Source organism: Prescottella equi (assembly GCF_020171745.1).
Lineage (GTDB): Bacteria > Actinomycetota > Actinomycetes > Mycobacteriales > Mycobacteriaceae > Prescottella > Prescottella equi_A.
Genome location: NZ_JAIVAH010000020.1, coordinates 173,015 through 229,859 on the forward strand (window position 1 = coordinate 173,015; position 56,845 = coordinate 229,859).

Annotated in this window: 55 protein-coding genes and 3 tRNA genes (2 of these 58 cut by a window edge); 19 read left to right on the forward strand and 39 right to left on the reverse strand. The window is 69.1% G+C overall.

The genetic code is table 11. The annotated features are described in order from the left end of the window. Positions 1-420, reverse strand: the 5' end (the start) of a protein-coding gene (gene fakA, locus LCL87_RS17530; RefSeq protein WP_225021886.1) for a fatty acid kinase ATP-binding subunit FakA. Its footprint begins 1,230 nt before the window's first position; the window shows 420 of its 1,650 coding nt (coding positions 1-420); the start codon lies at positions 418-420; the stop codon falls past the left edge of the window. Between the two features lie 313 nt (positions 421-733). On the opposite strand from fakA, the gene rpmB reads away from it, so the two are divergent. After that, complete coding sequence (gene rpmB, locus LCL87_RS17535) at positions 734-925, forward strand: 50S ribosomal protein L28 (protein WP_005519049.1); 192 nt, start codon at positions 734-736, stop codon at positions 923-925. 163 nt (positions 926-1,088) lie between these two features. After that, complete coding sequence (locus LCL87_RS17540) at positions 1,089-1,883, forward strand: enoyl-CoA hydratase-related protein (RefSeq protein WP_225021887.1); 795 nt, start codon at positions 1,089-1,091, stop codon at positions 1,881-1,883. A 27-nt stretch (positions 1,884-1,910) separates the two neighbouring features. Here the strand turns inward: LCL87_RS17540 and LCL87_RS17545 are convergent, their stop codons facing one another. Genes LCL87_RS17545 through LCL87_RS17560 form a run of 4 tightly spaced genes read right to left on the reverse strand, consistent with a single transcriptional unit; the run spans position 1,911 to position 4,903 of the window. Then, complete coding sequence (locus tag LCL87_RS17545; protein WP_225021889.1) at positions 1,911-2,645, reverse strand: hypothetical protein; 735 nt, start codon at positions 2,643-2,645, stop codon at positions 1,911-1,913. A gap of 27 nt (positions 2,646-2,672) precedes the next feature. Next, on the reverse strand, positions 2,673-3,350 hold the full coding sequence (locus tag LCL87_RS17550; protein ID WP_225021891.1) for a uracil-DNA glycosylase: 678 nt from the start codon (positions 3,348-3,350) through the stop codon (positions 2,673-2,675). Beyond that, on the reverse strand, positions 3,350-3,871 hold the full coding sequence (locus LCL87_RS17555) for a gamma carbonic anhydrase family protein (protein WP_225021893.1): 522 nt from the start codon (positions 3,869-3,871) through the stop codon (positions 3,350-3,352). Before LCL87_RS17555 ends, LCL87_RS17550 begins: the two co-directional genes overlap by 1 nt. A gap of 9 nt (positions 3,872-3,880) precedes the next feature. Continuing rightward, complete coding sequence (locus LCL87_RS17560; protein WP_225022034.1) at positions 3,881-4,903, reverse strand: thiamine-phosphate kinase; 1,023 nt, start codon at positions 4,901-4,903, stop codon at positions 3,881-3,883. A 166-nt stretch (positions 4,904-5,069) separates the two neighbouring features. Here LCL87_RS17560 and LCL87_RS17565 point away from each other — a divergent pair, with 166 nt between their 5' ends. Further along, the gene (locus LCL87_RS17565; protein WP_225021895.1) at positions 5,070-5,318 is read left to right on the forward strand and encodes an Lrp/AsnC ligand binding domain-containing protein; all 249 of its coding nucleotides are present in this window, start codon (positions 5,070-5,072) and stop codon (positions 5,316-5,318) included. Position 5,319: 1 nt separating this feature from the next. Further along, on the forward strand, positions 5,320-5,907 hold the full coding sequence (locus LCL87_RS17570; RefSeq protein ID WP_225021897.1) for a DUF3515 domain-containing protein: 588 nt from the start codon (positions 5,320-5,322) through the stop codon (positions 5,905-5,907). Positions 5,908-5,950: 43 nt separating this feature from the next. Here LCL87_RS17570 and LCL87_RS17575 read toward each other — a convergent pair whose 3' ends face one another. Both LCL87_RS17575 and LCL87_RS17580 read right to left on the reverse strand, forming a co-directional pair. Further along, positions 5,951-7,057, reverse strand: a complete 1,107-nt coding sequence (locus LCL87_RS17575) for a D-alanine--D-alanine ligase family protein (RefSeq protein WP_225021899.1) — start codon at positions 7,055-7,057, stop codon at positions 5,951-5,953. Between the two features lie 80 nt (positions 7,058-7,137). Further along, on the reverse strand, positions 7,138-8,136 hold the full coding sequence (locus LCL87_RS17580; protein WP_225021901.1) for an NAD(P)H-dependent glycerol-3-phosphate dehydrogenase: 999 nt from the start codon (positions 8,134-8,136) through the stop codon (positions 7,138-7,140). 154 nt (positions 8,137-8,290) lie between these two features. On the opposite strand from LCL87_RS17580, the gene cofC reads away from it, so the two are divergent. From cofC to LCL87_RS17595, 3 genes are all read left to right on the forward strand, one after another. After that, the gene (cofC, locus tag LCL87_RS17585; protein WP_225021903.1) at positions 8,291-9,007 is read left to right on the forward strand and encodes a 2-phospho-L-lactate guanylyltransferase; all 717 of its coding nucleotides are present in this window, start codon (positions 8,291-8,293) and stop codon (positions 9,005-9,007) included. Positions 9,008-9,064: 57 nt separating this feature from the next. Further along, entirely contained in the window at positions 9,065-11,284 is a 2,220-nt protein-coding gene (locus LCL87_RS17590) for an RNA degradosome polyphosphate kinase (protein WP_225021904.1), read from the forward strand. A 62-nt stretch (positions 11,285-11,346) separates the two neighbouring features. After that, positions 11,347-12,279 carry an NUDIX hydrolase gene (locus LCL87_RS17595; protein ID WP_225022036.1) on the forward strand — a complete coding sequence of 311 codons (933 nt, stop codon included), beginning with the start codon at positions 11,347-11,349 and terminating at the stop codon, positions 12,277-12,279. A gap of 96 nt (positions 12,280-12,375) precedes the next feature. On the opposite strand, the gene LCL87_RS17600 is transcribed toward LCL87_RS17595, so the two are convergent. The 3 genes from LCL87_RS17600 to leuC form a co-directional block, all read right to left on the reverse strand. Next, a complete protein-coding gene (locus LCL87_RS17600; protein WP_225021906.1) occupies positions 12,376-13,116 on the reverse strand; it encodes an HU family DNA-binding protein in 741 nt (246 codons plus the stop codon). 156 nt (positions 13,117-13,272) lie between these two features. Continuing rightward, positions 13,273-13,884 carry a 3-isopropylmalate dehydratase small subunit gene (gene leuD / locus LCL87_RS17605; RefSeq protein WP_225021908.1) on the reverse strand — a complete coding sequence of 204 codons (612 nt, stop codon included), beginning with the start codon at positions 13,882-13,884 and terminating at the stop codon, positions 13,273-13,275. A 26-nt stretch (positions 13,885-13,910) separates the two neighbouring features. Further along, positions 13,911-15,344: a 3-isopropylmalate dehydratase large subunit gene (gene leuC / locus LCL87_RS17610; RefSeq protein WP_225021910.1), complete on the reverse strand. Its 1,434-nt coding sequence runs from the start codon at positions 15,342-15,344 to the stop codon at positions 13,911-13,913. Positions 15,345-15,460: 116 nt separating this feature from the next. On the opposite strand from leuC, the gene LCL87_RS17615 reads away from it, so the two are divergent. The 3 genes from LCL87_RS17615 to LCL87_RS17625 all read left to right on the forward strand — a co-directional run bounded on the left by LCL87_RS17615 (position 15,461) and on the right by LCL87_RS17625 (position 17,017). After that, positions 15,461-16,162, forward strand: coding sequence for an IclR family transcriptional regulator (locus tag LCL87_RS17615; RefSeq protein WP_225021912.1), 702 nt, complete (start codon positions 15,461-15,463; stop codon positions 16,160-16,162). Positions 16,163-16,253: 91 nt separating this feature from the next. Continuing rightward, a complete protein-coding gene (locus LCL87_RS17620) occupies positions 16,254-16,751 on the forward strand; it encodes a pyridoxamine 5'-phosphate oxidase family protein (protein ID WP_225021914.1) in 498 nt (165 codons plus the stop codon). Between the two features lie 98 nt (positions 16,752-16,849). After that, the gene (locus tag LCL87_RS17625; protein ID WP_225021916.1) at positions 16,850-17,017 is read left to right on the forward strand and encodes a DUF5302 domain-containing protein; all 168 of its coding nucleotides are present in this window, start codon (positions 16,850-16,852) and stop codon (positions 17,015-17,017) included. Between the two features lie 80 nt (positions 17,018-17,097). On the opposite strand, the gene LCL87_RS17630 is transcribed toward LCL87_RS17625, so the two are convergent. The 5 genes from LCL87_RS17630 to LCL87_RS17650 form a co-directional block, all read right to left on the reverse strand. Next, positions 17,098-17,170: transfer RNA gene (locus LCL87_RS17630), tRNA-Glu, on the reverse strand. An 89-nt stretch (positions 17,171-17,259) separates the two neighbouring features. Then, positions 17,260-17,335 (reverse strand) — tRNA-Glu (locus LCL87_RS17635). Positions 17,336-17,482: 147 nt separating this feature from the next. Beyond that, positions 17,483-17,554, reverse strand: a tRNA-Gln gene (locus tag LCL87_RS17640). Positions 17,555-17,691: 137 nt separating this feature from the next. Next, positions 17,692-19,167: a glutamate--tRNA ligase gene (gene gltX / locus LCL87_RS17645; RefSeq protein ID WP_225021918.1), complete on the reverse strand. Its 1,476-nt coding sequence runs from the start codon at positions 19,165-19,167 to the stop codon at positions 17,692-17,694. 103 nt (positions 19,168-19,270) lie between these two features. Next, positions 19,271-20,044: a fumarylacetoacetate hydrolase family protein gene (locus LCL87_RS17650; RefSeq protein WP_225021920.1), complete on the reverse strand. Its 774-nt coding sequence runs from the start codon at positions 20,042-20,044 to the stop codon at positions 19,271-19,273. 127 nt (positions 20,045-20,171) lie between these two features. Here LCL87_RS17650 and LCL87_RS17655 point away from each other — a divergent pair, with 127 nt between their 5' ends. Continuing rightward, positions 20,172-21,374, forward strand: a complete 1,203-nt coding sequence (locus LCL87_RS17655; protein ID WP_225021922.1) for an MFS transporter — start codon at positions 20,172-20,174, stop codon at positions 21,372-21,374. A gap of 60 nt (positions 21,375-21,434) precedes the next feature. Here the strand turns inward: LCL87_RS17655 and LCL87_RS17660 are convergent, their stop codons facing one another. The 5 genes from LCL87_RS17660 to LCL87_RS17680 all read right to left on the reverse strand — a co-directional run bounded on the left by LCL87_RS17660 (position 21,435) and on the right by LCL87_RS17680 (position 27,958). Beyond that, the gene (locus tag LCL87_RS17660) at positions 21,435-22,448 is read right to left on the reverse strand and encodes a 3-isopropylmalate dehydrogenase (protein WP_225021929.1); all 1,014 of its coding nucleotides are present in this window, start codon (positions 22,446-22,448) and stop codon (positions 21,435-21,437) included. Between the two features lie 112 nt (positions 22,449-22,560). Continuing rightward, positions 22,561-24,153, reverse strand: coding sequence for a phosphoglycerate dehydrogenase (gene serA / locus LCL87_RS17665; RefSeq protein ID WP_225021931.1), 1,593 nt, complete (start codon positions 24,151-24,153; stop codon positions 22,561-22,563). Positions 24,154-24,418: 265 nt separating this feature from the next. After that, positions 24,419-25,432 (reverse strand): ketol-acid reductoisomerase, encoded by a 1,014-nt coding sequence (ilvC, locus tag LCL87_RS17670; protein ID WP_510850796.1) that lies wholly within the window; start codon positions 25,430-25,432, stop codon positions 24,419-24,421. A 64-nt stretch (positions 25,433-25,496) separates the two neighbouring features. Next, positions 25,497-26,000, reverse strand: a complete 504-nt coding sequence (gene ilvN / locus LCL87_RS17675) for an acetolactate synthase small subunit (RefSeq protein ID WP_031938961.1) — start codon at positions 25,998-26,000, stop codon at positions 25,497-25,499. Continuing rightward, on the reverse strand, positions 25,997-27,958 hold the full coding sequence (locus tag LCL87_RS17680) for an acetolactate synthase large subunit (protein ID WP_225021933.1): 1,962 nt from the start codon (positions 27,956-27,958) through the stop codon (positions 25,997-25,999). Before LCL87_RS17680 ends, ilvN begins: the two co-directional genes overlap by 4 nt. A gap of 285 nt (positions 27,959-28,243) precedes the next feature. On the opposite strand from LCL87_RS17680, the gene LCL87_RS17685 reads away from it, so the two are divergent. Continuing rightward, complete coding sequence (locus LCL87_RS17685; protein WP_225022040.1) at positions 28,244-28,735, forward strand: PH domain-containing protein; 492 nt, start codon at positions 28,244-28,246, stop codon at positions 28,733-28,735. 191 nt (positions 28,736-28,926) lie between these two features. After that, the gene (gene ilvD / locus LCL87_RS17690; protein ID WP_225021935.1) at positions 28,927-30,768 is read left to right on the forward strand and encodes a dihydroxy-acid dehydratase; all 1,842 of its coding nucleotides are present in this window, start codon (positions 28,927-28,929) and stop codon (positions 30,766-30,768) included. A gap of 78 nt (positions 30,769-30,846) precedes the next feature. Here the strand turns inward: ilvD and LCL87_RS17695 are convergent, their stop codons facing one another. Continuing rightward, positions 30,847-31,776 (reverse strand): DoxX family protein, encoded by a 930-nt coding sequence (locus tag LCL87_RS17695; protein ID WP_225021936.1) that lies wholly within the window; start codon positions 31,774-31,776, stop codon positions 30,847-30,849. Between the two features lie 111 nt (positions 31,777-31,887). On the opposite strand from LCL87_RS17695, the gene LCL87_RS17700 reads away from it, so the two are divergent. Next, entirely contained in the window at positions 31,888-33,036 is a 1,149-nt protein-coding gene (locus LCL87_RS17700; RefSeq protein WP_225021938.1) for a PQQ-dependent sugar dehydrogenase, read from the forward strand. A 3-nt stretch (positions 33,037-33,039) separates the two neighbouring features. On the opposite strand, the gene LCL87_RS17705 is transcribed toward LCL87_RS17700, so the two are convergent. The 5 genes from LCL87_RS17705 to LCL87_RS17725 all read right to left on the reverse strand — a co-directional run bounded on the left by LCL87_RS17705 (position 33,040) and on the right by LCL87_RS17725 (position 38,793). Next, complete coding sequence (locus tag LCL87_RS17705; protein ID WP_225021940.1) at positions 33,040-34,248, reverse strand: cation:proton antiporter; 1,209 nt, start codon at positions 34,246-34,248, stop codon at positions 33,040-33,042. A gap of 11 nt (positions 34,249-34,259) precedes the next feature. Beyond that, entirely contained in the window at positions 34,260-35,771 is a 1,512-nt protein-coding gene (gene gatB / locus LCL87_RS17710) for an Asp-tRNA(Asn)/Glu-tRNA(Gln) amidotransferase subunit GatB (protein WP_225021941.1), read from the reverse strand. A 22-nt stretch (positions 35,772-35,793) separates the two neighbouring features. After that, the gene (locus LCL87_RS17715) at positions 35,794-36,825 is read right to left on the reverse strand and encodes an ATP-dependent 6-phosphofructokinase (protein WP_225021944.1); all 1,032 of its coding nucleotides are present in this window, start codon (positions 36,823-36,825) and stop codon (positions 35,794-35,796) included. An 81-nt stretch (positions 36,826-36,906) separates the two neighbouring features. Next, complete coding sequence (locus tag LCL87_RS17720; protein ID WP_225021946.1) at positions 36,907-37,569, reverse strand: response regulator transcription factor; 663 nt, start codon at positions 37,567-37,569, stop codon at positions 36,907-36,909. A gap of 9 nt (positions 37,570-37,578) precedes the next feature. Next, on the reverse strand, positions 37,579-38,793 hold the full coding sequence (locus tag LCL87_RS17725; protein ID WP_510850797.1) for a sensor histidine kinase: 1,215 nt from the start codon (positions 38,791-38,793) through the stop codon (positions 37,579-37,581). A 127-nt stretch (positions 38,794-38,920) separates the two neighbouring features. Here LCL87_RS17725 and LCL87_RS17730 point away from each other — a divergent pair, with 127 nt between their 5' ends. From LCL87_RS17730 to LCL87_RS17740, 3 genes are read left to right on the forward strand one after another with little or no spacing between them, the layout of a single operon-like run. After that, the gene (locus tag LCL87_RS17730) at positions 38,921-39,532 is read left to right on the forward strand and encodes a hypothetical protein (protein ID WP_225021948.1); all 612 of its coding nucleotides are present in this window, start codon (positions 38,921-38,923) and stop codon (positions 39,530-39,532) included. Next, on the forward strand, positions 39,529-40,872 hold the full coding sequence (locus tag LCL87_RS17735) for an alpha/beta-hydrolase family protein (protein WP_225021950.1): 1,344 nt from the start codon (positions 39,529-39,531) through the stop codon (positions 40,870-40,872). Before LCL87_RS17730 ends, LCL87_RS17735 begins: the two co-directional genes overlap by 4 nt. Positions 40,873-40,918: 46 nt before the next feature. After that, positions 40,919-41,446 carry a mycothiol transferase gene (locus tag LCL87_RS17740; protein ID WP_225021952.1) on the forward strand — a complete coding sequence of 176 codons (528 nt, stop codon included), beginning with the start codon at positions 40,919-40,921 and terminating at the stop codon, positions 41,444-41,446. Positions 41,447-41,469: 23 nt separating this feature from the next. On the opposite strand, the gene LCL87_RS17745 is transcribed toward LCL87_RS17740, so the two are convergent. From LCL87_RS17745 to gatC, 4 genes are all read right to left on the reverse strand, one after another. Further along, on the reverse strand, positions 41,470-41,781 hold the full coding sequence (locus LCL87_RS17745; RefSeq protein WP_225021953.1) for a hypothetical protein: 312 nt from the start codon (positions 41,779-41,781) through the stop codon (positions 41,470-41,472). Positions 41,782-41,805: 24 nt separating this feature from the next. Further along, positions 41,806-43,314 carry a flavin-containing monooxygenase gene (locus tag LCL87_RS17750; RefSeq protein WP_225021961.1) on the reverse strand — a complete coding sequence of 503 codons (1,509 nt, stop codon included), beginning with the start codon at positions 43,312-43,314 and terminating at the stop codon, positions 41,806-41,808. Between the two features lie 105 nt (positions 43,315-43,419). Further along, positions 43,420-44,904: an Asp-tRNA(Asn)/Glu-tRNA(Gln) amidotransferase subunit GatA gene (gatA, locus tag LCL87_RS17755; protein ID WP_225021963.1), complete on the reverse strand. Its 1,485-nt coding sequence runs from the start codon at positions 44,902-44,904 to the stop codon at positions 43,420-43,422. Continuing rightward, complete coding sequence (gatC, locus tag LCL87_RS17760; protein ID WP_225021965.1) at positions 44,901-45,200, reverse strand: Asp-tRNA(Asn)/Glu-tRNA(Gln) amidotransferase subunit GatC; 300 nt, start codon at positions 45,198-45,200, stop codon at positions 44,901-44,903. Before gatC ends, gatA begins: the two co-directional genes overlap by 4 nt. 186 nt (positions 45,201-45,386) lie before the next feature. Between gatC and LCL87_RS17765 the strand changes: the two genes are divergently transcribed. Beyond that, positions 45,387-46,037, forward strand: coding sequence for an ACT domain-containing protein (locus LCL87_RS17765; RefSeq protein ID WP_225022044.1), 651 nt, complete (start codon positions 45,387-45,389; stop codon positions 46,035-46,037). Positions 46,038-46,040: 3 nt separating this feature from the next. Here LCL87_RS17765 and LCL87_RS17770 read toward each other — a convergent pair whose 3' ends face one another. The 9 genes from LCL87_RS17770 to LCL87_RS17810 all read right to left on the reverse strand — a co-directional run bounded on the left by LCL87_RS17770 (position 46,041) and on the right by LCL87_RS17810 (position 56,122). After that, the gene (locus LCL87_RS17770) at positions 46,041-46,529 is read right to left on the reverse strand and encodes a GNAT family N-acetyltransferase (protein WP_225021967.1); all 489 of its coding nucleotides are present in this window, start codon (positions 46,527-46,529) and stop codon (positions 46,041-46,043) included. A gap of 342 nt (positions 46,530-46,871) precedes the next feature. Beyond that, complete coding sequence (ligA, locus tag LCL87_RS17775) at positions 46,872-48,983, reverse strand: NAD-dependent DNA ligase LigA (protein ID WP_510850800.1); 2,112 nt, start codon at positions 48,981-48,983, stop codon at positions 46,872-46,874. 134 nt (positions 48,984-49,117) lie between these two features. Further along, the gene (locus LCL87_RS17780) at positions 49,118-50,149 is read right to left on the reverse strand and encodes a methionine synthase (protein WP_225021969.1); all 1,032 of its coding nucleotides are present in this window, start codon (positions 50,147-50,149) and stop codon (positions 49,118-49,120) included. Next, the gene (gene mnmA / locus LCL87_RS17785; protein WP_225021971.1) at positions 50,146-51,234 is read right to left on the reverse strand and encodes a tRNA 2-thiouridine(34) synthase MnmA; all 1,089 of its coding nucleotides are present in this window, start codon (positions 51,232-51,234) and stop codon (positions 50,146-50,148) included. Before mnmA ends, LCL87_RS17780 begins: the two co-directional genes overlap by 4 nt. Further along, complete coding sequence (locus LCL87_RS17790; protein ID WP_225021973.1) at positions 51,235-52,452, reverse strand: cysteine desulfurase family protein; 1,218 nt, start codon at positions 52,450-52,452, stop codon at positions 51,235-51,237. Positions 52,453-52,506: 54 nt separating this feature from the next. Then, positions 52,507-53,304, reverse strand: coding sequence for a lysophospholipid acyltransferase family protein (locus LCL87_RS17795; RefSeq protein ID WP_225021975.1), 798 nt, complete (start codon positions 53,302-53,304; stop codon positions 52,507-52,509). Positions 53,305-53,345: 41 nt separating this feature from the next. After that, positions 53,346-54,161 carry a GNAT family N-acyltransferase gene (locus tag LCL87_RS17800; RefSeq protein WP_225021977.1) on the reverse strand — a complete coding sequence of 272 codons (816 nt, stop codon included), beginning with the start codon at positions 54,159-54,161 and terminating at the stop codon, positions 53,346-53,348. Positions 54,162-54,319: 158 nt separating this feature from the next. Then, positions 54,320-55,276, reverse strand: coding sequence for an electron transfer flavoprotein subunit alpha/FixB family protein (locus LCL87_RS17805; protein ID WP_225021979.1), 957 nt, complete (start codon positions 55,274-55,276; stop codon positions 54,320-54,322). Between the two features lie 45 nt (positions 55,277-55,321). After that, positions 55,322-56,122, reverse strand: coding sequence for an electron transfer flavoprotein subunit beta/FixA family protein (locus LCL87_RS17810; protein WP_225021986.1), 801 nt, complete (start codon positions 56,120-56,122; stop codon positions 55,322-55,324). Between the two features lie 240 nt (positions 56,123-56,362). Between LCL87_RS17810 and LCL87_RS17815 the strand changes: the two genes are divergently transcribed. Continuing rightward, positions 56,363-56,845, forward strand: the 5' portion of a protein-coding gene (locus LCL87_RS17815) for a class I SAM-dependent methyltransferase (protein WP_510850798.1). 333 nt of this gene lie beyond the right edge of the window; the window shows 483 of its 816 coding nt (coding positions 1-483); it begins with the start codon at positions 56,363-56,365; the stop codon falls past the right edge of the window.

Sequence of the window (56,845 nt, forward strand, 5' to 3'; positions counted from 1 at the left end):
CGTGACGATGGTCCCTTCCATCGGGACGCTGACGGCCTCGAGCGCGAGATCCGACGCGTGCCGCAGCGCCGAGCGCAGCGTGCCGGCATCGAGGTGGCTGGACGTCGTGGTCTCGGCGATTCCCCTGAGCACCTGGGACAGGATCGCCCCAGAGTTGCCGCGCGCACCCGTGACTGCGCCGCGCGCGAGCGCCCGGGCCACAGCGGAGGCGTCGGATCCCCGTTCGTCGGCGGTGAGGGGTTCGACGGCCCGGACGGCTGCGCGCATCGTCGCGAGAAGGTTGGTCCCGGTGTCCGCGTCCGGGACAGGGAAGACATTGAGGTCGTTGATCTCGTCGCAGCGCTTCTCGATGCCGGTCACGCAGGCGTGGGCCCATCGGTACAGGGCGGAGCCGTCGACCGCCTCCAGGACCTCGAGCACCCGCGTCGTCCTCTCCCTACGTCGGTTACACCACTCGCCGGACGCGGCCACCGGAGTGGCGAGCCGTCCCAGACCGCAAGCCTAGCCGGGGCATCCGACGGACCCCTCGCACACGGCCGGGGCACGACCTGTACCGTCATTCCAGTCTTCGACAAGGCCCGAACCGCACTCAGTTCGTCTCGGGCCCGGTGATTTGGCCAATCGATGCGGATGCGGTTACCCTTGCAGGGTTGCCTCGCACGGGTCGTTCCACTTCGCGTGTTCGTAGGCAAGCAACAAGACAATGTTTGACTATCACAAGGAGTTCGCGACTATGGCTGCCGTCTGCGACGTATGCGCCAAGGGGCCCGGCTTCGGTAAGTCGGTCTCGCACTCGCACCGGCGTACCAACCGTCGCTGGAACCCGAACATCCAGCCCGTTCGTGCTCAGGTTGCCCCCGGCAACACCAAGAAGCTGAACGTCTGCACCTCTTGCCTGAAGGCCGGCAAGGTTGTGCGCGGCTGATTTCAGCCTCACAGCACAGTTGTTCGACTGAGCCCCGACACCATCGGTGTCGGGGCTCAGTCGTTTTCGCGGTTCTTCGGAAGTTCTTCCGGAGCTCCGGACCGTCGCGGTGGATGGGACCGGACTACCGAACCGCACCGGTCCTGCGGCTAGTGTGCTCCACGTGACTGCAACAGACGCACCCAGCAATGTCCGGATCGAGGACGGCGTCCTCCGGGTGGCCGTGGCAACTGCCGCGAACGGAACCTCCCTCGACATCGACGGAATCACCGAGGCGACCGCCGCTCTGCGCGCGGCCGGCAACGACGTGGGCGCGGTGCTGCTCGTCGGCGACGGCGCAAACTTCTGCGCCGGCGGCAACGTTCGGGCCTTCGCCTCGGCCGAGAACCGCGGCGAGTTCGTCGGCGAGATCGCGACCGCGTTCCACGAGTTCGTGCGCGCGCTCGACGCGATCACCGTCCCGGTCGTCGCGGGCGTCCACGGGTGGGCTGCCGGTGCCGGCATGAGCATCGTGTGCCTCGCCGACATCGCGATCGGTGGCACCTCCACCAAGCTGCGTCCCGCGTACCCGTCCATCGGATTCACCCCGGACGGCGGCATGTCGTGGACGCTGCCCCGCGTCGTCGGCGCATCCCGCGCACGCGAGATCCTGCTCACCGACGCCGTCCTGAACGGCGAGGAGGCCGTGCGCCTCGGCCTGCTCAGCCGACTCGTCGAGGACGACCAGGTTCAGGACGAGGCCCTGCGTGTGGCACGGACCCTCGCGGCCGGACCGACCGCGTCCTACGCCGGAATCAAGAAGCTCTTCACGAGCAGCCGGTCCAACTCGTTGTCCGAACAGCTCGACGTCGAGACCGCGTCGATCTCCGCGGCGGCCGACGGCCCCACCGGCCGCGAGGGTGTCGACGCCTTCGTCGAGAAGCGGCGCCCCGACTTCGCGTCGGTCCGCAACTCCTGAGCCCGAGCCGAGGATCCCGGTCGCCCGTCAGGCCTCCACGGTCACGGCGACCGGGGTCCCGTCTCCTCGGAAGTGCACCTTCGGCCAGTAGCCGTCCATGAAGGCCTGTTCGAACACGCCCCGGTCGTCGGAGAGATCCACACCGAAGTCTCCCGAGTGGTAGATGGTGACGGCCTCGAGCCCGAACGAATCGAGGAAGCGCGACCGATCCTCGTCGGTGTCACTCTCCTCGCGGCCCCACTCCCACAGATGGTCGAGGGCTGCGCCCAGGACTCCCGACAGGTCCGCCACGACTTCCCGCACCGCCGGGAGTAACTCCTCGATCCTCGAGCCGCCCGCCCCGTCGAACGTCAACGCCACCGGCCGACCGCCGAGCGTCGCAGCCTCCGGGATCTCGGCCGTGTAGCCGACGATCGACGGCGCCTTCACGACGAACTCCCCGAACACCGGATCGACCAGCGACGTCGCGGAGTCCGCCACGTCACCGGCCGGAAGGCGCGACGCGTCGAGGAAGGCGCGCTCGTCCTGCTCATCGTGGTCCGGATTGTGCTGCGCCGGAATCAGGTACGGCACGACGGACAACTGCCCCGGCGATGCGGCGAGGACCCGGCCGTCGTCCGAGCGGAGGATGACCCGGGTTCCCTCCTGCAGCACCTCGACGATTCGGAATCTCCGGGGCACCGGGCGGCGGCGTGACGTGCCGATCTCGAGAACCTGTCCGACTTCGGTGTCGCGGATCTGAACGCGGTCCGGGGTACTCATGTCCGACACCCTATCGGCACCCGGGAGTCAGGGCAGGTGCCAATCCACCTGTTCGGCACCGAGTTCCGCGAGCAGAGCATTGGCGCCGCTGAACGGCCGCGACCCGAAGAAGCCCCGCGACGCCGACAGCGGCGACGGGTGCGCCGACTCGATCGTCGGGACGTCACCGAGCATCGGCTTCAGGGTGGCGGCGTCACGTCCCCAGAGAATCGCGACCATCGGCGACTGCCGTTCGACGAGCGCGCGGATCGCCTGTTCCGTGACCGCCTCCCAGCCCTTGCGGCGGTGCGACCCGGCGTCGCCCGGCGCGACGGTCAGCACCCTGTTGAGGAGCAGCACACCGTTCTCGGTCCACGGCGTCAGGTCGCCGTTCGACGGCGTCGGGTAGCCGAGGTCCTCGCTGTATTCGGTGAAGATGTTCTTCAGGCTGCGCGGCACGGGACGAACATCCGGTGCCACCGAAAAGCTCAGGCCGACAGCGTGTCCCGGGGTCGGGTAGGGATCCTGTCCGACGATCAGGACCCGCACGTCCTCGAACGGGTGACTGAACGCCCGCAGCACGTTCTGTCCCGCGGGCAGGTACTCACGACCTGCGGCGATCTCGGCCCGCAGGAAGTCGCCCATCTCGGCGATGCGGCCTTCGACCGGCGCGAGGGCCTTGGCCCAGCCGGGGTCGATCAGCTCGGTCAGCGGCTGCGGCGCCATCAGTCGAGCCTGCGCAGCGCGTCGCGGTAGAACGCGGCGTTCGCCGCATACAGCTTCACGTTGAGTTCGAGGTGTCCCTCGGGAACCTCGTAGCCCTCGCGCACCTTGGCCGGCACACCGAGTGCCATGCTCCGCGGCGGCACCTCGAACTTGAACGGCACGACGGCACCCGCCCCGACCACCGAACCGGCCCCGATCGTCGAGCCGTTCAGGACGATCGCCCCGGACGCGATGAGGCAGTTGTCACCGATCTGCGACCCCTCGATGTGGGCGTTGTGCCCCACGACGCAGCCCGCACCGATGACGGTCGCGTCGATCGACGTGCAGTGGATGACGGTGCCGTCCTGGATGTTGGTGCCGGCTCCGACACTGATCGTCCCGTAGTCACCGCGCAGGACCGCCTGCGGCCAGATCGAGGCGCCCGGCCCCAGTGTCACCGCGCCGATCACGACGGCGTCGGGGTGGACGTAGGCGTCCGGTGCGATGTCCGGTTCGCGATCACCGAGTGCGTAGATAGCCATGCGTGCAACCTATCCCGCGTCGAAGCTCTGCCAGCCACCGGACACCGTCCACGGCCGGCCGTCGACGACAACTCCGCCGCCGCCGCCGTCCGCGCCGGGGACGACGTCACCGATCACCGACCAGCCGTCCGGAAGGTCCGTTCCGGACGGGAACGTCGCCGCCAGCGCGTGATCCTCGCCGCCGGTCAGAATCCACTCCCACGGGTCCCGCGCCAGATCGCGCGCCGCGTCGAACAGCACGGGATCCGTCGCGATCCGGCTCCGGTCGATCCGGATCCCCACCCCCGACGCGTCCGCGATGTGGCCGAGGTCGGCCACGAGTCCGTCGGAGATGTCGGTCATGGCGCTCGCTCCGGCGACCGCGGCCGCGACACCCTGCTCGTAGGGAGGGGTGGGGACCCGGTGCGCGTCGATCAACTCCGTCGCGCCGGTACTCGAGGGGTCGGCGCCGGCGAGCAACAGCGCCAGCCCCGCCGCGGACCTCCCGAGCGTCCCGGCGACCGCGACGACGTCGCCCGCCCGCGCGCCCGAGCGCAGCACCGGACTCCGGCCCTGCAGGTCACCGAGGACCGTGACGGACACGACGATCTGATCGGCCTGCACGAGGTCGCCGCCGACCACGCCCGCGCCCAGGGCCTCCGCGGCGCTGCCCAGACCGTCCGAGATGCCCGCGGCCACCGCGAGCGGGGTGTCGGGTGGGCAGCCCAGCGACACGAGGAACGCCGTCGGACGCCCGCCCATCGCGGCGATGTCCGCGCCGTTCTGAGCCACCGCCTTTCGGCCGACCTGCTCCGGACTCGACCAGTCCAGCCGGAAGTGCCGATGCTCGACGAGCATGTCCGCCGACACCGCGACCCGGCCGTCCGGCATCCGCACCACGGCGGCGTCGTCGCCCGGCCCGAGCAGCGTCGTCGACGGTTGCCTGCGGCCCTTGACGGCCCGCCCGATCACCGCGAACTCCCCCACCGAGGCAACGGTGCGATCGTCGTCGTCCTGCTGCGGTCGCGAGGTTTCGATGGTGGGCCTCCCAATACTGATGTGCGCCGGTGGTCTCCCGGTCCCGGGATTCGACTCCCGCAACTGCGGTACCTTTTAGTGTGCGGCCGGGCATCCCGGTGCGGGGCGCCGGGACCGGAGTCCCGCGGATCTCCGCGACTCTACCGAGGCGACGGCGCACGACGACGGGAAGGACGGACCCGTGGTGCAGGCTTACGTACTGATCCAGACCGAGGTCGGCAAGGCCGCTGCGATCGCGGCGACGCTCTCCCGGATCGCCGGCGTCGACTCGGCCGAGGACGTGGTGGGACCGTACGACGTGATCGCCCGCGTCGGCGCACCGGCCGAGGCCGGACTGTCCGACGTCGTCGACGACATGAAGAAGGTCCGCGGTATCACCCGCATCCTGACCTGCCAGATCGCGGCGCCAGCCGCACCGACAGAGAACTGAGATGTCCGAACCCGAGAACCCCACCACCGATCAGACCGAACCGCACCCGTCGGAGAAGCGCAGTCCCGCGCTGATCGCGACCGCGGTCGCCCTTCCCGTCGCGCTCGTCATCGGCGTCATCGTCGCTGCCGCGATCGCCGGGCGTTCGCCCGTGAAGGAACCCGTCGGGCTCGGCCCGGTCGAATCACCGGCCGCCCAGTCCGCGGAATGCACCACGCTGATGAACGACCTGCCCGAGAACATGGGCGACTACACGCGTGCCGAACTGCGCGACCCCGCCCCCGAGGCGACCGCCGCGTGGCAGCCCGACGAGGGCGAGCCGGTCGTGATGCGGTGCGGTCTGCCGAGGCCCCCGGAGTTCAACCAGGCGTCGCCGCTCAGCGTGGTCGACGGCGTCCAGTGGTTCGAGATCTCGGGCGCCCCGCAGGGCATCGAGGCCAGCACGTGGTACGCGGTCGACCGTGGGGTGTACGTCGCGTTGACCGTGCCCAACGGATCGGGCCCGACCCCCCTGCAGGACGCGTCGGCCGCGGTCTCGAAGGCACTGCCGCAGAAGCCGCTCGACCCCGCGCCGGTACCCAACCCGTAGCGCGTCGCGCGTGCGGGCCGGGTGCTCCGGCGCTGGGATCAGCTCAGCGCAGCCCCGTCCCGCGCGCGACTGCGGTATCGACGAGAGTCGAGACGAGAGTGGCGTACTCGACGCCGGCCGCCTGCCACATGCGCGGGTACATCGAGATGGACGTGAAGCCCGGCATCGTGTTGATCTCGTTGATCACCGGGCCGTCCGCGGTGACGAAGAAGTCGACGCGGGCCAGGCCCTGGCAGTCCAGCGCACGGAAGGCGCGGACCGCGAGGGCTCGGATCTGCTCGCTGACGTCGTCGTCGAGCTTGGCGGGAACGTCGAACTCGCAGACGTCGTCGAGGTACTTGGTGTCGAAGTCGTAGAACGCCGACTCGTCACCGTCGGTGTCGGGCATGCGGATCTCGGCGACCACGCTCGCTCGGACGTCGCCGTCGGGGAACTCGAGGACGCCGCACTCCACCTCGCGTCCGACGATCGCCGACTCGACGATCACCTTGGGGTCGTGCGAGCGGGCGACGGCCACCGCGGCGTCGAACTGCGACCAGTCCGCCACGCGCGTGATGCCGATCGAGGAGCCGCCACGGGCCGGCTTCACGAAGACCGGGAGCCCGAGCTGCTGCTTCTGCTCGTCGGTGACGGTCGACGTGCCCGGACGCAGCACCACCTGGAACCCGACCGGCAGACCCTCGGCCGCCAGCAGCTTCTTGGTGAACTCCTTGTCCATGCCCGCCGCACTCGCCAGCACACCGGGACCGACGTAGGGAATCCCGGCCAGCTCGAGCAGACCCTGGATGGTGCCGTCCTCACCGTACGCACCGTGCAGCACCGGGAAGACGACGTCGACCGATGCGAGTGCCTGACCGGCCTCCGTGTCGTCGAGCGCCACGATGGTGCCCGACCGGGTGGGGTCCGCGGTGAGGGCGAGAGCCCTGCCGTCCGCGTCGACGGTCGGCATGGACCGGTCGCGGATCGCGAGGTCGGCGGGATCGGTCGAGCCCAGTACCCACGCTCCGTCGGTGGTGATGCCGATCGGTACCACTTCGTAGCGATCCGGGTCGAGGTTCCTCAGGACACTGCCGGCGGAGACACAGGACACCGAATGCTCGTTGCTGCGGCCACCGAAGACGACGGCGACCCTGGTACGCGGATTGTTCACGCCCCAAACCGTACCGTTGCGGGCATCCTTCCCACGAACCGACCGAACAGGTCGATTCGATCCGTCCGAACTGCCCGGAACTACTCGGGCTTGATGCGGCGCCCCAGCAACATACCGACCGCATCGTGAACCGACATGCCCTCGTGGCACACCCGGTGCACGGCGTCCGTGAGCGGCATCTCGACGCTGTTCGCGGCGGCGAGGGCCCGCACCGAGGTGCAGGACTTGACGCCCTCGGCGATCTGTCCGTTGGTAGCGGCCTGGGCGCTCTCGAGCGACCCTCCGAGTCCCAGTCGCTCACCGAAGGATCGGTTCCGGGAGAGCGGCGACGTGCAGGTGGCCACCAGGTCGCCGACGCCCGCCAGACCGGCGAGCGTCGCGGCGTTGGCCCCCAAGGCGACTCCGAGCCGGATGATCTCCGCGAGCCCCCGGGTGATCAGGCTCGCGATCGTGTTCTCCCCCAGGCCGATGCCGGACGCCATGCCGCACGCCAGCGCGATCACGTTCTTGCAGGCCCCACCGATCTCGCACCCGATCACATCGGTATTCGTGTACGGCCGGAAATAGCTTGTCGCGCAAGCCTTCTGAACAGCAAGTGCGCGCGCCTCGTCGGCGCAGGCGACCACCGTGGCAGCCGGCTGGCCGAGCGCGATCTCCCGCGCGAGATTCGGCCCGGACAGCACCGCGACACGCGACGAGTCCACCGACGCCACCTGCGAGATGACCTCGCTCATCCGGAGCAACGTCTCGCTCTCGATGCCCTTCGCGAGGCTGAGCAGCGTCGCGTCCGGACCGATCGCCCCGGCCCACCCCTCGAGATTCCCACGCAGCGACTGGGACGGCACGGCGAGGACGACGATGTCCGCCCCCGCGAGAGCCTCCTCGTGATCGTCGGTGGCCGACAGCGTCGGAGGCAGCGCGATCCCGGGCAGATAGTCCGGGTTCTCGTGCCGAGTCACGACGGCGTCGGCGATCTCGGAGCGCCTGGCCCACAACGTCACGTCGGTTCCGGCGTCGGCCAGTACCTTCGCGAACGCCGTCCCCCACGATCCCGCCCCCAGAACCGCCGCCTTGCTCACGCCGCCCCCTCTGCTTCGCGCTCACCCGAGTTGTCCACTACCCACACCGTTCCGCCACCGACCTGCCCGCTCACTGCCTGCGAACACGATATCCCCCACACCGATCGGTCGCCGGGCGCGTCGCATCGACGGCGCGGCTGGCAAGATTGGCCGCATGAGGGGTGTGCACCGATCGGAACACGCAGCGCACACCCATGTCATCGTCGCGGTGAAGGACCTCAACCGTGCGAAGACCCGCCTCGCGGAATCACTGTCGGCCTCCGACCGGACCGACCTCGTCGTGGCGATGCTGCGGGACACACTGACGGTCCTCGCGGATGCACGCGACACGACGGACCCGGGCCGGATCACGGACGTCACGGTCGTGACCCCCGACCCGGTGGTCGCGTCGATCGCCGTCGAGTGCGGCGTCGGGCACCGACCGGACCCACCCCGGCGGGCCACCGGCGAATCCGGCCTCAACGCGGCACTCGCGGATGCGGAACGGACGATCGGCACCGCCGCGAGGTCAACCGACGTGGTCGCGCTGCAGGCGGACCTGCCCGCGCTGCGACGGCACGAACTCCTCGACGCCCTCTCCCAGGCCCGCCGCGCCGGACGCGCGATCGTGGTGGACCACACCGGCACGGGGACGTCGGCGCTGTTCGCCTGCGGCCCCTCCACCCGCCTCGACCCGAGATTCGGGACCGGCTCCGCGCGATCGCACATCGCGTCGGGGGCCCGGGTTCTCGACGGCCCCTGGCCGGGACTACGCCAGGACGTCGACACCCTCGACGACCTCTTCGCGGCGGCGCGCCTCGGTCTCGGACCCGCAACCCAGGCGGTGTTCGACCGCCTCGGATGTACGTCGGGTGTCCGGCAACCCCGATAGCTGTGAACTCCGTGTGATCGATTGTCCTGCCTGCGAATCTCGAGGGATGATCGAGAGGTGAGCAACGGGAGAGCACTCGAGCGACGCACGGACTCCGACCGATCCGCGGAGGACGGCTCCAACTCTGATCGAAAGCGGCCGACGGGCACCGGCCACTCGGCCATCATCCCGACCGCCCCGCCGGCGGCCACGCCCACCGGATCCCCGGACGGCGGGCTCCCCGCGGCGCGCTACCTCAACCGCGAACTGAGCTGGCTCGACTTCAACTCGCGGGTCCTCGCCCTCGCCGAGGACACCTCGCTGCCCCTGCTCGAACGCGCCAAGTTCCTCGCGATCTTCGCGTCGAATCTCGACGAGTTCTACATGGTTCGGGTCGCCGGCCTGAAGCGTCGGGACGAAACCGGTCTGTCGGTGCGCTCCGCGGACGGCCTCTCACCCCGGGAGCAGTTGGCGCTGATCGGATCCCGCACGCAGGAGATCTCGTACAAGCACGCCCGCGTGTTCCTCGACTCCGTGCGCCCGGCGCTCGCCGAAGAGGGCATCTCGATCATCGGCTGGGCCGACCTCGACACCGAGGAACGCACGCGACTCTCGGCACACTTCCACGAACAGGTCTTCCCGGTCCTGACGCCGCTGGCCGTCGATCCGGCACATCCGTTCCCGTACATCAGCGGACTGAGCCTCAACCTCGCGGTGACGGTGAAGGACGCCGCGACGGGCGGAGAGCACTTCGCGCGAGTGAAGGTGCCCGACAACGTCGACCGCTTCGTACGTGTGACCCGCACCGGCGTCACCCCGGGCGCGATCGCGGCGTTCCTGCCCACCGAGGATCTCATTGCCGCCCACCTCGACGTGCTGTTCCCCGGCATGGAAGTGGTGGAGCACCACGCGTTCCGCGTCACGCGCAACGCCGATTTCGAGGTCGAGGAGGATCGCGACGAGGACCTGCTCCAGGCGCTCGAGCGGGAGCTGGCGCGACGCCGGTTCGGTTCCCCGGTCCGCCTCGAGGTGGCCGACGACATGACCGACCACATGCTCGAGCTTCTGCTGCGTGAACTCGACGTCGATCCCGGCGACGTCATCCAAGTCCCTGGGCTTCTTGATCTTTCGTCGTTGTGGCAGGTCTACGGCGTCGACCGCCCGAATCTGAAGGACGCCCCCTTCGTGCCGGCGACGCACCCCGCGTTCGGCGAACGGGAGACACCCAAGAGCGTCTTCTCGACCCTGCGCGACGGCGACGTTCTCGTTCAGCACCCGTACGATTCGTTCTCCACGAGCGTTCAGCGGTTCATCGAGCAGGCCGCTGCCGACCCGCAGGTCCTCGCGATCAAGCAGACCCTGTACCGCACATCGGGCGACTCCCCGATCGTCAACGCGCTCGTCGCGGCGGCCGAGGCCGGCAAGCAGGTCGTCGCGCTCGTCGAGATCAAGGCCCGCTTCGACGAGCAGGCGAACATCAAGTGGGCGCGCAAGCTCGAACAGGCCGGCGTCCACGTGGTCTACGGACTGGTCGGTCTCAAGACCCATTGCAAGACATGCCTCGTCGTGCGTCGCGAGGGTTCGACCATCCGCCGCTACTGCCACATCGGGACCGGCAACTACAACCCCAAGACGGCGCGCCTCTACGAGGACGTGGGCCTGTTGACCGCGGCGCCCGAGATCGGTGCCGATCTGACGGATCTCTTCAACTCGCTCACCGGGTATTCACGGAAGTCGCAGTATCGCAACCTTCTCGTCGCCCCGTACGGCGTGCGCAAGGGGATCATCGAGCGCATCGACGCCGAGATCGAGCACCGGAAGGCGGGCCGAGAAGCCGGAATCCGGCTCAAGGCCAATGCGCTCGTCGACGAGCAGGTGATCGACGCGCTCTATCGGGCATCGCAGGCCGGGGTCCCGGTGCGGATCGTGGTCCGCGGAATCTGCGCGCTCAAGCCGGGAGTCCCCGAACTGAGCGAGAACATCGAGGTGCGTTCGATACTCGGACGTTTCCTCGAGCACTCGCGGATCATGCACTTCCAGGGCTCCGACGAGTTCTGGATCGGCAGCGCCGACATGATGCATCGAAATCTCGATCGCCGCGTCGAGGTGATGGCACAGGTCAAGGATCCGCGCCTCACCCGCCAACTCGACGAGATCTTCGAATCCGCACTCGATCCCACCACCCGCTGCTGGGTCCTTCAATCCGACGGTAGTTGGCAGGCAGCGCCCGCCCGTGGCGAGAAGGTGCGCGAGCACCAGGAAGAGATGATGCGCCGGCGCAGATCCACCAGCTCCTGACGCGGAGTCCGCTCCAGTCCGCCGTTCGACCGCGACCCCGGTCGAGGGAAGGAACCACACCCTTGAGTCTTGATAAACCGGTCAAAGCAAACATATTCGCGGCCGGCGCAGTCTTGTGGCGCAAGTCACCGACTAATCCGTACGAGATCGAAATCGCACTCATTCACCGCCCGAAGTATGACGACTGGTCTTTTCCGAAGGGGAAACTCGATCCCGGCGAAACCTCGATTTCCGCCGCCGTGCGGGAGATCCACGAAGAGACCGGAATTACAGCGCAATTGGGGCGACACCTCTCAGGTGTGACATATCCGATACCGGGTCACCGCAAACTCAAGCGCGTCGAGTACTGGGCGGCCGAAGCGGCCGCGGGGCAGTTCACACCGAACGACGAGGTGGACGAGATGCTGTGGCTGCCACCGCACGACGTCCCCGACCAGCTCTCCTATCCCATGGACCGAACGATCCTGCGGCGGTTCGTCCAGATCCCGCCGGACACCACCACGGTCCTGCTGGTCCGGCACGCGAAGGCCGGGAGCCGGAGAAAATACGTGGGCGACGACGACTCACGGCCACTCGACGAGAAGGGTCGCGTGCAGGCGGAAGCACTTGTCGCTCAACTGCGCGCGTTCGGGGCGTCCGAGGTCTCGTCGGCCGACCGGACCAGGTGCGTGCAGACCGTGGAACCGATCGCCGAATCGCTCGATGTCCCGATCCACATCGAGCCGCTGCTCTCCGAGGAGCAGTACGCGGCCGATCCGGCGAGCGCTCGGGCGCGAGCCCGCAAGATCGCGGCACGGGGCGGCGTTCAGGTCATCTGCAGCCAGGGCGGCGTGATTCCCGATCTCCTGGAGTGGTGGGCCAAGCGGGACGGCATCACCCTGCCCGCTGCTCGAAACCGCAAGGCGAGCACCTGGGTCCTGTCACTGTCCGGTGGCCGACTGGTGGCGGCAGATCACATCGACAGCCCACTGCCGGTGCCCCGCAACGCGGATTGACCTTCGGACACACGACAAGGCGGCCACGGGATTCGATCCCGTGGCCGCCTTGTCAGTTACGGAGTATTCCGCCGACTTCCGCCGACGTCGCGCGACTTACTTGCGCGCGGTGCGCTTGGCCGGAGCCTTCTTGGCCGCGGTCTTCTTCGCGACGGTCTTCTTCGCGACGGTCTTGGCCGGAGCCTTGGCCGCAGTCTTCTTCGCGACGGTCTTCTTCGCGACGGTCTTGGCCGGAGCCTTGGCCGCAGTCTTCTTCGCGACGGTCTTGGCCGGAGCCTTGGCCGCAGTCTTCTTCGCGACGGTCTTGGCCGGAGCCTTGGCCGCAGTCTTCTTCGCGACGGTCTTGGCCGGAGCCTTGGCCGCAGTCTTCTTCGCAACGGTCTTGGCCGGAGCCTTGGCCGCAGTCTTCTTCGCAACGGTCTTGGCCGGAGCCTTGGCCGCAGTCTTCTTCGCAACGGTCTTCTTGGCCGCCGTCTTCTTGGCAGCCGTCTTCTTGGCCGCCTTCTTCACGGGCTCTGCCGCACCGCGCTTGACGGCCGGACCCGCGCTGGGCAGCTTCTGGCCACCGGCGATGAGCGCCTTGAACTGCGCGCCGGGACGGAAGGCCGGAACCGACGTCGGCTTGACCTTGACCGTCTCACCCGTGCGCGGGTTGCGAGCAACACGAGCGGCGCGACGACGCTGCTCGAAGACGCCGAAACCGGTGATGGTGACGCTCTCGCCGGCATGGACGGCACGCACGATCGTGTCGACCACGTGCTCGACGGCCTCACTGGCGGTGCGCCTGTCCGTGCCCAGCTTCTCGGTCAGAACATCGATGAGCTCTGCCTTGTTCATGGAAATTCCTCCGCAAACTAATGGTCCACCGTCGGACCGACTACGAACTACGGTAAACCCGAAATCGGCAAGAGTCTATGTGCCACGCCAATTCTCATCAAGCGCGGCCCCCCGATCTGTGGTAGATCGAGGGGCCGAACCAGTTATCCGATTACATCAATTGTCGTCCGCGATGCGCGCCGGAAGGGTCGCAGGTTTCCATGACGGCCTTGACTTTTCGAACTCGGAAATCGCCTCTACCTGGCGCAACGTGAGTCCGATGTCGTCCAGACCCTCGAGCAGACGCCAGCGCGTGTAGTCGTCAATCTCGAACGGCACCACAGTCGTTCCGGCGGTCACGGTCTTGGATGCGAGATCCACCACTAGCTCGAGACCCGGCTGCTCCTCGAGCAACTTCCACAGCATCTCGACGTCGCTCTGCTCGACCTGAGCGGCAAGCAGACCGGCCTTGCCGGCGTTGCCGCGGAAGATGTCGGCGAAGCGCGACGCGATGACGACGCGGAAACCGTAGTCGGACAACGCCCAGACCGCGTGCTCGCGGGACGACCCCGTGCCGAAGTCGGGACCCGCCACCAGAACGCTGCCCTTGTCGTACGGCGCGACGTTGAGGATGAACTCCGGGTCAGTCCGCCAGGCCGCGAACAGCCCGTCCTCGAAACCGCTGCGGGTCACCCGCTTCAGGTACACCGCCGGGATGATCTGGTCGGTGTCGACATTGGACCGGCGCAGCGGAACACCGATTCCCTTATGAGTGGTAAAGGCTTCCATCGTTTTTCTCCTAGTTCCCTTGCGCCCTATGCCAGGTCTGCCGGTGCCGAGAGCGTGCCCCGCACCGCTGTCGCGGCCGCGACAGCCGGAGAAACGAGGTGCGTACGCCCACCCTTGCCTTGGCGGCCTTCGAAATTGCGGTTGGACGTCGACGCCGAGCGCTCTCCGGGAGCCAGCTGGTCCGGGTTCATTCCCAGGCACATCGAGCATCCGGCCTGACGCCACTCCGCACCCGCCGTGGTGAAGATCTCACCGAGACCTTCGTCTTCGGCCTGCGCGCGCACCCGCATCGAGCCCGGAACGACGAGCATCCGGACGCCCTCTGCGACCTTGCGCCCCTTCAGAACCTCCGCAACCGCACGAAGATCCTCGATGCGCCCGTTGGTGCACGAACCGACGAAAACGGTGTCGACGGGCACCTCACGCAGCGGCGTGCCCGCCTCCAGACCCATGTACGCCAGCGCCTTCTCGGCCGCGAGACGCTCGCTCTCGTCGGCGATATCTGCCGGATTGGGAACCGAATCACCGAGCGGGGCACCCTGACCGGGGTTCGTGCCCCAGGTGACGAACGGCGTCAGTGCCGCACCGTCGATGCGCACCTCGGCGTCGAAAACCGCGTCGTCGTCGGTCTTCAGCTGGTCCCAGGCCGCCACAGCCGCGTCCCAGTCGGCGCCCTGCGGGGCGTGCGGGCGGCCCTTGATGAATTCGTAGGTGATCTCGTCCGGGGCGATCATGCCGGCGCGGGCGCCGGCCTCGATCGACATGTTGCAGATCGTCATCCGCGATTCCATGGAGAGCTTGCGGATCGCCTCGCCGCGGTATTCGAGGACGTAGCCCTGTCCCCCACCGGTGCCGATCTTCGCGATCACGGCGAGGATCAGGTCCTTGCTCGTGACGCCCGGCGCCAGTTCACCGTCGACGGTGATGGCCATCGTCTTGAACGGGCGCAGCGACAGCGTCTGCGTCGCCATCACGTGTTCGACCTCGCTGGTGCCGATTCCCATTGCCAGAGCACCGAAAGCACCGTGCGTGGACGTGTGGCTGTCACCACACACGACGGTGGTACCCGGCTGCGTCAGGCCGAGCTGAGGGCCGACGACGTGCACGATGCCCTGATCGAGGTCACCCATGGGGTGCAGGCGAACTCCGAACTCCTCGCAGTTCTTCCGCAACGTGTCGACCTGGGTCCGCGAGACCGGATCCGCGATCGGCTTGTCGATGTCGACGGTCGGGACGTTGTGGTCCTCCGTCGCGATCGTGAGGTCCGGCCGGCGCAGCTTGCGCCCGGCGAGCCGCAGACCGTCGAAGGCCTGCGGGCTGGTGACCTCGTGAACGAGGTGCAGGTCGATGTAGATCAGATCCGGCTGGCGTGCCGCACCCTCACCTTCACCGCGCACGACAACGTGCTCGTCCCACACCTTCTCGGCCAGAGTGCGTCCTCTGTCAGCCATCTTCTCCACCTCTGTCTCGGGATGTCGCGCCGACGGGTTCCTGGGCTGCCCCGTGTCGCGCCGTGTCGAACCACCTGTCACGCAATCGGCTATGATCCCAATATGCGAGAAGGGAGTATCGATCTATGAGACAGCATAGCGGCATCGGGGTACTCGACAAAGCAATGGGCGTGCTCCACGCCGTGGCCGAACAGCCCTGCAGCCTCACCGAACTGTGCAACCGGACCGGACTCCCCCGCGCCACCGCACACCGCCTCGCCGTGGGACTCGAAGTACACCGGCTCCTCACCCGCGACGCGGACGGACTGTGGTGCACCGGACCCGGCCTCGGCGAACTGGCCGCGACCGCGAGCGACGCGCTCGTCGACGCCGCAGCGCTGGTCCTGCCCCGGCTCCGCGAAATCACCGGCGAGAGCGTGCAGTTGTATCGGCGCGAGGGCACGCATCGCGTGTGCATCGCGTCGATGGAACCCCCCACGGGCCTTCGCGACACCGTCCTCGTCGGCGCACGGCTGCCGATGACGGCCGGGTCGGGAGCAAAGGTCCTCCTCGCATGGGCCGACGCCCAGACCCAGCGCGCCATCCTGCCCGAGGCCTCGTTCGGCGAGCGGGTGCTCGTCGAGGTGCGCAGGCGCGGCTGGGCACAGAGCGCAGCCGAACGCGAGTCCGGCGTCGCGAGCGTCGCGGCCCCGGTGCGCGACGCGGCCGGCAATGTCGTGGCGGCGATCTCGGTGTCGGGACCGATCGATCGCATGGGGCGACGCCCCGGGGCCCGCTGGGCGGCCGACCTGCTCGCCGCTGCGGACGCACTCCACAAGCGCCTGTGACGAGGTAACCGACCCCACTCGAATGCCGCAAACGTGATTCGTGGCACAGTCGATCGCGGGAACGAATTCCAATTCGAGTGGAGGAGCGGCTGTGGGGACCAACCAACGCGGGCAGATCACGATGTCGGACGCCGAGATCACCGAATTCATCGAGCGGAGCCGGGTCTCCACGATGGCGACGGTCGGAGCCAACGGCACACCCCACCTCGTCGCCATGTGGTACGCCGTGATCGACGGCGAGTTGTGGTTCGAGACCAAGGCAAAGTCACAGAAGGCCGTCAACCTCCGACGCGACGACCGGCTCACGATGATGATCGAGGACGGCGACACGTACGACACCCTGCGCGGCGTCTCGATCGAGGGTCGCGGCGAGATCGTCGACGATACGGAGGCGCTGTTCAAGGTCGGCATCAGCATCTGGGAGCGCTACACCGGCCCGTACTCCGAGGACGTCAAGCCGGCGGTCGAGATGATGCTGCACAAGCGCGTCGCCGTCCGAGTGGTCCCGGAGCGGGTCCGGTCCTGGGATCACCGCAAGCTCGGGCTTCCGGAGATGCCGGTCGGCGGGTCCACCGCGGCCTACCTCTAGACAGCCGCGCGCCCTCCGGAAAACCACGCGACGCGCGCCCTGCCTCGGCGGTACATTCCGAGACGAACGAGCCACCACCGAGGCAGGAGGAGGACGACGTGAGCGAAGCCGCCGACAACGAGACCAAGCGCAAGTTCCGCGAGGCACTCGACCGCAAGAATCACCGGCAGACGAGTGCGACGGCGCATCTGGACGGACAGTCGAAGGTCCACGATGCCCACAGCAGCGCCGATCACAAACGCGAGTTCCGCCGAAAGAGCGGATAGCGCCTGAAAGTACACAGCGCCTGAAAGTAGACAGAGAACGAGAAAGACCCTCCGATCCATGATCGGAGGGTCTTGCTTTGTAGCCCCGACGGGATTCGAACCCGCGCTACCGCCTTGAGAGGGCGGCGTCCTAGGCCGCTAGACGACGGGGCCAGGAACTTCTTCGTTTACATGCTGCGCACCAGGATAAATGTTCTGGCCGAGAGAAATCCCCGCGATCCAGGATCGAAGGTGTCTTCCCTTGGTAGCCCCGACGGGATTCGAACCCGCGCTACCGCCTTGAGAGGGCGGCGTCCTAGGCCGCTAGACGACGGGGCCAGAACATTTTCAAGGTGTGCCGCCGCATGCGTGCGGCACGTTGGAATGCCTCCAGTTTCGAACCAACCCTTGCGGATCAGATCTGCGTTGGAAGCTCGGCCAGTTGGACTCGCCGGAGTCCGGAGTGAAATTCACTCGAACTCTCCGCTGGGGTACCAGGACTCGAACCTAGAATGGCGGTACCAGAAACCGCTGTGTTGCCAATTACACCATACCCCAATGCTCTTCCGGGCTTCCCTGACCTCGCGGCCGGGGCTTGCCTTTCGAACGAGGAGAACAATATCAAAGCCCCCCATGGTTTCTCCAAATCGGCTGGTCAGAGGGACGAAATGGCCCTCTGACCGCCGACGGGGAGGCTAGCTGCCGACCTGAGCGCGGGCAGAACGCAGACGCGCGAGCGTCACGTCCCGGCCGAGCAGTTCCATGGACTCGTACAGCGGCGGGCTGATGTGCGAACCGGTGACCGCGACGCGCACCGGCGCGAACGCCTTACGCGGCTTCAGTTCCAGCTTCTCGATCAGCGCAGCCTTGAGCGACTCCTCGATATCCGCAGTGGCCCAGGCCGGCAGGGAGTCCAGCGCCTCGATCGTGGCGTCCAATACGGGAGCGGCGTCGGCGCCGAGGTTCTTGGCCGCGGCGGCGGGGTCGATCGCGAAGTCGGCGTCGGACACCAGCAGGAACTTCAGCAGGTCCCACGCGTCCGACAGGACGACGATGCGCGTCTGAACCAGGTCCGCTGCAACCGCGAACTGTTCGTCGGTCAGGGCGTCGACGGGATGCCCGTGCGTCGTGAGGTACTGACGCAGCCGCGCCGCGAAGTCCGCCGGCTCGAGCAGACGGATGTGCTCGGCGTTGATCGCGTCGGCCTTCTTCTGATCGAAACGTGCCGGATTCGAGTTGACCTTGGAGATGTCGAACGCCGCGACCATCTCGTCGAGCGAGAAGACGTCGTGGTCGTCCGCGATGCTCCAGCCCAGCAGTGCGAGGTAGTTGAGCAGCCCCTCGGGTATGAAGCCGCGATCGCGGTGGATGAAGAGGTTCGACTCGGGGTCGCGCTTGGACAGCTTCTTGTTGCCCTGCCCCATCACGAACGGCAGGTGCCCGAATTCGGGCGTGAAATCGGCGACGCCGATGCGCTGCAGCGCCTCGTACAGGGCGAGCTGACGCGGCGTCGACGACAGCAGGTCCTCACCGCGCAGGACGTGCGTGATCTTCATCAACGCGTCGTCGACCGGGTTGACGAGCGTGTACAGCGGGATGCCGTTGCCACGGGTGAGCGCGAAGTCCGGCACCGTACCGGCCTTGAACGTCGTCTCACCGCGAACGAGGTCGTTCCACGTCAGGTCGTGATCGGGCATCCGCAGCCGCACCACGGGCTTGCGACCCTCGTCCAGGTACGCCTGGATCTGCTCGGCCGTCAGGTCGCGATCGAAGTTGTCGTAGCCCAGCTTGGGGTCACGGCCGGCCGCCTTGTGCCGCGCCTCGACCTCCTCGGGGGTCGAGAACGACTCGTACGCCTCGCCGGCCTCGACGAGACGACGGACCACGTCGAGGTGCTGGTCACGCCGCTGCGACTGCCGGTACGGCTCGTACGGGCCACCCACCTCCGGGCCCTCGTCCCAGCTCAGCCCGAGCCAGCGCAGCGCGTCCAGGATCGCCTGGTACGACTCCTCCGAATCGCGGGCGGCGTCGGTGTCCTCGATGCGGAACACGAACGAGCCACCGTGGTGACGCGCGAACGCCCAGTTGAACAGGGCGGTGCGGACCAGCCCGACGTGCGGGGTGCCGGTGGGTGACGGACAGAAACGGACGCGTACTTCGCTGGTGGTCATGGCTCACTTCGGGTCGACACTGCTAGACGCCGTTGGGCACGTCTAGGCGACGGGGAAAGGACCCTTACAGGCTAGTCCCGTGAGCACTCGTAGCGGTATCCGATCAGCGCTTGGCGGCAACCGGATTGGTCAGCGTGCCGATGCCCTCGACCGTGACGCTCACGCTCTGGCCGTCGACGATCGGGCCGACCCCCTCGGGGGTTCCGGTGAGGATCACGTCGCCGGGCAGCAGCGTCATGACCGCCGACACCCACTCGATGACCTTCGGGATGTCGTGCAGTAGAAGCGAAGTGCGGCTGCGCTGCTTGACCTCACCGTCGACCTCGGTCGTGATCTCGACGTCCGAGACGTCCAGGTTCGTCTCGATCCACGGGCCCAACGGGCAGAATGTGTCGTAGCCCTTTGCGCGAGTCCACTGGCCGTCGTGCCGCTGCTGATCGCGCGCCGTGACGTCGTTCGCAACGGTGTACCCGAGCACGACGTCGAGCGCCTTGGCCGCGGGAACATCCTTGCAGGGGCGGCCGATGACGACGGCGAGCTCACCCTCGTAGTGCACCTCGTTCGACGACGGCGGCAGCATGATCGGCGCGCCCGGACCGACGATCGAAGTGTTGGGCTTGATGAAGATGACGGGATCCTCGGGCGCCTCGCCGCCCATCTCCGCTGCGTGCGCCGCGTAGTTCTTGCCGACACAGATCACCTTGCTGGCCAGGATCGGAGCCAGCAGCCGAACGTCCGCAAGAGGCCAGCTGCGGCCCGTGAAAGTCGGTGTGCCGAAGGGGTGTTCGGCAATTTCCTTCGCAGTCTGCGCGTCACCCTCCCCCTCGATCGACACGAAGGCAACTCCATCGGGACTGGCAATTCGACCAAGGCGCATGTGCCCGAGTCTATCGAGTCACATCACGCCGGGTGGCCGTACCCGTCGCGCAGCCGGTCGTGAAGGGTCTACACTTCGAGCGGTATCCACATTCTAGGACATTCATTTCATATATTGGGACGGCATCATGAGCGCGACGGTAGGCGAGGAAGTTCGGGCGAGTTCGACGAAACGCTGGTCCATGCTGGGACTGGGTGTGCTCGCGCAGGCCGCGGGCGCGGTGTTCTCGAACGCGCCCGCGTTCCTGCTGCCGACGCTGCACGACACGCACGGCATGGAGCTGTCCCGCGCCGGACTCGTGGTGGCCGCGCCGACGGTCGGATTCCTCGTCAGCCTGATGGCCTGGGGTGCCGTCGTCGATCGCATCGGCGAACGCCGCGTCCTGGTGGTCGGCATGGCCGCGACCGCGGTGGCGAGCGCCGCTGCCGCCTTCAGTTCGTCGTTCGCGATGCTCGGGGTCTTCCTGTTCATCGGCGGCATGGCCGCATCGAGCGCCAACGCGGCCAGTGGACGTGTCGTGGTGGGGTGGTTTCCGCCACAGCGGCGCGGATTCGCGATGGGGATCCGGCAGATGGCCCTGCCACTGGGTGTCGCGGTCGCGGCGCTCACGGTGCCCCGCGTGGCCGAATCTCATGGCGTCGGTTGGGCATTGGCCCTACCCACAGTTGTGACATTTGTCGCAGCGGTCGGTTGTCTGTTCGTCGTCGACCCGCCGCGGCCGGAACGCTCGGCCGCCCAGGGGTCGGGCCTGCTGGACAATCCGTACCGGAACTCGGGTGTGCTGTGGCGGATTCACGGCGTCTCGGTCCTTCTGGTGGTGCCGCAGTATCTGGTGTGGACGTTCGCACTGCTGTGGTTGATGACGGATCGGAACTGGTCCGCCGCCGCGGCCGGCCTGCTGATCACCGTCACCCAATTGCTGGGCGCCGCAGGGCGGATCGCGGCCGGAGCGCTGAGCGATCGGGTCGGTAGCCGGATGCGGCCGCTGCGCTGGGTCGCGATTGCCGCCGCGATCTCGATGGGAGCGCTGGCGCTGACGGACTGGCTGGACTCCCCCGTGTCCGTGGCGCTGCTGGTCGTGGCGTCGGTGATCACGGTGGCGGACAACGGATTGGCGTTCACCGCTGTCGCCGAGATCGCCGGACCGTACTGGAGCGGCCGTGCGCTGGGCGCCCAGAACACGAGCCAGTACCTGGCGGCGTCGTTGGTGCCGCCCGTCTTCGGTGCGTTGGTCGCGGCGGTCAGCTTCCCGGTGACCTTCGCAGTCGCCGCCCTGTTCCCCCTCGTCGCCGCTCCCCTGGTCCCAGAGGACCATCCCGAACGACGCTGAAACGACCGTGACCGCCGCCCGGATTCCGGGCGGCGGTCACGTGTTTCGGGTTCGGAGCGCCTAGACGGCGGCGGCGATCCGGTCGCCGACCTCGGTGGTGACGATCGGGGCGTCGCCGCGCGAAGCCAGATCGGCCTCGACGGCGGCCTCGATGCGCGCGGCGTCGTCCTCACGGCCGAGGTGACGCAGCAGCATCGCGGCCGACAGGATCGCGGCGGTCGGGTCGGCGATGCCCTGGCCCGCGATGTCCGGTGCCGAGCCGTGAACCGGCTCGAACATCGACGGGTTGGTGCCCGACGCATCGATGTTGGCGCTCGCGGCCAGACCGATACCACCGGTGACGGCGCCCGCCAGGTCGGTGATGATGTCGCCGAACAGGTTGTCGGTGACGATCACGTCGAAGCGCGCCGGGTCGGTGACCATGTAGATAGTCGCAGCGTCGATGTGGCAGTACGCCGTCTCGACCTCCGGGTACTCGGCGCCGACGGTCTCCATCGCGCGGGTCCAGATGCGACCGGCGTTCGAGAGCACGTTGGTCTTGTGGATCAGCGTCAGGTGCTTGCGACGCTTCTGTGCCAGCTCGTACGCGGCGCGGACGACGCGCTCGGCACCGAACCAGGTGTTGACCGAGACCTCGGTCGCGACCTCGTGCGGGGTGCCGACGCGGATCGAGCCACCGTTGCCGGTGTACGGGCCCTCGGTGCCCTCGCGGACGACGATGAAGTCGATGTCCGGGTTGGCGGCGAGCGGCGAGCTCGACTCCGGGTAGGTGCGCGCCGGACGCAGGTTCACGTGGTGATCGAGAAGGAAGCGCATGTTCAGCAGCAGGCCACGCTCGAGGATGCCGGGTGCGACGAACCGCGGGTCGCCGATGGCGCCGAGCAGGATCGCGTCGTGCTGACGGATCGCGTCGAGCTCGGCCTCGGGCAGCAGGTCGCCGGTCTCGTTGTAGCGCTTGGCACCGAGGTCGAACTCGGTGGTCTCCACATCCGGAACCAGCTTCCGCAGGACCTTCAGCGCTTCCGCCGTGACCTCGACACCGATGCCGTCACCGGGGATGACCGCAAGCTTCATGGGACACACTCTCTTTCGACTGAGAATCCACCGGTGGCGTGAGACACCCCGGCTGCGCCGGTGGCCGCGACCGTCCTCGACGATCGCGGCCACCGGGTGGGTATGGGGAGGATCAGGACAGGTCGACCTGCGCGACGCGAGCGTCGAGCTGCTCGACGATCTGCGCAACCTCGGCGTCGCCGACGACCTTGTCGACGCGCAGGATGACGGTGGCGCCCTCGCCCTCGACGTCCTGGCTCAACGCGGCGGCCTGGATGTCGATGCCGGCGGTGCCCAGGACGGTGCCCAGGACACCGAGCACGCCCGGACGATCCGCGTAGTGCACGACGATGTTGTGGCCCTCGGCGCGCAGGTCGAAGCTGCGGCCGTTGATGTTGACGATCTTCTCGACCTGCTGCAGGCCGGTCAGCGCACCCGCGACGGTGGTGACGGTACCGTCGGCGGCAACCGCGCGGACCTCGACGGCGCTGCGGTGCGTCTGCGCCTCGCTGTGCTTCTCGACCTCGACGCTCACGCCACGCTGCTCGGCGAGCTGCGGGGCGTTGACGAACGTGACGGCCTCGTCGCTGCTCGCCGAGAACAGGCCACGCAGAGCGGCCAGGCCCAGGATGTCGACGTTCTCGGCCGACAGTTCGCCGCTCGCGACGACCTGGACGTTCTGGACGGCCTCGGGCGACAGGGTGCCGGCGAGCAGACCCAGCTTGCGGACCAGCTCGAGCCACGGGGCGACCTCTTCGCCGACCGGGCCGCCGGAGACGTTGACCGCGTCCGGCACGAACTCGCCGGCCAGGGCCAGCAGGACGCTCTTGGCGACGTCGGTGCCCGCGCGGTCCTGGGCCTCCGAGGTGGAAGCACCGAGGTGCGGGGTGACGACGACGTTGTCGAGGTCGAACAGCTTGGAGTCGGTGCACGGCTCGGTGTTGAACACGTCGAGGCCGGCGGCGCGGACCTTGCCGTTCACGAGCGCGTCGTACAGCGCGTCCTCGTCGATCAGGCCACCGCGAGCGGCGTTGACGATGATGACGCCGTCCTTGGCCTTGGCCAGACGCTCGGCGTTCAGCAGACCCGCGGTCTCCTTGGTCTTGGGCAGGTGCACCGAGATGAAGTCGGCGCGCTCGACCAGCTGATCGATGTCGACCAGCTCGATGCCCAGCTGCGCGGCGCGAGCGGCCGGCAGGTAGGGGTCGTACGCGATGATCTCGGTCTCGAACGCGGCGAGACGCTGCGCGAACAGCTGGCCGATGCGGCCCAGGCCGACGACGCCGACGGTCTTGCCGAGGATCTCGGTGCCGTTGAAGCTCGAACGCTTCCAAGTCTTCTCACGCAGCGTGCGGTCGGCGGCCGGGATCTGGCGCGCGGTCGACAGCAGCAGCGACACGGCGTGCTCGGCGGCCGAGTGGATGTTGGAGGTCGGCGCGTTGACGACCATGACGCCACGCTCGGTGGCGGCCGGGATGTCGACGTTGTCGAGGCCGACGCCGGCGCGACCGACGATCTTCAGCTTCGTGGCAGCGGCGAGCACCTCGGCGTCGACCGTCGTGGCCGAGCGGACGAGCAGGGCGTCGGCCTCGGGCACGGCCGCGAGCAGCGCGGGGCGGTCCGGGCCGTCGACCCAGCGCACCTCGACACCGTCACCGAGCGCATCGACGGTCGATTGTGCGAGCTTGTCGGCGATCAGGACAACGGGACGGCCATTCTGGCTCACGAGGAACTCTCCTGTGTTTCGGTGTCTGGGTGTGTCGGGTCGAGCGATTGTCCTCGGCCGGGCACCGCTTCGGGCGCGCACGGGTCGCAGACGTGATCAGTTTAGTTGGCCGGGCGCCGTGATTCCGCAGGGCGGGTACCGGCTACCACATAGTGGACACCGGCGGTACGCAATTCGGAGATTCTCGCCACAGCCGAGAACGACTCCGGCCCGGGGGCCGCGCGACGAAACGCGCGGCCCCCGGGCCGAATTGAGAGGCTGTGGATCAGGCCGTCTCGGTGATCGGACGATCGACCCAGCTCATCAGGTCGCGCAGCTTCTTGCCGGTGACCTCGATGGGGTGCTCGGCGTTGGCCTTGCGCAGGCCCTCGAGCTCGGTGTTGCCGTTCTCGACGTTGGCGACCAGGCGGCGGGTGAACTCGCCGGACTGGATGTCGGCCAGGATCGCCTTCATGCGCTCCTTGGTGCCGGCGTCGATGACGCGCGGGCCCGACAGGTAACCGCCGAACTCAGCGGTGTCGGACACCGAGTAGTTCATGCGGGCGATGCCACCCTCGTACATGAGGTCGACGATGAGCTTGAGCTCGTGCAGCACCTCGAAGTACGCCATCTCGGGCGCGTAGCCGGCCTCGACCATGACCTCGAAACCGGTCTTGACCAGTTCCTCGGTGCCGCCGCAGAGCACAGCCTGCTCGCCGAAGAGGTCCGTCTCGGTCTCTTCCTTGAACGTGGTCTTGATGACGCCGGCGCGGGTGCCACCGATGCCCTTGGCGTAGGACAGAGCCAGGGCCTGGCCCTCGCCCTTCGGGTCCTGGTGGACGGCGATCAGGGCCGGAACGCCCTTGCCGTCGACGAACTGACGACGGACCAGGTGGCCCGGGCCCTTCGGCGCGACCATGGCGACCGTGACGTTCGCCGGGGGCGTGATCAGGTCGAAGTGGATGTTGAGGCCGTGGCCGAAGAACAGCGCGTCGCCGTCCTTCAGGTTCGGCTCGATGTCGTTCTTGAAGATCGACGCCTGAGCGGTGTCGGGGGCGAGCACCATGATGACGTCGGCCCACTCGGCAACCTCGGCCGGCGTGCCCACGGTCAGGCCCTGCTCCTCGGCCTTGGCGCGGGACTTCGAACCCTCCTGGAGGCCGATGCGCACATCGACACCGGAATCGCGCAGGCTCAGCGAGTGCGCGTGGCCCTGGCTGCCGTAGCCGATGACCGCGACCTTGCGGCCCTGGATGATCGACAGGTCTGCATCGTCGTCGTAGAACATCTCGACTGCCACAGTTCTTACCTTCCCTCTGGGTTCTATGAACGCTTGATTGTCTGTTGTTGGTGGGTGAACGGTTCTAGCGGGTGGCCGTGATGGACTTCGGCCCACGGCCGACCGCCACCACACCGGACTGCACGATCTCGCGGATGCCGAACGGATCGAGCATGCGCAGGAGTGCGTCGAGCTTGGAACGGGTGCCCGTGGCCTCGATCGTGACGGCCTCGGGAGCGACGTCGATCACCTTGGCGCGGAACAGGTTCACCGTCTCGATGACCTGCGTGCGCACGCTGGCGTCCGCACGCACCTTGATCAGGATCAGCTCGCGCGCCACCGACGCCTCGGTGTCCTGCTCGACGATCTTGATGACGTTCACCAGCTTGTTGAGCTGCTTGGTCACCTGCTCGAGCGGGAACTCGTCGACCGTGACGACGATCGTCATGCGCGAGATGTCGGGAACCTCGGTGCCGCCGACGGCGAGCGACTCGATGTTGAATCCCCGACGGGAGAAGAGTGCAGCGACACGGGCCAGCACGCCCGGCTTGTCCTCGACGAGAACACTGAGGGTGTGGCTGGTGCTCACTGGCGATCCTCTCCGGCTTCGGCCTCGGAGGCAGCCTGCTCACGCGCGGCGCCTTCCTGCATGGCCTCGTGAATGGTTGCGGGCTCGTCCGCAGCCTCGTCTTCGTCGAACAGCGGGCGGATGCCCCGCGCCGCCATGATCTCGTCGTTGCTGGTGCCGGCGGCGACCATCGGCCACACCTGGGCGTCCTTGCCGACGATGAAGTCGATGACGACAGGCTTGTCGTTGATCGACTGCGCGGTGCGGATGGCGTCCTCGACGTCCTCCTCACGCTCGACCCGGATACCCACGCAGCCCAGCGCCTCGGCCAGCTTGACGAAGTCCGGGATCCGGACGGCGCCGTGCGTGCCCAGGTTCGTGTTCGAGTAGCGCTCGTCGTAGAACAGGGTCTGCCACTGGCGGACCATGCCCAGGTTGCCGTTGTTGACGAGCGCGACCTTGATCGGCACGCCCTCGAGGGCACACGTGGCCAGTTCCTGATTGGTCATCTGGAAGCAGCCGTCGCCGTCGATGGCCCAGACCTCGCGGTCCGGCATGCCCATCTTGGCGCCCATCGCGGCCGGCACGGCGTAGCCCATCGTGCCCAGGCCACCCGAGTTGAGCCACGTGCGCGGCTTCTCGTAGTTGACGAACTGCGCCGCCCACATCTGGTGCTGGCCGACGCCGGCGCAGTAGATGGCGTCCGGGCCCGCGAGCCGGCCGACGGCCTGGATCACGTACTCGGGCGACAGCGCGCCGTCCGAGGGACGGTCGTACGCCAGCGGGTAGGTGCGGCGGATGTTGTCCAGGTACGCCCACCACTCGGTGAGGTCGAGGGACGTGCCGGTCGCCTGATCGGCGCGGATCGCCTCGATCAGCTCGGTGATGACCTCCTTGCAGTCGCCCACGATCGGGACGTCCGCGTGGCGGTTCTTACCGATCTCGGCCGGGTCGATGTCCGCGTGGATGACCTTGGCGTCGGGCGCGAACGAGTCCAGCTGACCGGTGACACGGTCGTCGAAGCGCGCACCGAGGGTGATCAGGAGATCACTCCGCTGCAGCGCCGCAACCGCGGCCACGGTGCCGTGCATGCCCGGCATGCCGCAGTTGAGCTGGTGGCTGTCCGGGAACGCGCCGCGCGCCATCAGGGTCGTGACGACGGGAATGCCGGTGAGCTCGGCCAGTTCGAGGAGTTCCGGCGATGCGTCGGCCTTGATGACACCGCCACCGACGTACAGGACCGGCGACTTGGCGTCGGCGATCAGGCGTGCGGCCTCGCGCACCTGCTTGCCGTGCGGCTTGGTGACCGGACGGTAGCCCGGCAGGTGCATCTCCGGCGGCCACGAGAACGTGGTCTGCGCCTGCAGGATGTCCTTCGGGATGTCGACGAGGACCGCGCCCGGGCGCCCGCTCGACGCGAGGTAGAACGCCTCCGCCAGGATCCGCGGGATGTCGATGCCCTCGGTGATGAGGAAGTTGTGCTTCGTGATCGGCATCGTGATGCCGGAGATGTCGGCTTCCTGGAACGCGTCGGTGCCGATCAGTCCGCGACCCACCTGACCGGTGATCGCGACGACCGGGACCGAGTCCATCTGAGCGTCGGCGAGCGGGGTCACCAGGTTCGTCGCACCGGGGCCGGAGGTCGCCATGCAGACGCCGACCTTGCCGGTGGCCTGCGCGTATCCGGTCGCGGCGTGCCCCGCGCCCTGCTCGTGCCGGACCAGGACGTGGCGGACCTTCTTCGAGTCGAAGAGCGGGTCGTACACCGGCAGCACGGCACCACCCGGGATACCGAACACGGTGTCGACCTCGAGCTCCTCGAGGGCTCGGACCACGGACTGCGCGCCGGTGACCCGCTCAGGGGCGACCTGACGACGGTTACCGGGCTGCGCGGTGGCAGCCCTACTGTCTCCCGCGGTCGGGCCGGTAGCTCCCGACTTGCGCGGCGTGGGTTGAGGCCGTGCGGTTGGTGCGCTCACTGGAGAAATCCTCTGCGATTCTGGCTCTGCGGTTCTGGATCAGGGCAACAAAAAACCCTCGTCAGCATCAGCTGTACGAGGGTGGCGCGTCGTTATCTGGCGAGTTGCAACAACCGGCTCAGGCGACGACGCGCCGGCCGATTACGAGCAACTCATTCTGCTTCACGCGCTCGACGGTAGGCGCGCGAATGGTAGACAGTCAACTTTGATGAGTGCGCTGTCCCAGAATGTAAGATGCCTCGGCTGCAGTGCGAAGATGTAGAGGTGTCATCTCCTCAGCAGCCCGTGCCACCACAGTCATCATCCCATACGCCCGCGGACAGCCGACAGGTCATCCGGATTTCGCCGCTCGCGCTGATTGCGTGCATCTTCCTGCTGTTCTGCCTCAGCTTCCCGGTTCTGGGTTGGCCGGCGGCCTTCAGCTGGACGCTGGTGATCCCGTTCCTCATCGGCGCCTGGGTGCTGCGCGTGCGCACCACCGTCACGCCGGACGGGCTCGAACTGCGCCGCGCCTTCTCGTCGCAGTCCATATCGTGGGATCGGATCAAGGGCTTCCGCTTCCCCAAGCGGGGCTGGGCGCGCGCCGACCTCGTGGACGGCACCGAGGTGTCGCTGCCGACCGTGACGTTCGGCCGGCTGCCCCAGCTGGCGTCCGCGAGCGGCGGCCGGGTCACCGACCCGTACGCAGCCGCACGCGAGGCGGAAGCGCGCAAGTGGGCAGAGGAAGAGGCCGCCAAGGCGGAGGCCACCGACGCGCCGGAGCCGAATGCCGAATGACCCGGTCACGGGAGTAGCGTCGCACCAGGACGTCTCCCACTCCCACCGGAGATGACGAGGCAGTTCTAACAGCCGATATCGGGTCCAGCCGACCAGCACACCACGGGCCCACACCATCACGAACTTTTTTCGCCGCGCTCGGCGTGCACAGCCCGCCGCCGAGAACCGCTGATCGACGAAGGAATCCGCCCATGCCCCCGCTGAGGTCACGCACCACCACCGTCGGACGCAACGCTGCCGGAGCCCGCTCGCTGTGGCGCGCCACCGGTATGACCGACTCCGACTTCGGTAAGCCGATCGTCGCGATCGCCAACTCGTACACCCAGTTCGTTCCCGGCCACGTCCATCTCAAGGACGTCGGCGACATCGTCGCCGAGGCCGTCCGCGCCGCCGGCGGCGTGCCCCGCGAGTTCCACACGATCGCCGTCGACGACGGCATCGCGATGGGCCACGGCGGCATGCTGTACTCGCTGCCCAGCCGCGAGATCATCGCCGACTCGGTCGAGTACATGGTCAACGCCCACACCGCGGACGCGCTGGTGTGCATCTCGAACTGCGACAAGATCACCCCCGGCATGCTCAATGCCGCAATGCGCCTGAACATCCCGACGGTCTTCGTCTCGGGTGGCCCGATGGAGGCCGGCAAGGCCGTCGTCGTGGGTGGCGTCGCACAGGCACCCACCGACCTGATCACCGCGATCTCCGCGAGCGCGAACGACTCCGTGTCCGAGGAGGGCCTGGACGAGGTCGAGCGCAGCGCCTGCCCGACGTGTGGCTCCTGCTCCGGCATGTTCACCGCCAACTCGATGAACTGCCTCACCGAGGCGCTGGGTCTGGCCCTGCCCGGCAACGGGTCGACGCTGGCGACGCACGAGGCACGCCGCGCCCTGTTCAGCCGCGCCGGCACCACCGTCGTCGAGGCCGCGCTGCGCTACTACCGCGACGAGGACGAGTCGGTCCTGCCGCGGAACATCGCCACCCCCAAGGCCTTCCGCAACGCGATGGCGCTGGACGTCGCGATGGGCGGCTCCACCAACACCGTCCTGCACACGCTCGCCGCGGCGCAGGAGGGCGAGGTCGACTTCGATCTGACCACGATCGACGAGATCAGCCGTCGTGTGCCGTGCCTGTCGAAGGTCTCCCCCAACTCGGACTACCACATGGAGGACGTGCACCGGGCCGGCGGCATCCCCGCGCTGCTCGGTGAGCTGCGCCGTGCGGACCTGCTCGAGACCGACGTCTCCACCGTCCACACCAAGAGCTTCGACGAGTGGCTCGACACGTGGGACATCCGCTCCGGCAAGGCGTCCGACGAGGCGATCGAGCTGTTCCACGCGGCCCCGGGCGGCGTGCGCACCACCGAGCCGTTCTCGACGAACAACCGTTGGTCGGCGCTGGACACGGACGCCGAGGGCGGCTGCATCCGGGACAAGGAGCATGCGTACACCGTCGAGGGCGGCCTGTGCGTGCTGCGCGGCAACATCGCCGTCGACGGCGCGATCCTCAAGACCGCCGGCATCGACGAGGAGCTGTTCTCGTTCCAGGGCCCGGCCGTCGTCGTCGAGTCGCAGGAGGCGGCCGTCTCGGTGATCCTGCAGAAGCAGATCAAGCCGGGCGACGTCATCGTCGTGCGCTACGAGGGCCCCAAGGGTGGCCCGGGCATGCAGGAGATGCTGCACCCCACCGCATTCCTCAAGGGCGCCGGTCTGGGCAAGGAGTGCGCGCTGATCACCGACGGCCGCTTCTCCGGTGGCACGTCGGGCCTGTCGATCGGCCACATCTCCCCCGAGGCCGCGTCGGGCGGTGTGATCGGCCTCGTCGAGGACGGTGACCAGATCCGCATCGACGTCGCGACCCGCACGCTCGAGGTCCTCGTCGACGACGAGACCCTCGCCGCGCGCCGCGCCAAGATGGAGGCGTCCGAGCGTCCGTGGCAGCCGGTGGACCGTCAGCGCACCGTCACCACCGCGCTGCGCGCATACGCCGCCCTGGCCACCTCGGCCGACAAGGGCGCCGTCCGCCAGGTGCCGTAACACCGCTACAACGGCTGAAGGGTCTCTTCACGCGCTCACAGCGCGTGAAGAGACCCTTCAGCCGTATCGGGGTAGGCGTCAGATGACGGGATTCGCCCCGTTGAAGACGAACCACACCGTCAGGCCCAGTGCGACGCCGAGCAGCAGGATCACGACCGACCCGACGTGCGGCCGGGTGGCCCATTTGCGGCGGCCGTCGATCGCGATCCGCCCCGGGCCGGTGAGGACGATCGCGGCCGCCGCGGCGCCGATCAGCGTCTCGTACTCGACGCCGCCGGGAGCGAAGTATTCGAGGCCGGGCAGCGCCGACTGCTTGAGACACCAGGCGTTGATCATCACCGCCAGCACCGCTGCCCCCGCGAACGGGGTGAGCAGGCCCAGGATCAGCAGCGCGCCACCGGCGACCTCGCCGACCGCCCCCGCGACCGCAAGGGCACGCGCGTGATCGAATCCGGCGGTGACCAGGTCGTCCCGGTATCCGCCGAGCCCGGGGCCGTTCCACCATCCGGTCAGCTTCTGGAGACCGTGCGCGAGGAGGGTCCCGCCCACGGCGAGGCGCAACACCAGCAGCCCGACGTCGAGCGTGCCGCGGCGCGCATCCGCACCGTCGGACGGCGGACCTGCCGGAGCAACCGCAACCGGGGCGGCGATCGTGATGGGCTCGGACACAATCGGCTCCGAAACAATCGGCTCGGACACGGTCGGCTCCGAAATGAAGGATTCCGAAACGATCGGCCCGGACACCGTCGGCTCGGGGCGCACGATCACCTCGGTCACTTGATCCTCGACCACCGGTGGCGCCGGAACGTCCGGGGCGGGCCGGAAGACAGGGATCTGCTCGGTGGGCAGACTGCTCAGATCGTCCGCGCCGGGATCGAAGTCGTCGTCGGTGCGCGGGATCGACGCCCGGACGGACTGTGCCGGAAACCGCTCCGTCGGCTGATCGAACGGACTGGGCGCGGTGCCCTGGCCGGTGGACGCGGGGTGCTCTCTCGGCTTGTCGGTCACGAAAGGCAGCCTAGGGCGGATCGCGGTGGGCCACCGGATTGTCGCTCCGGCGCGCCGGTCACACCGGGCGACGTGGCGACGACGGCGTTCCCTTCCGTAACGTCGTGCAGCATGAGGATGGGTCAACCGAGCCTGCGGGCACGCCGTGCGACCGTGGCCGCATTCTGCGCGATGGTCGTGATCACGGCCGCGGGATGCGCCCGCTTCGACGACACCGCGTCCTCCCCGTTCACCCCGGAGCCGACGTTCGGTTCCGGCGGCGAGGTGCAGCCGAGGGAGCCGTCGCCGCCGTCGTCGGTGGCGCCCCAGCCGTCGAAACCCGACGACCCGTGCTTCGACCGCGATCCCAACGTCGTGGCGACGTGTCTCGACAGCACCGGCGGCCTGGTGATGCTGCCCGACGGGGCGTCGGCGCTGGTGACCGAGCGTCGCACCGGTCGGATCCTGCTGGTGACTCCGGGCCAGGCACCCACCGAGTTCGCCTCGGTCCCCGTCGATTCCGGTAGCGACGGCGGGCTGCTCGACATCGCGCTCTCCCCCACGTTCGGCGAGGACAGGCTCGTCTACGCGTACATCACGACGGCGACCGACAACCGCGTGGTGCGCGTCGCCCCCGGCGACGTTCCCAAGGACGTGCTCACCGGCATTCCGCGTGGCGCCGAGGGCAATGCCGGATCACTGGAGTTCGCCGGCCCCGGCCAACTCATGGTGCTCACGGGTGATGCGGGTGACCCGGCCGCCGCGGCCGACCCGGGGTCGCTCGCCGGCAAGCTTCTCCGCGTCACCTCGCTGTCGACGGCGCCCGCGCCGCCCCGGCCGGCGGTCGCGCTGTCCGGCATCGGGCGTGCCGGTGGTGTGTGCACGGACGCCGACGGCGGTGTGTGGGTGACGGATCGGACGGCAACCGGGGACCGGTTGCAGCGGGTCCGCCCGGACGGCGCCGTCGGCGCTGCACCCGTGTGGACGTGGCCCGACAAGCCGGGCGTGGCCGGGTGCGCGGTGGCGGCCGGCGCCGTCGCGATCGCGCTCACCGACGGGCGAGCGGTGGCGGTGCTGACGACCGACCGCGAGACGGGTTCGGTGTCGTCCGCCCCCGCGCAACTCGCGCAGAACCTCTACGGCCGGCTCGGCGACGTCACGATCAGCGGTGAGGGCCAGATCTGGGCGTCGACGGTCAACAAGTCCGGGGGCGAGCCCGGGCCCACGGACGATCGTGTCGTGAAGATTCCGCTGCCGTCCGGTGGCGGCGGATTCGACTGACGCTCAGGCGCTCACGCCCGCACGGGCCTCGCCCTCCGCCGACGGGGTGCGCTTGACGAGGAACCCGGCGAGCATCGGCAGGATCAGCACCGAGATCGCGCCCGCAGCAACGAGGATCGACGCCGTGGCGTTCGACATCTGCCCCGCCGACACGGCAACGCCGGTGACCGCGACGATGAGCGGCAGCCCGGTGGTGGAGTACAGCGCGATCTGCGAGCTCTCACGCGTGTCGAACGACGCGTCGCGGTCGTAGCGCGACGCGACGAACACCGGCAGCCCGCGGACGATCACCAGCAGCGCGAGGAACGCCAACAGCACCAACGGTTCCCCGGCGACGGCGGAGACGTCGATCGCCATGCCCGAGGTGACGAAGAAGATCGGGATGAGAAGACCGAAGGCGAGACCCTCGAGCTTGTGTTCGAGCTGTTCGTTGCCGTCCGGCACGGTCCGGCGCAGGATGAAGCCCGCAGCGAAGGCACCCAGGATGATGTCGAGGTCGAAGACCGTCGCCACCGCGATGAGCGCGACGAGCAGCAGCATCACCAAGCGGACGGTGGTCTGCGCGGTGGTGTCCGAGCCGCGGCGGACCAGGGCCAGCAGGTCGGTGCCCTCGCGGAGGATCCGGGCCGGCAGCAGCGCGACGATCACCGCGACGGCCGCGAACGCCGCGAGCACGACGAGCGAGAACACCGCGCCGCGCGCACCCAGCAGCACCGCCATCGCGATGACCGGGCCGATCTCACCGATCGCACCGTGGTTGAGGATGGCGCGACCGACCGGCGTCTCGACGAGACCGCGATCCTTGAGGATCGGCAGCAGCGTGCCCAGCGCCGTCGAGGTGAGGGCGATCGCGACGGCGATCTCCGAGTGCACCAGCCCTGCCGCCGCCAGACCCGCGACGACGGCGAACGCCAGCGCCAGGCAGATCAGCCACGTGATCAGGGCACGGCGCCCGCCGCGGCCGGTCAGTTCGTCCTTGTCGATCTCGTAACCGGCGAGCAGGAACAGCATGCCGAGCCCGAGCTCACGGAGCAGTTCGATCTCGGGGTCGACGCTCGCCAGGTCGAGCACGAACGGCCCGATCACGATGCCGGCCACGAGTAACAGCACGACCTCGGGAATCAGCTTGCGCCGCAACGATCCCGCAATCAGGGGCGCGATCGCTGCGGCGACTGTGATCCAGAAGAGTGACGTGGCTACGGCAGCGCTCATGCGCCGCTACATTAGCTGCACGCGGCGATGACGAGTTCCTTGACACGCGCCGGATCCGCTTGTCCGCGAGTGGCCTTCATGACGTCGCCGACGATCTTGCCCGCCGCGGCGACCTTGCCGCTGCGGATCTTCTCGGCGATGTCGGGGTTGGCGGCGAGGGCCTCGTCGACGGCGGCCTGCAGCTTGCTGTCGTCACGCACGACCACCAGCTCCGGGTGCGCGGCGAGGATCTGTGCGGGGTCACCTTCACCGTCGAGCACGTAGTCGACGACCTGGCGAGCCAGCTTGTTGGTGAGCTTGCCGTCGGTGACGAATGCGATGACCTCGGCGACCTGAGCCGGGCTGATGGGCAGTTCGGTCAGTTCCACACCGCGGGTGTTGGCCTGCTGGCTCAGGTACGCGACCCACCACGAGCGGGCGTCGGACGCGGGTGCGCCGGCCTCGGTGGTCGCGATGACGAGGTCGAGCGCGCCGGCGTTGACCAGGTCGCGCATCTCCTCGTCGGAGACGCCCCACTCCTCCTGGATGCGGGCGCGGCGGATCCACGGCAGCTCGGGCAGCGTGCCGCGCAGTTCCTCGACCCAGGCGGCGTCGGGTGCGACGGGCTCGAGGTCGGGCTCCGGGAAGTAGCGGTAGTCCTCGGCGGTCTCCTTGCGGCGGCCGGCGGACGTGGTGCCGTCGCCCTCCTGGAAGTGGCGGGTCTCCTGAATGATCTCGCCACCGGAGACGAGCACGGCGGCCTGGCGTCGCATCTCGTACCGGACGGCCGTCTCGACGCTCTTGAGCGAGTTGACGTTCTTGGTCTCGGTGCGGGTGCCGAACACGTCGGCGCCGATCGGCATGAGCGAGACGTTGGCGTCGCAGCGCAGCGAGCCCTGGTCCATCCGGACGTCGGAAACGTCGAGGGCCTTGAGCAGGTCGCGCAGGGCCGCGACGTACGCGCGGGCGACCTCGGGGGCGCGCTCGCCGGCACCGGTGATCGGCTTGGTCACGATCTCGACCAGCGGCACACCCGCGCGGTTGTAGTCGAGCAGCGAGTGGCTCGCGCCGTGGATGCGACCGGTGGCACCGCCGACGTGCAGCGACTTGCCGGTGTCCTCCTCCATGTGCGCGCGCTCGATGTCGACGCGCCACGTGCTGCCGTCGTCGAGCACGACGTCGAGGTAGCCCTCGGTCGCGATGGGCTCGTCGTACTGCGAGATCTGGTAGTTCTTCGGCTGGTCCGGGTAGAAGTAGTTCTTCCGCGCGAACCGGCCCCACGGGGTGATCGAGCAGTTCAGCGCCAGGCCGATGCGGATCGCGGACTCGACGGCGGCCTGGTTGACGACGGGAAGCGCACCCGGCATGCCGAGGCACACGGGGCACACCTGGGTGTTGGGCTCGGCGCCGAACTCCGTGGGGCACGGGCAGAACATCTTGGTGGCGGTGTGCAACTCGACGTGCACTTCCATGCCCAGTACGGGCTCGAACTTCGCGAGGACGGCGTCATAGTCGAGAAGGTCAGCGGACACGGCGGCAGTCATGGCCATGAGTTTATGCGCCTGGTCACCCGAAGAACGCGGCCGCCTCCCGGTAGCGCTCGACGGGCACGGTCTTGAGTTGTTTGGTCGCCTCCGACAGCGGCACCAACTCGATGTTCGTGCCGTGCAGCGCCACCATCTGACCGAACTGTCCGTTGTGGGCGGCATCGGTCGCATGGACACCGAACCGGGTCGCCAGGACGCGGTCGTACGGGGTGGGCGTGCCACCACGCTGGACGTGCCCGAGGACCGTGGTTCGCACCTCCTTGCCGATCCGACGCTCGATCTCGACCGCCAACTGCTGAGCGACGCCCGTGAAGATCTTGTGCCCGAACTCGTCGATGCCGCCCTCACGCAGCGTCATCGACGACGGATCCGGCGACGCCCCCTCGGCGACGACGCAGATGAAGTGCGAGTCGCCACGCTGGAAGCGCTTCTTCACCAGCGCGCACACCTCGTCGACGTCGAACGGTTCCTCCGGCACCAGCGTCAGGTGCGCGCCCGACGCCATGCCCGACTGCAGCGCGATCCACCCGGCGTGCCGGCCCATCACCTCGACGAGCATCACCCTCTGGTGCGACTCCGCGGTGGTGTGCAGGCGGTCGATCGCCTCGGTCGCGATGGTCAGGGCCGTGTCGAATCCGAAGGTGACGTCGGTGCAGTCGATGTCGTTGTCGATCGTCTTGGGCACCCCGACGACGGGGACACCGCTCTCGGCGAGCCAGCTGCCGGCGGTCAGCGTGCCCTCGCCGCCGATGGGGATGAGGACGTCGATGCCGTTGTCGTCGAGGGTCTGCTTGATCCGGTCGAGGCCGTCGTGCAGTTTCTGCGGGTTGACGCGCGCGGTGCCGAGGATCGTGCCGCCACGCGCGAGGATGCGGTCGATCCGGTCCTCGTTCCGCATCTGGACCTTGCGGTCCTCGAGCAGGCCGCGCCAGCCGTCCTGGAATCCGACGACGGTGCTCCCGTATCGACTGTCCGCGGTGCGCACGACGGCGCGGATCACGGCGTTGAGTCCGGGGCAGTCGCCGCCCCCGGTGAGTATTCCGATGCGCATCACGACACCTCTCGGCGTTCAGTTGCAGAGCGGTCCCTGTTCATCTTGCCGCTCCCACGCCGATCAGGCACGCCGAGTCGGTCAACCGGGCGTGACGAGACCCGATTCGTACGCGACGACGACGGCCTGCGCCCGGTCCCGCAGCGACAGCTTGGACAGCACCTTGCCGACGTGGGTCTTGACGGTCTGTTCCGCGACGAACAGCCGTTCGGCGATCTCGACGTTCGACAGGCCCGCCGCGATCAGCTCGAGCACCTCGCGCTCGCGGGGCGTGAGGGCGTCGAGTTGCCGGTCGCGCCGGCGCGGGGTCGCGCGACGCCGGGTGACGTCCTCGATCAGCCGTTTGGTGACGCTCGGTGCGAGCAGCGCCTCCCCCGCCGCGACGACGCGCACCGCCCGGATCAGTTCCTCGGCCGGCGCGTCCTTGAGCAGAAACCCGCTGGCGCCGATCCCGAGCGCCTCGTACACGTACTCGTCGATGTCGAATGTGGTGAGCATGAGCACGCGCACCGGTGGGTCCATTGCGGCGGAAAGGATCTCGCGCGCGGCATCGAGCCCGTTCATCTCGGGCATCCGCACGTCCATCAGCACGACGTCGGGCCGCAGCCGCTTGACCTCGGTGACGGCGGCGCGACCGTCGGGCGCGTCGCCGATGACGCTGATGTCGGGCTGCGCGCCCAGCAGCGCGCCGAAGCCCTGCCGCACCATCGCCTGGTCGTCCGCAATGAATACCGTGATCGCCACCGCCCCAGCCTAGGCGAGCGGCGTGCTCGGGATGTGGGCCCTGACCTCGAATCCGCCGTCGTCGCGCACGACGGTGTCGAGGGTGCCGCCGATCGCGGCCGCGCGCTCGCGCATGCCGGCGATGCCGCTGCCACCCGACGACTCCGACGGTCGGGCAGCCTCCGTAGCCGGACCGTTGTGCACCACGATCGATGTGACCGACGGTCCGTACTCGAGGGACACCGTCACGTGCGCGCCGGGACAGTGCCGCGACGCGTTCGAGAGCGACTCCTGCAGGATTCGGTACACGGTGAGGCCCGACAACTCGGAGAGCATCGACGGATCACCGGTCACGTTCCACGACAACGCCATTCCGGCGCGCCTGCTGCCGTCGAGCAGCGCCTGAATCTGGTCGACGCCGGGCTGGGGCGCCCGCTCGATCGTCTCGGCGTCGCTGCGCAGCACACCGAGCAGACCGCGGATCTCGTTGAGCGCCTCCCGCGCGGTGGCACCGATGGACTCGAACTCGGCCTTGGCCTCGTCCGACACCGACGCGATCCGGTACGGCGCACTCTGCGCCTGCACGACAACCATCGACATGTGGTGGGCCACGACGTCGTGCAGGTCACGCGCGATGCGTGCCTTCTCCTCGAGGATCGCCCGCCGGGCCCGCTCCAGCTCACCGGCCTCCTCCTCGGCGGCCAGCTGTCGGCGCGACAGCACGAGCCAGCGGATCAGCAGACCGAAGACGACCAGGGCGCTCAGTCCGACCGCCCAGCCGATTCCGTCGTCGCCGGGGGCGTTCGCGAAGAACAGCAGCACCGTCGAGATCCACGCCACCACGACCGTGGGCGGCGCTGCGACGAGACTCACTGCCAGCAGCAGCGTCATGATCACGATGATGTGCACGACCTGCCACGGGTAGACGTATCCCGAGTCCGGGACGAGGTCGAACACCCACGGGATCACCAGAGCCGACACTGCCGATACCGCCCATCCGAGAGCGGGATTGGCCCGGACGAGGATGAACGGCCACGCCGCGAGCGCCGCGATGATCGGCTGCATCGGGTACGAGACCTGATGGGTCAGGTGCAGCGTCGGCCAGGCCACCGCGTACAGGATCACGGTGACCAGACCGATGAGGATGTTCACCCCGTGCCCACGCATCCGATTCGTCGCGTCACGGACCACTCGCTTGCCACTCACGGGTCCGACTCTAGGAACTGGAGTCTCGTCCGGCCTCATACCTGAGAGTGAGATCGATGTGGTTCCGCGGTACGAGGTCGTCTCCCCGGTCCCGCCGCGGGGCCGGTGATGATCCGCACTCCGGGGTGATGTCGCAGCGCAGCGCCCATTTCTAGCGTCGTTTGGTATGCGAACCAGAATCTGGGCCGGCGCGGTCCTCGCCGCCACCTCGATCGTGACCGCGACGTCGTACGCCCCTGCGGCCGACGCCGACACCCCGGCCCGCGAGAACTCCCTCGCGGCGCGGGCGGTCACCGCGTTGACGGCCGAGGACCGGTCACCGGACGTCGTGCCGCGCGATTTCGCCACCGTCATGGGCTACGAACCCGCCGTCCTGGGCGGGATGCTCGTCAACCCGGACGGGGCGTGCTCGTCGCCGATTCCACTGCCGGCCGAGTTCGACACGGCCTGCAAGTCGCACGACTTCGGCTACGACCTGCTGCGGTACGCCCACCAGGGCGGCGGCGATCTCGGGCCGTGGGCCCGCACCGAGATCGACGCGCAGTTGGACCGGCGCCTGCACGATGCATGCGACGCCCGGACGCGGGACCGCGCACAGTGTTTCGTGATGGCCGACACCGCCGCGACCGCCGTCGGATGGAATTCGCGGCGCCAGGGCTACGGGGCTCCCGTCGACGAACCGTGGATCCGGTACACGCTCGGTGGCGCGCTCGCCGTCGCCGGAGTGCTGGTCACCGCGTTCGTCATCCGCCGGGTCCGGGCCGGGGGTGCGGCATGAGCGTCGTCGGCACGTCCCGCGCGGCCGTCACCAGTGCGCTGGCACTCCCCCGCGTCGGCACGACGCTGGCGCTGACCGGCGGGGCCGTCGTGTCCCTCGCGCCGTCACTGCTGCCCCGCGGTCCGGTGGTGCAGGGCGTGTTGACCGGGGTGCTGGTGGCGCTCGGCTGGGGCGTCATGGCGGTTGCGCGTCGACTGCGGCCCGGTAGGCAGGCACCGCATCGGGACGCCCGGGTCGTCGTCCTCGGCTGCGCAGCCCTCGCCTGGTCGGTCGCGACCGCGAACCACTGGCAGAACGCGGTGCGGGCCGCGATGAGCGCGCCCGCGATCGGCGCCGGGCACTGGGCGGAGGTGACGTTCTGGGCGGGCACGACGGGCCTCGTGCTGTTCGGGATCGCCCGCGGGACACGCGGTGTCGCCCGACGTCTGGGCCTGCTGCGTGGCGTCGCCCTCACGATCGTCGCCGGCACCGTACTGATCGCGGGCGCGGCACCAGCAGCCGCCGACGCTGCGGCACAACACTTCCGGAGCACCAGCGCGCGGATCGACCCGACGCTCGGGCCGGGCGATCCACATTCCCTCGTCCCGTGGTCGACGCTGGGCGCGGAGGGTCGCCGGTTCGTCGCCGGCACGTCGGATCCGCGCAGCGTGCGGACGTACGTCGGCCTCGAATCGGCCCCGGGCGTGAGTTCCCGCGCGAGACTCGCGGTGGCCGAACTCGATCGCGCGGGCGGCCTGCGCCGTTCGCACGTGGTGGTCGCCGTCCCCACCGGATCCGGGTGGATCGACGGCGAGGCGGCCCGGGGCCTCGAGCGCCGCTTCGCCGGCGATGTCGCAATCGTCGGCCAGCAGTACTCGTACGCGCCGAGTTGGGCCACGTTCGTGTTCGGCCGGGCGGACGCGGAGGCGTCCGCCCGCGCACTGTTCACCGCGGTGTCGGAGCGGATCGGACAGTTGCCCGCGGCGGAGCGCCCGGCGCTGCACGTGTACGGGCAGAGCCTGGGGTCCATCGGTGGTAGCGCGATCTTCGACAGCGATGCCGATCAGCGAACCCGCGCGTGCAGCGTCGTGTGGGCGGGTCCGCCGGCCGGCGCGGTGCGGACCGACGGTGCGACGGTGCTCGCGAACAGTTCCGATCCCGTCGTGTGGTGGTCACCGGCGCTGCTGGCGCACGCACCCGACCTCTCCGATGCCCGCATCGATGCGCCTGTGCCGCAGTGGATTCCCGTGGTCAGCTTCGTCCAGACCGGCGTGGATCTCCTGTTCGCCCTGAATGCCCCGTCCGGGCACGGGCATCGCTACGGCGACGATCAGGGGATGCAGATGCGCGACTGTGCCTGACCCCGATTCCCGGGCACGATCCCGAACACCCGCCTACCGTGAAGGCATGAGCCGACCGACGGACACCGAAGCGGCACGCGCGATCCTGCGGGACAACTTCGAGCGGATCCGCGAACTCGTGGTCGAGATCACCGACGGACTGACCACCGAGCTGTCCGACTACCGCCCCGGCCCGCAGGCGAATTCGATCGCGTGGCTGATCTGGCACCTCACCCGGGTCCAGGACGACCACGTGAGCGAGCTCGCGGGCGCGGACCAGGCCTGGACGTCCCGCGGGTGGCAGGAGCGGTTCGGACTTCCGTTCCCTGCTTCCGACGTCGGCTTCGGGCAGGACAGCGCCCAGGTCGGCGAGGTGCACGCCGACGCACAGTTACTCGCCGACTATCACGGTGACGTGCACCTGGCGACGCTCGAATACCTCGACGAGATCACCACCGACGAACTCGACCGAATCGTGGACCGGCGGTGGGACCCGCCCGTCACGGTGTCGGTCCGGCTGGTCAGCGTGATCGGGGACTGTCTGCAGCACCTGGGACAGGCCGCGTACGTGCGGGGGCTGTTCGAGGCGGAATGAATCCCCGCTCTGCCGGTGACACTTCAGCGCGGGACGAGATCCGTCAACAGCCAGACACCCGCGGAGGTGAGGACGAAGTTCGCAATCAACACCGCGATCGGCAGGCCCGTACCGCGCCGTCGCCGTGACAACATGTCCAGAACGCCGGCGCTCACGCCGCCGACCGACAGCGCGAACATCGTGACAGCCCCGTCGACACCCCGCGCGTAGTCGAACACAGCACTGGCCGCAATGGCGGTGCCCGAGAACAGAGCCACGCCACACATCCCCATGAAGACGCCATGAAACGTCTTGTACTGTCGCGGGTTCAGGCTCGACGTGAACGACACATGCATCTCGCTTCCGGAATGGTGTGGAACCTATCTGGGACCGTCTGCAGTACCTGGGACAGACCGCGTACGTGCGGGGGCTGTTCGAGGCGCGGTGATGCGATAGTCCCGGCGGTCGACGCGGCGGGTCCGGCGGCGGTACGACGTCACGGTGCCGGGCCAGTTCGTGGTGATCTTGCCCGACGCGGTCCGGTACCAGTTCGCACACAGGCTCCACACCGAGTCGGCGAGCCGGCGCTGGATCTCCGCGTTGAACCGCCGCTCGACACCCGCATCCACCTCGACGGCGAGACCGGGCTGCTCGACCAGCCACTGCACCAGCCCGACGATGTGCCGCGCCTGCGATTCGAGCATGTACACGATCGAGCCCGAACCGAGATTCGTGTTGGGCCCGTACAGCATGAACAGGTTCGGGAACCCCGCGGTCGTGATTCCCAGGTAGGCCTCGGCGCCGTCGGACCACGCGTCGTCGAGCGTCCGTCCGCCCCTACCCGCGATCTTCATGGGCGCGAGGAAATCCGTTGCCGCGAAACCGGTTCCGTAGACGATGACGTCGGCCGGGTACAGCGCCCCGTCGGACGTGCGGACCCCCTCGGGCTCGATCCGCTCGATACCGTCGACCACCAGCTCCACGCTGGAACGGGTGACGGCCGGGTAGTAGTCGTCGGACAGGAGCATCCGCTTGCACCCCGGTTCGTAGTCCGGGGTGAGCGCCGCCAGCAGCGCCGGGTCGTCGACCTGCTTCTCGAGGTGCCGCCGGGCCAGCCGGCCGGCCAGTCCACCGCGTGCCTTGGTGTCGACCAGCGCGAAGGTGAGCAACTCGAGGATGCCCCAGGTGACGAACCGCTCCGCCCGCTGCACCGCGGGAACGGCCCGGAACACCCGGTGATGCCACGGGCGGTACTCGGTGTCGGGTTTGGGCAGGATCCACGGCGCCGACCGTTGGAAGAGCGTCAGACGGCCCACCCGCGGCGCGATGGCCGGGACGAACTGGATCGCGCTCGCTCCGGTCCCGATCACCGCGACGCGGCGGCCGTCCAGCGGGACGTCGTGATCCCACTCGGCGGAGTGGAAGGACGCACCGGCGAACGTATCACGGCCGGGAATGGCCGGGATCGACGGCAGCGACAGCTGGCCGACCGCCGGGACGAAGACGTCCGACTCGATCGTCTCCCCCGCCGCGGTCCGCACCGTCCACCGGTTGCCGGTCTCGTCGAAGTCGGCGGAGACCACCTCGACGCCGAAGCGGATGTGTCGTCGCAAATCGTGCTCGTCGGCGACGTGGCGTAGATACTCGAGGATGTCGGGCTGCTCCGAGAAGCGCCGCGGCCACGTCGGATTGGGCTCGGTGGAGATGGAGTACAGCGGCGACGGCACGTCACATGCCGCGCCCGGGTAGGTGTTGACCCGCCACACGCCGCCGACGTCGTCGCCCTTCTCGAGGATCGTGATGTCGGTGAGCCCGGCGCGCCGCAGATAGAGCGCGAGGGTGATGCCCCCGAATCCCGCACCGATGATCGTGATCGACGGCTGCCCCACGCCGGTCCTCCTGCCACCCGATTCGTCCTGTCCCGGAGCCTAGTCCTCCTCGGACGCCGACAGCCCGGATCCGACGTGCGGATCCGGGCTGTCGTGGTGGAGCTTCTACGCGACGGGCGACGCGATCGGCCCGCGGGCCGCCTCGTAGGCCGCACCGACGCGGTACAGGCGCTCGTCGGCCAGGGCCGGCGCCATGATCTGCAGGCCGACGGGCAGGCCGTCGTCCGCGGACACACCGGACGGCACCGACATCGCGCAGTGGCCGGCCAGGTTGGTCGGCAGCGTGCACAGGTCGGACAGGTACATCGCCAGCGGATCGTCGACCTTCTCGCCGAGCTTCCACGGCGTGAACGGGCTGGTCGGCGAGACCAGGACGTCGACCTTCTCGTACGCGGCGTCGAAGTCGCGGGCGATCAGCGTGCGGACCTTGAGCGCCGAACCGTAGTAGGCGTCGTAGTAGCCGGACGACAGCGCGTAGGTGCCGATCATGATGCGGCGCTTGACTTCCTTACCGAAGCCGGCGGCGCGGGTGGCGGCCATGACCTGCTCGGCGCTCATGTTGCCGTCGTCGACGCGCAGGCCGTAGCGCATCGCGTCGAAGCGCGCGAGGTTCGAGGACACCTCACTGGGCAGGATCAAGTAGTACGCGGCCAGCGCGTGCAGGAAGTTGGGGCACGACACCTCGACGACCTCGGCACCGAGCGCCGTCAGCTGCTCGACGGCGGCGTCGAACGACGCGATGACGCCGGGCTGGTAGCTGTCGGAGTGCAGTTCCTTGACGACACCGACGCGCACACCCTTCAGGTCGCCGGTCGCACCCTGACGGGCGGCCTCGACGACCGGACGGACCGGCTCGTTCACCGACGTGGAGTCACGCGGGTCGTACCCGGCGACGACCTCGTGCAGCAGCGCGGTGTCGAGGACCGTACGGCCGCACGGGCCGCCCTGGTCGAGCGACGACGCGCACGCGACGAGACCGAAGCGCGAGACGGTGCCGTACGTGGGCTTGGTGCCGACGGTCGCGGTGACGGCGGCCGGCTGGCGGATCGAGCCACCGGTGTCGGTGCCGATCGCGAGCGGCGCCTGGTACGACGCGAGCGCGGCCGCCGAGCCGCCGCCCGAACCGCCCGGGATGCGGGTGGTGTCCCACGGGTTGCGCGTCGGGCCGTACGCGGAGTTCTCGGTGGACGAGCCCATCGCGAACTCGTCCATGTTGGTCTTGCCGAGGATCGGGATGCCGGCCTCGCGCAGCTTGGTGGTGAGCGTCGCGTCGTACGGCGACACCCAACCCTCGAGGATCTTCGACGCGCACGTGGTGGGCATGTCGGTGGTCGTGAAGACGTCCTTGAGCGCGATCGGCACGCCCGCGAGCGCCGACGCCGGCTTGTCACCGGCGGCGATCGCGGAGTCGACCTCCTTGGCCGCGACGAGCGCCTGCTCGCCCGCGACGTGCAGGAACGCGTGCAGCTCGCCGTCGACCTTTGCGATCCGATCCAGGTGGGCCTGCGTGGCCTCGACCGACGAGATCTCGCGCGAATGGATCTTCGACGCCAGGTCGGAGGCGTCGAGACGGGTCAGATCGGTGCTCATTCGCCCTCTCCCAGGATCTGCGGAACGGCGAACCGGTCCTCTTCGACGGCCGGTGCACCGGACAGCGCCTGCTCGGGCGTCAGGCCCGGGACGATGACGTCGGGGCGGGTCACGTTGACGACGGGGTTGGGGTTCGCGGTGGGCGGGACATCATCTGCCGCGACCTCGGACACCGCCTTCACATGGCTGAGAATCGAATCCAGCTGACCGGCGAACTCGTCGAGTTCCGCGTCGGTCAGGGCAAGCCGGGACAGCCGGGCGAGGTGGGCGACCTCGTCACGGGAGATGGCAGGCACCTTCGGTGACCCCTTTCAGGTCGGAGTGAACGTTCCCACCAGCCTAGAGCGTGACCGTCGCGGGCCGTGCAGCCCGTCACCCGAGCAGCGGCGGGACCGGGGTGAAAGGATGGTGGCGGCGGGGGCTCGTACCGTGTCCCTTCTTCGGTATCGAACTGAGTCTTCGAACGAATGGAAAGGCCGCACGTGTCCTACCTGCTCCGCGTCCAGCTCCCCGATCGCCCCGGTAGCCTCGGCGCCCTTGCCGTCGCGCTCGGCTCGGTGGGTGCGGACATCCTCTCGCTCGACGTCGTCGAGCGCGGATCGGGGTTCGCCGTCGACGACCTGGTGGTGGACGTCGCCACCGGATCGCTGCCCGACGCGCTCATCACCGCAGCCGAACACCTGCCCGACGTCCGCGTGGACTCGATCCGGCCGTACTCCGGGATCCTCGACACCCACCGCGAACTCGAACTCATCGACACCGTCGCGACCGCGCACTCCGACCGCCTGCAGGTCCTCGTCGACGGGGCGCCGCGCGTGCTGCGGGTCGGCTGGTCGACGGTGATGGACCTCGGTCCGCACGGCGCGTACCGCGTCGTCGGCAGCCCCGGAGCGCCGGAGACGCACGCCGGCGATGCCCCCTGGATGCCGCTCGCGAAGGCCACCGTCCTCGACGGCCAGGCCGACTGGGTGCCGCAGTCGTGGCGAGACATGGACACCACCCTCGCCGCCGCCCCGCTGGGCAACAGCGGCAAGGCCCTCGTCCTGGGACGTCCCGGCGGCCCCGAGTTCCGCCCGTCCGAGGTGGCCCGGCTGGGCTACCTCGCGGGCATCATCGCGACCGTCCTCGGCTGAGCGTCAGACGAGTTCACGCACCAGCGCGGTGAGTTCCATGCCGGGCACGGGCTCCCAGTTGCGCTCCGGCGCGGGCACGAAGCCGTTGCGGTCGTAGATTCGGCGGGCGTCCACCATGTCGGGCTGCGTCGAGATGACGACTGCGCGGTCACCGCGGTCGTAGGCCACATCCAGCACGTGCCGGACGAGGGCCGAGCCGACGCCCTTGCCACGCGCGGTCGGCGCGACCGCCAGCATGCGGAACTCGAGCTCGCCCGACTCGGCGACGTCCGCGAACTTCGACTCGGGTGCGGCAATGGTGACCGATCCGACGATCTCGTCACCGACGACCGCGACGACGACGTCGGCGTGCTCGGCACGGGCTGCGGTGTCGCGCAGACGTTCCGCGTACATGTCGGACTCCGATACGAAACCACCGTCGATGTAGACGTCGGCGGTCAGGGTGCCGACGGCGTCGTAGTCGGCGGGAGTGGCGGTCCGGATATCGATCATGGCGTCACTATGTCAGCCACTCCCCTCCGTCAGAAAACCGATTCAGATGCCCCGAGCGGCGGAGATGAGACGCGCGACACACTCGGACCGCCCGGTCCGGAGGAAAGAGATCACGTCCGCCGACGCCCCCGCGAAGTGCGCCGCGCCACAACGGAACCGACTCCCACCAGGATCGATGGACCGAGGCCCGCGCAGCCGAGCGACCCCCGAGTCCCCGCCCGTTCCGCCCACCGGGAGCCCCGCCCCAACGACACCGCGTCGTAGAGTGGCATTCATCACGTAGACAACATGCCCGGTTCGGTGTGAATGTTCGTGTCGCGCTGCGCTTCTGCCGCTGCGGACTCAGACGCCGTCGGGCCCGTGCTCGAGCAGACGCCGGAAACCGGCCTCGTCCAGGATCGGCACGCCCAGTTCCTCCGCCTTCGCGGCCTTGGACCCGGGAGCGTCCCCGATCACCACGAACGCCGTCTTCTTCGACACCGATCCGGCCGCCTTGCCGCCGCGGATCAGGATCGCTTCCTTCGCCCCGTCGCGGGTGAAGCCGTCGAGCGATCCGGTGACGACGATCGACAGCCCCTCGAGGTTGCGGACGATCGACTCGTCGCGCTCGTCCTCCATCGTCACGCCTGCCGCACGCCACTTCTCGACGATGTCGCGGTGCCAGTCGACGGCGAACCACGCCACGACGGCGGTCGCGATGGTGCCGCCGACGCCGTCGACCGCGGCCAGTTCCTCGACACTCGCGTTCTCGATGCGTTCGAGGCTGCCGAACTCGCTCGCCAGCGCCCGGGCCGCGGTGGGGCCGACGTGGCGGATCGACAGGGCGACGAGCACCCGCCACAGCGGTTGTTGCTTGGCCGAACCCAGATTGTCGAGCAGGCGTTTGCCGTTGGCGGACAGCTTGCCGGCCTTGGTGCGGAACAGTGGGGCCTCGAGCAGATCGTCCTCGGTGAGCGAGAACAGGTCGCCCTCGTCGCTGATCACACCGGCCTGCAGCAGCGCGGTGGCGGCCTCGTAGCCGAGCACCTCGATGTCGAACGCGCCGCGGCCCGCGACGTGGAACACCCTCTCCCGCAACTGCGCCGGGCACGACCGCTGGTTGGGGCAGCGGATATCGGCGTCGCCCTCCTTGGCGGGCGCGAGCGTGGTGCCGCACTCCGGGCACTCGGTGGGCATCACGAACTCGGTCTCGGTGCCGTCGCGCACGTCGACGACCGGCCCGAGCACCTCGGGGATCACCTCGCCGGCCTTGCGGATCACGACGGTGTCGCCGATGAGGACGCCCTTGCGCTTGACCTCGGACGCGTTGTGCAGCGTCGCGAGCGCCACCGTCGACCCGGCCACCAGCACCGGCTCCATGTAGGCGAACGGGGTGACGCGTCCGGTGCGGCCGACGCTGACCCGGATGTCGAGCAGCTTGGTGGTGGCCTCCTCCGGCGGGTACTTGAACGCCACCGCCCAGCGCGGCGCACGCGACGTCGCACCCAGTCGGCGGTGCAGCGCCATCTCGTCGACCTTCACGACCAGGCCGTCGATCTCGTGCTCGACGTCGTGCCGGTGCTCGTCCCAGTACTTCACCTTCTCGACGACGGCGTCGACGCCGACGACCCGGGAAGTGTGGGTGGAGACGGGCAGACCCCACGCCGCGAGCGCGGTGTAGGCGTCGTACTGACCGACTGGGTCGAAGCCCTCGGTGCGGCCGAGGCCGTGGCAGATCATGCCGAGCCGCCGCCGCGCGGTCACCGCCGGATTCTTCTGCCGCAGTGAGCCTGCCGCCGAGTTACGCGGGTTCGCGAACGGCGCCTTGCCCTCCTCCAGGAGGGACGCGTTGAGGGCAGCGAAGTCCTCGAGCCGGAAGAACACCTCGCCACGGACCTCGAGCAGCGCGGGGATCGGGTATTCTTCACTGGGCGTGAGGGTTTCGGGAATGTCAGAGATGGTGCGGGCGTTGAGCGTGACGTCCTCGCCGGTGCGCCCGTCACCGCGGGTCGCGGCGCGGACCAGTTTGCCGTTCTCGTACACGAGGTTCAGCGCGACGCCGTCGATCTTGACCTCGCACAGGTAGTGCAGGTCGGGGCGGGCAGGAGCGGAGCCTGCGGAGCGACCATCGGACACCTCGCTCTCCACGCGGCCGGCCCAGGTGCGGAGCTCGTCGTAGTCGAAGACGTTGTCGAGGCTGAGCATTCGCTCGAGATGGTCGACGGCCTTGAACTCGGTCGCGAAGCCGCCGCCGACGAGTTGGGTGGGCGAGTCGGCCGTCCGCAGGTCCGGGTGCCGCTCCTCGAGCGCGTTCAGTTCGCCGAACAACTGGTCGAACTCGCCGTCGGAGACGATCGGCGAATCGAGCACGTAGTAGCGGAACTGGTGGTTCCGCACGATCTCGGCCAGCTCCTGCCAGCGCTCCCGATCCTCGGCGCTCGCGGGCACGACCTCGACGTCGGGCTGGCTGGTCACGGAGGCGGGGGCTTCGTTCTGGTCCACCTGGGAAGGTTATCGCAGCCAGCCGACAGTTTTCCCCGCTGCGGGGCACCTGCCCAACGGGAACTCACGTACCGCTCAAGCCACGAAAACGTGCCGTGAACTCCCGTTCAGCGGGCCTGGTCGGGATCCGCCCCGTCCGCGAAAGCACGGGTCAGTTCGTTCGCCGACCGCAGCGCCGTGCGGGCCCAGTCCCGGCTCGCACCGGCCAGTCCGCACGCGGGCGTGACGGTGACGCGCGACGACAGCATCTCCCGCGAGAAGCCGAGGCGGTCGAACAGCCGGGTGGCCGGCTCGGCCAGCTCCCGCCAGCCGGGCGTGCGCTCGGGCGCGGTCGTCGGCACCAGGCCCAGCGCGAGGTCGACGCCGGCGTCGAGCAGTTCGCCGATGCCGTCCAGATCGGGCGTGCGCAGCGTGCCGACGTCGAAACCGACCATCGCGGCGCCGCTGCGACGCAGCAGGCCCCACGGGACGTCGGATGCGCAGCAGTGCACCAGGACCGGCGCGCCGATCCGGCCGATCGCCTGCTGCAGCACGTGGAGGGCCTCCGGCTCCGGGAGCGCACGGGGGGTCTGCAGGATCGACACCCCGGACAGCGAACCGGCGAGCACCGCCGCCAGGCCCGGCTCGTCGAGCTGGACCACGACCGGCGACCCGAGCCGCCGGGCGGCGTCGGCGGCGTGGTCGGCGATGCCCTCGGCGAGCGATTCGGCGACATCGCGCAGCGCGCCGGGATCGGTGAGGACGCGGTGCCCGCCGTGCAGCTCGAGCTGCGACGCCAGGGTCAGCGGCCCGACGGCCTGCACCTTGACCGGCTGGTCGGTGCCGCGGCGTCCGGCCAGTTCCCACGACTCCTCGAGTGCGTCGAGGTCACGAGCCAACAGGTCCCGGGCGGTCCGGGTGGCGGCGCCCACGCGCTGCGCCAGGCGATACCCGGTGGTGGAGGTATCGATGGGCATGTCGATCAGCAGCGCCCCGGCGCGGCCGATCATGTCGGCACCGATGCCCCGCGCCGGTAGTTCGACGAGATGCGGCAGGACCGCGAGTTCGCCGACGACGATCTCCGCCGCCGCGCGCGGGTCGGTGCCGGGCCACGACCCGACACCCGTCGCAACTCCGACGGGGACCCGGTCGCCCGTCACGGACGGTCCGCGGAGGTGCCCGCGATGGTGCCGCTGCCGATGACGACGTCGCCGTCCTCGTCGGGGCGGTACAGCACCACGGCCTGACCCTTCGCGACGCCGGTCAGCGGCTCCGACAGCTGCACGACGATGCCGCCGCCCGTCTCCTCGGCCACCGCACGAGCGGTGCCGCCGTGCGCGCGCACCTGCACGACGCACTCGATCGGACCGACGGGCGCCTGCCCGGACGTCCAGATCGCACGGTCGGCGGTGATGGTCCACACGTCGAGACGCGCGGCCGAACCGACCCGCACGGTGCCGGTCTCGGGTTCGATCGACGTCACGTAGCGCGGCCGACCGTCGGCGGCCGGGCCCTCGACTCCGAGGCCCTTGCGCTGGCCGATCGTGAAGCCGTGCACGCCCTCGTGCTGCGCGAGCACCTCGCCGGTGTCGGCGTCGACCACGGCGCCGGGACGGATCCCGATCTTGGCGCCGAGGAACGCGCGGGTGTCGCCGGACGGAATGAAGCAGATGTCGTGGCTGTCGGGCTTGTTCGCGACCGCGAGCCCGCGCGCGGCGGCCTCCTCGCGGATCTGCTCCTTGGGGGTGTCGCCGACCGGGAACATCGCGCGCGACAACTGATCCGCGGTGAGCACCGCGAGCACATACGACTGGTCCTTGTCCGCGTCGACCGCCCGACGCAGCTCGCCGTCCTCGAGGCGCGCGTAGTGCCCGGTGGCGACGGCGTCGAAGCCCAGTGCGTAGGCACGGTCGGCGAGCGCCGCGAACTTGATCTTCTCGTTGCAGCGCAGGCACGGATTCGGGGTCTCGCCGGCGGCGTACGACTCGACGAAGTCGTCGATCACGTCTTCCTTGAAGCGGTCCGCGAAATCCCAGACGTAGAAAGGAATTCCGAGCACGTCGGCGGCCCGCTTGGCGTCGCCGGCATCCTCCTTGGAGCAGCAACCGCGCGAACCGGTGCGCAACGTGCCCGGCGCGGTGGACAGTGCCAGGTGCACGCCCACGACGTCGTGGCCGGCCTCCACGGCGCGGGCTGCGGCCACCGCCGAGTCCACACCGCCGCTCATCGCAGCCAGAACTCGCATCTAACGATTCCCTCCTCGAGCACCCGCACTCGCCAGTCCGGCGGCGCGAGCACGTTCGATCACCTGCGGCAGAGCGGACAGCAGCGCCTCGACGTCCCGCTCGGTCGACGTGTGCCCCAACGAGAAACGGAGCGATCCGCGGGCGACGACGGGGTCGACACCCATCGCGGTGAGCACGTGACTGGCGCTCGCGACACCGGCCGTGCAGGCCGATCCGGTGGAACACTCGACGCCCGCGACGTCGAGCAGCATGAGCAGCGAATCACCTTCGCAGCCGGGGAAGGTGAAGTGGGCGTTGCCCGGCAGCCGTGCCGGACCGGTGGCGCCGTTGAGGATCGCGTCGGGCACGATGCCCCGCACACCCTCGATCAGGCTGTCCCGCAACGCGATCAGCTCGGCGCTGCGCGACTCCATCTCGGACGTCGTGATCCGCAGCGCGGACGCCAGACCGACGATCGACGCGGTGTCCTGCGTGCCGGACCGCAGATCGCGCTCGTGACCGCCGCCGTGCGACAGCGGCACGCACGGCACCTGCCGGCCGAGCAACAGCGCGCCGACGCCCTGCGGACCGCCCAGCTTGTGACCGGCGATGCTCAGCGCCGACAGTCCGCTCGCCGCGAAGTCGATCGGCAGGTGGGCCGCGGCCTGGACCGCGTCGGAGTGGATCGGGACCCCGTACTCGGTGGCGATCGCCGCGATCTCGGCGATGGGATTGACCGTGCCGATCTCGTTGTTGGCCCACATGACGGTGACCAGGGCCGTCTCCTCGGCGCGGCGCGCCAGTTCGGCCCGCACGACGTCGGGGTCGACAGCGCCGTCGGCGTCGACGGGCAGCCACGTCACCTGCGCGCCCTCGTGCGCGACGAGCCACTCGACGGCGTCGAGCACGGCGTGGTGCTCGACCGCGCTCGCGAGGATCCGGGTGCGCTTGGGGTCGGCGTCGCGCCGCGCCCAGTAGATGCCCTTGACGGCGAGGTTGTCGCTCTCGGTGCCGCCGGAGGTGAAGATCACCTCGGACGGGCGGGCCCCGAGGCACGCGGCGATGGACTCGCGGGCCTCCTCGATGCGGCGTCGGGCCGAACGGCCCGATCCGTGTAACGACGAGGCATTACCCACCGTGGCGAAGACCTCGGTCATCGCCTCGATCGTGGCCGGATACATGGGTGTGGTCGCGGCATGGTCGAGGTAGACCGCTGAGCTGGTGGCAGGCGAGATCATGACCCGACAAGGATAGCCCGTCACCCGCGGCCACCGTCCGGCCGGAGACCGCCGTCACGCAGCGCGCTCGTGGACCGGCTCGTCGAGTCGAGCCAGCAGCCCGTCGGCGACCGTCCGGGAGCCTTCCCGCACCTGCTGAGCGCAGCGGTCCGCGAGCTCGCGGCGGTCGCCTCCGGGGTGCTGCAACTCCCCCGCGGTCACCCGCGCCCGCAGGCCCCGGGCCCGGACGACGCGCCGCATCGACGCCGCGATCGTGTCGGCGCCGACGAACGCCGGAAGCGTCGTGCCGTCGCCCGCGGCGTCGAGGTAGTCCACCGACAGCGGCAGCACCGGTCGCTGTGCGTCGATCGCCGCCTGGAACAGCGCGGGCCGGAACCGCCCGTACGCGCGGCCGCACCACGTGGTCCCCTCGGGGAACGCGATCACCGTCTCCCCCGCGGACAGCCGGTCCCGGACCACGGCCACCGTCGCCGGCAGCGAGCGCAGGCGGTCGCGTTCGATCGTGATGACCCGCGCCCGCCGGGCCACCGCACCGAGCAGCGGCCAGGTCACCAGATCGGCCCGCGCGACGAAACGGCCGGGCACCACCGCGGCGAGCACCAGCACGTCCAGCCACGACACATGACCCGCCACCACCAGCGTGCCGTGAGGGACCCGCAGCTCGGCGTCGCCGTCGACCCGAATCCCGATGCCCCGCAGCGCCGCCCGCGCCAGACGTCGGTGACAGCGCGTCCGGGTGGCGGCCGGGAGCGCGCGCAGCAACGGGAACAGCAGCATGCTCGACGCGGCCAGGATCAGCGCGGCCCACCGCAGGCACTCCGTCGGCACCGAGACCCGACCCGCCCCCGTCACGCACCTCTCACCACACGGGCTCGTCGGCGCCCAGGGGTGGCTCACGCGGCGGCCTCGAGCGTCGCGGCCGCTCGCTGCAGCCGTTCGAGGTACCGGGTGTCGGCGTCGTGCAGGCTCTGCAGCGCCACGAAATCGGCGACACCGAAGTCCGGGTCGTGCGCGGGCTCCCCACAGATCCGGGCGCCCAGCCGCAGGTATCCGCGCAGCAGCGGCGGCACCGACGGCCGCAGCGGCGCGGCGATGTCGTCGAGCGGTCGGCCGTCCACCCGCACCGGACGCAGCGGTCTCACCCACGACGACGGGTCGGCCGCGTGCCGGCTCAGCAGAAGGTCGCGGACCCCGCGCACGTTCGCGCCCGCCACCGCGTCGGGCCGGTCCTGCATCGGCACCGACACGCAGCCCATGACCGTGTCGTGTCCGGTGAGCTGCAGGTAGTGCAGGATGCCCGCCCACATGAGCGCGAGCACCGAACCGGAGCGGTGCTCGGCGTCGACGCACGCCCGCCCCATCTCGACCACCCGACGGCCCGCGGGATCGAGCGCGGCCAGATCGAACTCGGTGGCGGTGTAGTAGCCGCCGGCCGCGATCGCGGCGTCGGGCGGGAGCATCCGGTAGCAGCCGACGAACTCGTCGGTCGTGTTGTCGCGGACCAGCAGGTGGTCGCAGAAGTCGTCGAAGCGGTCGGCGTCCAGACGGTCGTCGGACGCGGGAACCACGAAGCCGGGTTCGGCGGCGAACACCCGGTAGCGCAGACGTTGCGCGGCGAGGCGATGCTCGCGGTCGGAGGAGACGAGGAGGGAGTAGCGCGAGGTCACTGGCGCGGAACAGACGGTTTCGACAGTCGACGAAGTTGTCATGCCAGAGGTCTATCGGGCCGGTACGGCGACGAGGCGTCGGCGATGTGTCGCGTCGATGCAGCTTCGGTGAACGCGGCGCGCGAAACGCGAGCCCCCACAACGCAAAACCCCCGCCACCGGAATCGGTGACGGGGGCGCTGCGAGCGTGGAGCCGGGTATCAGCCCTTGTGAGCCTTGACGGCCTCGGTGAGCTGCGGGGCGACGTTGAACAGGTCGCCCACGACGCCGAAGTCCGCGATCTCGAAGATCGGGGCCTCTTCGTCCTTGTTGACCGCGACGATGGTCTTCGAGGTCTGCATGCCGGCGCGGTGCTGGATGGCACCGGAGATGCCGAGCGCGATGTACAGCTGCGGCGAGACCGTCTTACCGGTCTGACCGACCTGGAACTGGCCCGGGTAGTAGCCCGAGTCGACCGCGGCACGCGAGGCGCCGACGGCGGCACCCAGCGAGTCGGCGAGCTCCTCGACGACCGAGAACTTGTCGGCCGAGCCGACGCCACGGCCACCGGAGACGACGACCGACGCCTCGGTGAGCTCCGGACGATCGCCACCGACGATGGGCGCGCGCGAGACGACCTTGACGGCGCCCTCGTCCTGAGCCGGAACCTCGACGACGACCTGCTCGCCGGCAGCGGCCTGCGGCTGGGCCTCGACGGCACCCGGGCGAACCGAGATGACCGGGACCTCGCCGTTGGCCTTGGCCTCGACGGTGAACGCGCCACCGAAGATCGAGTGGACGGCGCTGCCGTCGGCCTTGACCTCGACGACGTCGGACAGCAGGCCGGAGCCGATGCGGGCCGCCAGGCGACCGGCAACTTCCTTGCCCTCGGTGCTGGCCGCGAGGACCACGGCAGCCGGGCCGGCGGTCTCGACCAGGCCGGCGAGGACGTCGACCTTCGGGGTCACCAGGTAACCCTCGATGTCGTCGGACTCGGCGACGTAGATCTTGGCGGCACCGGCGGCGGCCAGAGCCTCGGCCAGCTTCGCGGTGGTGCCGGCGGGACCGGCGACGACGGCGGCCGGCTCACCGAGAGCGCGGGCTGCGGTGATGAGCTCGAGGCTGACCTTCTTGAGTGCACCCTCGGCGTGCTCGACGAGCACGAGAACTTCTGCCATTGCTTACTTCTCCCTGTCTTGTCTGCTGGTCTCGAGGGGGCCGGATCAGATGATCTTCTGGCCCACGAGGTACGCGGCGATCTTGCTGCCGCCGTCGCCCTCGTCGGAAACGCGCTCGCCAGCGGTACGCGGGGGCTTGGGGGTGGAGCCGGTGACGGTGGTGCCGGCGTTGGCGACACCCACGGTCTCGGGATCGACGCCCAGGTCGGCCAGGGTGAGGACCTGAACTTCCTTCTTCTTCGCGGCCATGATGCCCTTGAAGGACGGGAAGCGCGGCTCGTTGATCTTCTCGGTGACCGAGACGATGGCCGGCAGTGCAGCCTCGAGGCCGAAGACGCCCTCGTCGGTCTCGCGCTCACCGGTGACCGTGCCGCCCTCGACCGTCAGCTTGCGCAGCTGGGTGAGCTGCGGCAGGCCCAGGTACTCGGCGATGATGGCCGGGACGGCGCCGATGCGGCCGTCGGTGGCCTCGTTGCCGGCGATGACGAGATCGGCGGCCTCGCCGTTCTCGAAGCTGATCTGGCCCAGGGCCGCGGCGAGAGTCCAGCCGGTCTGGACGGCGTCGGAGCCGTGCAGGGCGGGATCGTTGACGTGAACGGCCTTGTCGGCGCCCATCGACAGCGCCTTGCGGATGGCATCGGTGGCGCGGTCGGGACCGGCGCACAGCACGATGACCTCGCCGCCGTCGCGCTCCTTGATGAGGAGGGCTTCCTCGACGGCGCGCTCGTTGATCTCGTCGAGCACGGCGTCGGCAGCCTCACGGTCGAGCGTGAAGTCGCCGTCGGACAGCTTGCGCTCGGACCACGTGTCGGGGACCTGCTTGATCAAAACGACGATGTTCGTCATGGGTCTTCGTCGACCTCCTGTGTGTAGCCGGCTGATAGTCGCGAGAAACTCCGCGACATGCCGAGCTCTCGTAAGTAATTTCGTCGCACGTTGGCTGTGCGACAGATTACCTCACACTAAGTTACCCGCTGGTAACTTAGGCGAAATCCGGTCTCACCATAACCGCCGAAGCGACCATTCGCGGCTGTGATGTGGACCACCCCGACAACTGTCCCCCGTGGTGCCACTAACCTCGCTGGGGTGAGCGAATCCACAGTCGGTTCCACAGCCGGGTCCCTCGACGCCGGGGCGACGCCGCCCGACGACGCCTCGACGCTGCCGTTGACGGGCGAGCGAACGGTGCCCGGAATCCCCGAGGAGAACTACTGGTTCCGTCGGCACGAGGTGGTCTACCGCGACCTTCTCCCCCGCTGCGCCGCACGACGGGTCCTCGAGGCCGGATCCGGAGAAGGCTACGGCGCCAACATGATTGCCGAGGTCGCCTCGAAGGTGACGGGTCTCGACTACGACGTCTCGGCGGTCGAGCACGTGCGCGCCCGGTACCCGCGGGTGGAGATGCTGCACGGCAATCTCGCCGAGCTGCCCCTCTCCGACGGCTCCGTCGACACCGTCGTCAACTTCCAGGTGATCGAACATTTGTGGGATCAGGCGCAGTTCCTGCGCGAGTGCCACCGCGTGCTGGCACCGGGCGGCGAACTGCTCGTGAGCACACCGAACCGAATC

What these genes read in the sequence shown, in the direction of transcription:
- rpmB (WP_005519049.1), top strand. Translation starts at nt 734, where the DNA reads ATGGCTGCCGTCTGCGACGTATGCGCCAAGGGGCCCGGCTTCGGTAAG.
- LCL87_RS17545 (WP_225021889.1), bottom strand. Translation starts at nt 2,645, where the DNA reads ATGAGTACCCCGGACCGCGTTCAGATCCGCGACACCGAAGTCGGACAG.
- LCL87_RS17550 (WP_225021891.1), bottom strand. Translation starts at nt 3,350, where the DNA reads ATGGCGCCGCAGCCGCTGACCGAGCTGATCGACCCCGGCTGGGCCAAG.
- LCL87_RS17555 (WP_225021893.1), bottom strand. Translation starts at nt 3,871, where the DNA reads ATGGCTATCTACGCACTCGGTGATCGCGAACCGGACATCGCACCGGAC.
- LCL87_RS17570 (WP_225021897.1), top strand. Translation starts at nt 5,320, where the DNA reads ATGTCCGAACCCGAGAACCCCACCACCGATCAGACCGAACCGCACCCG.
- cofC (WP_225021903.1), top strand. Translation starts at nt 8,291, where the DNA reads ATGAGGGGTGTGCACCGATCGGAACACGCAGCGCACACCCATGTCATC.
- LCL87_RS17600 (WP_225021906.1), bottom strand. Translation starts at nt 13,116, where the DNA reads ATGAACAAGGCAGAGCTCATCGATGTTCTGACCGAGAAGCTGGGCACG.
- leuD (WP_225021908.1), bottom strand. Translation starts at nt 13,884, where the DNA reads ATGGAAGCCTTTACCACTCATAAGGGAATCGGTGTTCCGCTGCGCCGG.
- LCL87_RS17615 (WP_225021912.1), top strand. Translation starts at nt 15,461, where the DNA reads ATGAGACAGCATAGCGGCATCGGGGTACTCGACAAAGCAATGGGCGTG.
- gltX (WP_225021918.1), bottom strand. Translation starts at nt 19,167, where the DNA reads ATGACCACCAGCGAAGTACGCGTCCGTTTCTGTCCGTCACCCACCGGC.
- LCL87_RS17650 (WP_225021920.1), bottom strand. Translation starts at nt 20,044, where the DNA reads ATGCGCCTTGGTCGAATTGCCAGTCCCGATGGAGTTGCCTTCGTGTCG.
- LCL87_RS17655 (WP_225021922.1), top strand. Translation starts at nt 20,172, where the DNA reads ATGAGCGCGACGGTAGGCGAGGAAGTTCGGGCGAGTTCGACGAAACGC.
- LCL87_RS17660 (WP_225021929.1), bottom strand. Translation starts at nt 22,448, where the DNA reads ATGAAGCTTGCGGTCATCCCCGGTGACGGCATCGGTGTCGAGGTCACG.
- ilvD (WP_225021935.1), top strand. Translation starts at nt 28,927, where the DNA reads ATGCCCCCGCTGAGGTCACGCACCACCACCGTCGGACGCAACGCTGCC.
- LCL87_RS17700 (WP_225021938.1), top strand. Translation starts at nt 31,888, where the DNA reads ATGAGGATGGGTCAACCGAGCCTGCGGGCACGCCGTGCGACCGTGGCC.
- LCL87_RS17705 (WP_225021940.1), bottom strand. Translation starts at nt 34,248, where the DNA reads ATGAGCGCTGCCGTAGCCACGTCACTCTTCTGGATCACAGTCGCCGCA.
- gatB (WP_225021941.1), bottom strand. Translation starts at nt 35,771, where the DNA reads ATGACTGCCGCCGTGTCCGCTGACCTTCTCGACTATGACGCCGTCCTC.
- LCL87_RS17715 (WP_225021944.1), bottom strand. Translation starts at nt 36,825, where the DNA reads ATGCGCATCGGAATACTCACCGGGGGCGGCGACTGCCCCGGACTCAAC.
- LCL87_RS17725 (WP_510850797.1), bottom strand. Translation starts at nt 38,793, where the DNA reads ATGAGGCCGGACGAGACTCCAGTTCCTAGAGTCGGACCCGTGAGTGGC.
- LCL87_RS17730 (WP_225021948.1), top strand. Translation starts at nt 38,921, where the DNA reads ATGCGAACCAGAATCTGGGCCGGCGCGGTCCTCGCCGCCACCTCGATC.
- LCL87_RS17735 (WP_225021950.1), top strand. Translation starts at nt 39,529, where the DNA reads ATGAGCGTCGTCGGCACGTCCCGCGCGGCCGTCACCAGTGCGCTGGCA.
- LCL87_RS17740 (WP_225021952.1), top strand. Translation starts at nt 40,919, where the DNA reads ATGAGCCGACCGACGGACACCGAAGCGGCACGCGCGATCCTGCGGGAC.
- LCL87_RS17745 (WP_225021953.1), bottom strand. Translation starts at nt 41,781, where the DNA reads ATGCATGTGTCGTTCACGTCGAGCCTGAACCCGCGACAGTACAAGACG.
- gatA (WP_225021963.1), bottom strand. Translation starts at nt 44,904, where the DNA reads ATGAGCACCGATCTGACCCGTCTCGACGCCTCCGACCTGGCGTCGAAG.
- LCL87_RS17770 (WP_225021967.1), bottom strand. Translation starts at nt 46,529, where the DNA reads ATGATCGATATCCGGACCGCCACTCCCGCCGACTACGACGCCGTCGGC.
- mnmA (WP_225021971.1), bottom strand. Translation starts at nt 51,234, where the DNA reads ATGCGAGTTCTGGCTGCGATGAGCGGCGGTGTGGACTCGGCGGTGGCC.
- LCL87_RS17790 (WP_225021973.1), bottom strand. Translation starts at nt 52,452, where the DNA reads ATGATCTCGCCTGCCACCAGCTCAGCGGTCTACCTCGACCATGCCGCG.
- LCL87_RS17800 (WP_225021977.1), bottom strand. Translation starts at nt 54,161, where the DNA reads ATGACAACTTCGTCGACTGTCGAAACCGTCTGTTCCGCGCCAGTGACC.
- LCL87_RS17805 (WP_225021979.1), bottom strand. Translation starts at nt 55,276, where the DNA reads ATGGCAGAAGTTCTCGTGCTCGTCGAGCACGCCGAGGGTGCACTCAAG.
- LCL87_RS17810 (WP_225021986.1), bottom strand. Translation starts at nt 56,122, where the DNA reads ATGACGAACATCGTCGTTTTGATCAAGCAGGTCCCCGACACGTGGTCC.